This is a genomic window from Mesorhizobium sp. WSM4906, from assembly GCF_029674625.1.
Lineage (GTDB): Bacteria > Pseudomonadota > Alphaproteobacteria > Rhizobiales > Rhizobiaceae > Mesorhizobium.
On record NZ_CP121355.1, the window covers coordinates 3,470,513 to 3,526,476 of the forward strand.

The following is a 55,964-nucleotide window of genomic DNA, read 5'->3' on the forward strand; positions in this document are numbered from 1 at the left end:
CAACTGGGCGAGCGGCGACTGGAACATCGCCCACAATCCCGACGCCTGGGAGCTGATGTTCAACGAATTGCCCAACGACAATCTGGGCCTCGAATGGGAGCCGTGCCATCAGCTCGTCTATCTGATCGACCCGATCCCGCAGATCCGCAAATGGGCGCCGCGCATCTTCCATGTCCACGGCAAGGACGCGACGGTGCGCTGGGACGTGATCCGCGAGCATGGCGTGTTCGGCCGCCTGCCATTCGTGCAGATGCGCACGCCGGGCTTCGGCGACAGCGACTGGACGCGGGTGATCAGCGAATTGCGGCTCGCCGGCTATCGCGGTGCGATCGACATCGAAGGCTGGCACGATCCGGTCTATCGCGGCGACCTCGAGATCACCGGTCAGGTACGGGCGCTCGACCATCTCAAGCAATGCCGGGGAGGCAGGACTTATCTGCAGAACCCGGCGTGAGAACGGCCGGCTGGAGGAGCCGGCCCGAACGCTCGCGGCCAAGCGCCGAAACAAGGTCAAAACCCTCGATGTGCGAGGACAAAAGGGAGGAACGTGCATGAGCATCGCGATGAGAACGACACTTTTGCGCACGACCGTGGTGGCGGCCGCCACGGCGCTGGCCGCCGCCGTCTCCACCTTGCCGGCGCAGGCGCTCGACGCCCAATGGTGCAAGGACGTCCATATCCGCTTCTTCGTCGGCGGCGCCGAGGGCGATGCCTTCGGCACCATCGTCTATAACGGCGCCAGGCAGGCGGCGGCCGATCTCGGACCGAAGGTCGACTACATCTTCTCCCAGTGGGACGTCGAGAAGATGGTGCAGCAACTGCGCGAGGCGGTGGCGGTCAAGCCGAACGGCATCGCCATGATGGGCCATCCGGGTGATGCCGCGATCATGCCGCTGGCCGAGCAGGCGCATAAGGACGGCATCAAGATGATGTATCAGAACGTGCCGGTGCCGAAGGTGGTGGCGACGTTCGGCGGCGGTTATGTCGGCGCGCAGCAGGAGCAGCAGGGCCGCGCGCTCGGCGCCGAGGCCTTCAAGCTCGGCAAGCTCAAGGCCGGCGACAAGGCGATCATGATCGGCCCGTTCGAGAACGAGAACCGCGGCGCGCGCGAGCGCGGCACGGTCGCGGCGCTGAAGGAGGCGGGTGTCGAAGTGATCCAGCTCTCTTCGCCGCCGAGCGGCGAATGGGCGTCCGATCCCAATCTCGCCATTCCGGTGATCACGGCGGCGCTGCTCAACCACCCCGACGTCAAGGCGGTCGGCTATCCCGGCGGCCAGATGCTCGGCAATGTCGCCACCTATATGCAGGCGGCCGGGCGCAAGCCGGGCGACATCTTCAATTTCGGCTTCGACACCAGCCCGCAGATCGTCGAGGGCTTCAAGGGCGGCTGGGTGCAGCTCACGGCCGACCAGCAGCCGTTCCTGCAGGGCTATCTGCCGATCCTGAGCCTCTGCCAGCAAGTGGTGCTCGGCCTTGCACCCATGAATGTCGACACCGGCGCCGGCTTCGTCACGCCGCAGAACTACGAGATCGTCTCCGAGCTTGCCAAGCAGGCGCTGCGTTGACCTCCCAGGCGGTCGGCCGGGATCAACCCGGCCGGCCGGACCGCCGGCGAAAAGGCCGGCAGACGGACAATTCAAGCGAGGATCGCATGGGCGAACGCATCATCGAACTGCGCGACATCAAGAAATCCTATGGCCAGGTCTATGCGCTGGGCGGCGTCAACCTTAGCGTCGACCGCGGCGAGGTGGTCGGCCTGATCGGCGACAATGGCGCCGGCAAGTCGACGCTGATCAAGATCCTGTCCGGTGTGGTCAAGCCGACCAGCGGCGAGATCCTCGTGCGCGGCAAGCCGGTGACCGGATGGAGCGCCGCCCGCTCGCGCGACGCCGGCATCGAGACGGTGTTCCAGGACCGGGCTTTGGCCGTGCAGCAGACGATCGTGCGCAACATCTTCATGGGCCGGGAGCTGACGGGCTTTCTCGGCTGGCTGAAGGTCAACAAGGAAATCGAGGAAGCGAGCCGGCTGATGCGCGAGATCGGCTTCACCTCGAAAGTGTTCACGCCGCAGTCGATCGTCGGCCAGCTTTCGGGCGGCGAGCGCCAGGGCGTGGCGATCGCGCGCGCCATCTACAAGCAGGCGGAGCTGATCATCCTCGACGAGCCGACGACGGCGCTGTCGCTGACCGAGACCGCCAAGGTCTTCCATTTCGTGCGCCAGGTGCGGGCGAGCGGTCGCTCGATCCTGTTCATCGGCCACAACATCCACCACGTCTTCGACATCGCCGACCGCTTCGTCGTGCTCGACCGCGGCAAGGTGGCGCTCACAGCCGACCGCAGCGAGGTGAAGTCGGCCGAGGACCTGATCAACTTCATGGAAGACGTGGCGCATCCCGGCGGCTTGCCGGGACTGCACGAGGACGCGGAGCAGAGAGCGTGATGAGCAAGGCCATGGAACCCGATCTGCAAACTCCTCTCGGGAGAACAAGCGGCCAGGCAGCTAAGGAATGGAGCCATCCGTCCAATCACTGGCTGCGCGGCTTCGTCCTCGATAATCGCGCATCGCTGGGCACACTTGCCGTGTTCATCGTCATGATGGCGGTGTTCATCATCGCCAACCCGACCGTCTTCACGACCTGGTATCTCTACAGCTCGGTGCTGACGACGCTGCCCGTTGCGCTGTTCGTGGTCGTGCCGCTGGTCTTCGTCGTCACCTGCGGCGAGATCGACCTGTCGTTCCCGGCGACCATGGGCTTCGCCTCCTGGGTCTTCGCGCTGGTGGTGCAGGCCGGCTACGATCCGTTCCTCGGCATTGTGGCGGCGCTCGTCACCGGCACGCTGCTCGGCTTCCTGGTCGGCTCGCTGGTGGTCTATGGCGGCCTGTCGTCGCTGATCGCGACGCTCGGCATGAATTTCCTGCTGCGCGGGCTGATCCAGATCATCAACGAAGGCAAGTCGACGGCGCTGACCAGCCTTGCCGACAGCTCAGCCTACACGATCTTCTCCAGCCAGATCTGGGGCATTCCGGTGCAGATCTTCTGGGCGATCGCCTTCGTCGTCTTTTCGGCGCTGCTCTACAACCGCCATCGTTTCGGCGCGCAGGTGAAGGTGGTCGGCGACAATCCGGACAGCGCCAAGCAGATGGGCATCGATGTCAAGCGCGTGCGGGTGAAAGTGTTCGTCTTCGTCGGCATCGGCGCCGCGATCGCCGGCACCTTCTCGGTGATGATCAACTTCACCTGGTGGCCGACGGCGGGCGACGGCTATCTTCTGCCGGTGCTGGCATCGGTGTTCGTCGGCGGCACGCCGACCTGGGGCGGCATCGGCACGGTGGTCGGTGGCGCGATCGGCGCGGTCACGGTATCGTTCATCCAGACCGGCGTGGTGGCGGCCGGCTTGAGCGGCTTCTACGTGCAGTTCTTCAACGGGCTGATCATCATCCTGTCTCTGCTCGGTCATAAGTGGAACCAGGCACGGTATCGGTGAAGGGGTTGCTCAAACTCCTGTGACAAACCCGTCGAGCACGCGTTTCTGGCCGGCCTTGTCGAAGTCGATGGTGAGCTTGTTGCCGTCGATCGCGGCGATGTTGCCGTTGCCGAATTTCTGGTGGAACACGCGGTCGCCGACGCTGAAGGCGGAAGGCGTGTCGGCGACGGATTTCGCAACCAGCTCGCCCTCGATGGTGCGGCCCTTCACCGAGGTGCGGCCGGCGCCGTAACCGCTATCGGTCTCGCCATAGCCGATGCGCTCGACCTGGTGGCCGGAGCGGGTGCCCCAGTTGCGGTCGGTCGCCTCGGTGCGGTTGGCCTGCGCGCGCTGCCAGCCGGGCGTCGCATAGGTATTGGAGAAGCTGCCCTGATCCTTGGCGCCGATATTGTCGAAGCGCGAGGCGCCATAGGGATTTTGCCGGCCGCCGCCGCGACCGGAGGCGAATGAGCCGCCGCCATAGGGATTGCCGTAGCCGCCGTAGGAGTTGCCGCCGTCGGCGACGTCGACATGGGTTTCCGGCAATTCGTCGAGGAAGCGCGACGGGATCGTCGATTGCCACAGCCCGTGGATCAGACGGTTGGAGACGAACCAGATATGCAGGTTCTTCTTGGCGCGCGTCAGGCCGACATAGGCAAGGCGGCGTTCCTCCTCCAGGCCCGACCGGCCGCCTTCGTCCAGCGCGCGCTGGTGGGGAAAGAGGCCTTCCTCCCAGCCGGGCAGGAAAACGGTCTCGAATTCGAGACCCTTGGCCGAGTGCAGTGTCATGATCGAGACCGCGTCGAGCGACTCGCCTTGCTCGGCCTCCATGACCAGCGCGACATGCTCGAGGAAGGAACGCAGCGATTCATACTCCTCCATGGAGCGGATCAGTTCCTTGAGGTTCTCCAGCCGCCCGGGCGCTTCCGCCGAACGGTCGTTCTTCCACATGTCGGTGTAGCCGCTTTCCTCCAGAATGGTCTCGGCGAGCTCGGTGTGGGGCGTGGTCTCCAGCGCCTTCTGCCAGCGCTCGAAATTGGCCGCGACCTCGCGAAGTGCTGCACGCGGCTTCGGCTTCAGCTCGTCGCTTTCGGCGAGCGTCGCCGCGGCCTCCAGCATCGGGGTGCGCATGGCGCGCGCCGTGTCGTGGATCTGGCGAATGGTCGCTTCGCCAAGGCCGCGCTTCGGCACGTTGACGATGCGCTCGAAAGCGAGGTCGTCGCCGCTGTTGGCGACGACGCGGAAGAAGGCCAGCGCATCGCGGATTTCCAGCCGCTCGTAGAAACGCGGGCCGCCGATGACGCGGTAGTTCAAGCCCAGCGTGATGAAGCGGTCTTCGAAGGAGCGCATCTGGAAGGACGCGCGCACCAGGATCGCCATGTCGTTGAGATTGTGCTTCTGCCGCTGATAGGCCTCGATCGCCTCGCCGATGGCTCTAGCCTCTTCCTCCGAGTCCCAGGCGGCATGGACATGCACCTTGTCGTCCTCGGGGTCGTCGCGGTCGGTGAACAGCGTCTTGCCGAAGCGGCCCTCATTGTGGGCGATGAGGTGCGAGGCGGCGCCCAGGATATGCGCGGTGGAACGGTAGTTGCGCTCCAGCCTGATGATGGTGGCGCCGGGAAAATCCTTGTCGAAGCGCAGGATGTTGTCGACCTCGGCGCCGCGCCAGCCATAGATCGACTGGTCGTCGTCGCCGACGCAGCAAATATTCACGCTCACGGGCTGTTCCGCGCCTGCCGGCGCGGGCCCTCCGCGGGGGCCTCGCAACGGCTCGGACGCCCGGTCGGGCTTGCGGCCTTCGGCCGAAATATCCCATTCCTCACCGCGGGCTAGCGATTCCTCTTCGGGAACTGGCGGTCTGTAGTGCCCCCCCTCTGTCCTATCGATAGTCGACTTCGAAGCGCTGGGGGCGCGGCCGCCCGGGGATCCGCTCCTTGGAACTCCCGGCCGCTGCGCCAACAAGCGCAGCCACATGTATTGCGCGGTGTTGGTGTCCTGGTACTCGTCGACCAGGATGTATTTGAACTTGCGGTGATAATCCTTCAGCACGTCCGGATAGGCGCGGAAGATACGGATCGGATGATAGAGCAGGTCGCCGAAATCGCAGGAATTCAGCGTCTGCAGCCGCTCCTGATAGGCCTTGTAGAGCTGGCGGCCCTTGCCGTTGCCGAAGCTGCGCGCATCGCCTTCCGGGATATCGTCGGGGCCGAGGCCCTTGTTCTTCCAGTTGTCGATCATCTGGGCGAACTGCTTGGCCGGCCAGCGCTTGTCGTCCAGACCTTCCGCCTGGATGAGCTGCTTGATCAGCCGCACCACGTCGTCGGTGTCGAGGATGGTGAAATCGGATTTCAGCCCGGCAAGCTCGGCATGGCGGCGTAAAAGCTTGACGCCGATGGAGTGGAAAGTGCCGAGCCAGGGCATGCCCTCGACATTTTCTTCACCGATCAGGATGCCGATACGCTGCTTCATCTCGCGCGCGGCCTTGTTGGTGAAGGTGACGGCGAGAATCTGCGACGGGAAGGCCCTGCCGGTGGCAAGGATGTGGGCGATGCGCGTGGTCAGGACCCGCGTCTTGCCGGTGCCGGCGCCGGCCAGCACCAGAACCGGCCCCTCCGTTGTTTCGACGGCTAGCCGCTGCTCGGGATTGAGGCCGTTGAGATAGTCGGGCGCACGGCTCTGCGCGCTGCGCGCGGCCATGGCGCGCGCAGCAATGCCGGACGGGGCCGCGGGCCGCGCATTCGGTTCATCGAAAAAAGGCATGTCTTCGGAAAAGCCCGACATCGCTCCCGAATGTAGTGATTCGGGAGCGAAAGACCAGAACTGTCTACGTTTTGTTCTATTTTCGCGTGCCGCCGACCAACTTGACAGCCGGAGCGGGCAGGGGAAAGCTGCCGGCAGGGCAAGGGCGGCGTGCCGTCGCCTGGAAGGCGCCGCAAGCGCAACAGTCGAAGGAGCACCGTCTTGGCTGTCACCATCACCTCCCTCGTCCTCTTCCTTATCGGTCTGGTTCTCGGCGGCGGCGGCATCTGGTTGGTTTCGCTGGGCGGCAGCTGGTACTATGCGATTGCCGGTCTCGCTTTCCTGATCACCGCCTGGCTCGTTTTTCGCCGCAGATCGACAGGGCTCTGGCTCTATGCGGCGATCGTGCTCGCCTCGCTGTGTTGGGCGGTATGGGAAATCGGCTTCGACTGGTGGCAGCTCGGTCCGCGCGGCGGCATCATCGTTCTCGTCGCGCTGTGGCTGCTGACGCCATGGGCAAGGCGAGGATTCGCCGGTCCGGACGGGCGCGCCCCTCTCATCCTGGCGGTGCTCGCCTCGCTTGCGGTGGCTGGCTATTCGATGACGACCGACGCCACCGACATCGGTGGCACGCTCGACACCGACAAGGTGACGCCGACGGCCAATCTCGGCGGCGACATGCCGGCCGGCGAATGGCATTTCTACGGCCGCACGCCATTCGGCCAACGTTATTCGCCGCTCGATCAGATCACGCCGGACAATGTCGCCAAGCTCCAGCCCGCCTGGACCTACCGCACCGGCGACGTCAAAGGCCCCGACGACATCGGCGAGACGACCTATCAGGTGACGCCACTGAAGGTGGGCGACGCGCTGTTCATCTGCACGCCGCACAATTTCGCCATCGCCATCGATGCCGCGACCGGCAAGGAGAAGTGGCGCTACGATCCGAAGGTCAAGCTCGATCCCAACCGCCAGCACCAGACCTGCCGCGGCGTGTCCCACTATGCCGACCCGAAGATCGCGGCCGGGCAGCCTTGTGCTGGGCGCATCTACCTGCCGACCTCCGATGCCAGGCTTATCGCGCTCGATGCCGCCAGCGGCCAGGTGTGTTCGTCCTTCGCCGAAAGCGGCACGCTCAATCTCATGGCCAACATGCCCTATCCGAAGTCGGGCTATTATTATTCGACCTCGGCGCCGCTGATCGTCGCCGGCAAGATCATCGTCGGCGGCGCGGTCAACGACAATTATTCGACCGAGGAGCCATCGGGCGTCATCCGCGCCTACGATGTCGGTACCGGTGCCCTTCTGTGGAACTGGGACTCCGGCAATCCGGACCAGACGGCGCCGCTGCCGGCGGAGCAGAAATACACGAACAACTCGCCCAACATGTGGTCGACGGCGAGCGCCGACGAGAAGCTCGGCCTGCTCTACCTGCCGCTCGGCAACCAGACACCGGACCAGCTCGGCATGGGCCGCAGCGCCAATACCGAAAAATTCTCCTCCTCGATCACCGCGCTCGACCTCAACAGCGGAAAATTGCGCTGGGTTCGGCAACTGGTGCATCACGATCTGTGGGACATGGACGTGCCGGCCCAGCCGACGCTGGTCGACATCACCTCGGTCAACGGCACGGTCGTGCCGGCGCTGGTCGTGCCGACCAAGCAGGGCGACCTCTATGTGCTCGACCGGAGCACCGGCGAACCGATCATCCCGGTGAAGGAGATGCCGGCGCCGGGCGGCGCGATCGAAGGCGACCATGCCTCGCCGACACAGCCGGAATCGGGGCTTTCGTTCAATCCCAAGCGGCTGACCGGCGCGGACATGTGGGGCATCACCATGTTCGACCAGCTGGCATGCCGGATCGCGCTCAGGAAATTGCGCTACGAGGGACGCTACACGCCGCCCTCGCTGCAGGGCTCGCTGATCTATCCCGGCAATTTCGGCGTCTTCAATTGGGGCGGCGTCGCGGTCGACCCGGTGCGGCAGGTGATGTTCGGCATGCCGACCTATCTCGCCTTCACATCGACGCTCATTCCGCGCGCGGACGCGCCGCCGCCGGGCGACGCCACGAAAGGCAGCGAGCAAGGGCTCAACCGCAACGAGGGCGCGCCTTACGCGGTGGTGCTGAAACCGTTCCTGTCGCCGCTCGGCATCCCTTGCCAGGCGCCGCCCTGGGGCTATGTCGTCGGCGTCGACCTCAGGACCGGCCAGATCGCCTACAGGCATCGTAACGGCACCGTCTACGACATGACGCCGCTGCCCCTGCCGTTCAAGGTCGGCGTTCCGGGCATCGGCGGGCCGATGATCACCGCCGGCGGCGTTGCCTTCCTGGGCGCGGCGGTCGACGATTATCTGCGCGCCTACGATCTCACCACCGGCAGGCAGCTCTGGCAGGCGAGGCTGCCGGCCGGCGGGCAGTCGACACCGATGACCTACACGGTCGCCGACGGCCGCCAGTTCGTGGTCATCGTCGCCGGCGGCCACGGCTCGGTCGGCACCAAGCCGGGCGATTATGTGATGGCCTACACGCTGCCGAAATAGAGGCAGGCTTAGAGCGGTTCAGCGTTTCACGGAATCGCCGAACCGCTCTAAGTATTTGTTTTTACGCAATTCCGGACGGAAAACCGTTACACACTTTTCCTGGAATTGCTCTAGAGTCCGAGACAGTTCCTCGGGCAAGGCACCTGGCCGAGCACCTGGTTGGCGAGAACCGGGCCGGCGGCTGCTTCGGCCAAAATGCGATGATGCGACATGACAGGCATCACAGCCCGGCGGGGCGCGTTGCCAATGAGCGAACGGTCCGGCCAAACGGTCACCGGTCCGTGACTGGACCCTGCGAGCTTCAACCCTATCTTGCGCATCAAACAGCCGTCGAGGGAGAGCCATGACCGAACCTGTCGCCAAGCCCGTGATCACCCAGGCGATGATCGATGCCTATGACGAGTACACGCATCTGACGCTTGACCGGCGGCGCTTCATGGAGCGCCTGACAAGGCTCGCCGGATCGGGCGCGGCGGCCGCCGCGATCGCGCCGATGCTGGCGGCGAATTCGGCCCAGGCGGCGATCGTCGCCGAGGACGATCCGCGCGTGAAGGGCGAGGACATCACCTATCCCGGCAGCAGCGGCGAGATGAAGGGCTATCTGGTCAAGCCGGCCGGTCAGTCCGGCAAGATGGGAACCGTCATCGTCGTCCATGAGAACCGAGGTCTCAACCCGCATATCCGCGATGTCGCGCGGCGCGTGGCGCTGGAAGGCTTCATTGTGCTGGCGCCGGACTTCCTGTCGCCGCTGGGCGGCACGCCGTCCGACGAGGACAAGGCGCGCGACATGGTCACCAAGCTCGACGCTGCCCAAGTCGCGGCCGACGGCGTCGCGACAATCGCCTATCTCAAGGGCCTGAAGGACGGCAACGGCAAGGTCGGCGCGGTTGGCTTCTGCTGGGGCGGCGGCACGGTGAACACTCTCGCCGTTAATGCCCCCGATCTTGCCGCCGGCGTCGCCTATTACGGTATGCAGCCGAAAGCCGAGGACGTGCCGAAGATCAAGGCGGCGCTGCTGTTGCACTATGCCGGACTGGACGAGCGCATCGACGCCGGCATCGATGCCTACAAGAAGGCGCTCGACGCCGCGCATGTCGAATACACGGTCTATGTCTATGACGGCGTCAACCATGCCTTCAACAACGACACTTCGGCCGCGCGCTACGACAAGAAGGCGGCCGACCTCGCTTGGGGGAGGACGGTCGCGTTTCTGAAACAGAAGCTGGCCTGAGCTGGATCTCGACGCACCTCACCGGTGCTGTCCGGGGATCACTCCCGCGCCGGCTTGTGCATGGCCACGCCCGCCACGACCAGCGCAATGCCGAGGCAATCGGTGAGGCTGGGAACCTGGCGCAGCACGACGACGCCGATCAGCGTCGCGGTGAGCGGCAGGAGCGAGAGCATCAGCGCGAAGCTGGCGCGTGGCAGCCGCGCCATGGCGAGTTGGTCGCATATATAGGGGATCACCGAGGAGCAGACGCCGACGCCGATGGCGGCGAGCAGCAGTTGCGGCGCCGTGAAGGCGGGCAGCGCCTCGCTGAAGCCGACCGGCAGCACGACGAGGAAGGCGATCGCCATGGCGGTGCCGAGGCCCGCGATGCCGATGCCCGTCTGCGCGATGCGGTGACCCAGCACGATGTAGCCGATGAACAGCGCGCCGTTGAGAAAGGCCCAGAACAGGCCGACCGGATCGCTGGACCATTTGATATCGATCAGCAGCAAGGTGCCGGCGACGGCGATGGCGAGCGCCACGAAATTGCGCCGGCTCCTGAGGCCGACGAGGGCGACGCCGATCGTGCCAACGAATTCGATGGCGGCGACCAGCGAGATCGGCAGGCGGTCGAGCGCCAGATAGAACGCGCAGTTCATCACCGCCAGGCAGGCGCCGAAGGCCAGCAGCAGGAGCCGTGCCGAGCGGTCGGCCCGCGCGAACACCGTCCATGGCCTGGTGAGCGGCGCGAAGACGAGCGCGGCCGTGGCGATGCGCAGCCAGGCCATGCCGAGCACGCCGACCCGAGCGAACAGCAGCACGGCGAAAGCCGGCCCGAGATAGTGGAAGACCGCGCTGACGCAGAACCAGACATGCGGCGGCAGCGCATTGGCAAGGCCGGAGAGAGCAGGGCGCGCAGCGTGGGTGTCGCCGGTGGTCTGGTTTGCCGTACGAACTTGCGCTTCGGAATTCATGCGATCATTATCGCAGGCGAATTTCGCTATTTATATAGGCACTAAACGGCTTTTTGGGCCGCTCACTTTCTGAAGAAAGAGAATTCTCTTGAAACGCCTTCGAAATGAAAATGCCGATCTGGATGCGGCGGACCTGAAGATCCTGCGGCTGCTGGAAAAGGATGCACGCACGAGCACGGCAGAGCTGGCGCGTGCCGTCGGGCTCTCGGCGCCAAGCGTCGCGGAGCGCATCCGCAAGCTGCAGGAGAACGGCGTGATCGAGGCCTATACGGTCAGAATCAATCCGGCGGCGCTCGGCCTGAAGCTGTCGGCATGGCTCAGGATCAGGCCGGTGCCCGGGCAGCTCGCCGTCGTTGCCGAGATCATCCGCGAGCTGCCGGAAATCGCGCAGTGCGACCGGGTGACCGGCGAGGACTGCTTCATCGCTTTGGCGCATGTCGGCTCGGTGACCGAGCTGGAACGGGTGATCGACAGGATCATCCCCTATGCGATGACCAACACCGCCATCATCCAGTCGTCGCCGGTCGAGCCGCGCTCGCCGCTTCGCGGGCTAGAGCAGTTCATCGTTTCACGGAAACGCTGAACTGCTCTAACTATTTGTTTTTACGCAATTCCGGACGGAAAACCGTTACACACTTTTCCTGGAATTGCTCTAAGGGAGCGCTGACGGCTCAGTGTAACCGCGCCGCATGCGCGCCTGCTTGAGAATCGCGCGCCAGCGGATCATGTCGAAGGGGATGGGCTCGTTGTTGTTGGCGATGTGAAAAATCTCGTTGTTGACGTTCTTCAAAGATCGCCAGAAATCATAGTCGGTGATGCGCGGATCGGCCGCCAACCGCTCCACTTCCACCTTGATGTCGGTCTTCATGCACTATCCTCGCACCGCATTCCGCCTGCCACCTGCGCGCAACCCGGCAGGGTCGTTGTCGAACGCGCCACTGAGTCGTTCAACGGACTCAACTGGCTTGTTCACGTTAAAACCTTGGTAAGGTTAACGCACCGGTGGACAGTCAACAATCAGATACAGCCTTTCCAACGGGAGCGCATGGCTCCGGCAGCGGTCCCGAGGGGTGCTGAGCTTCCGCTGAACGCACTGCAGCAGGCCGATTGGCGGGCCGGCCGCGTTTTCAAACGTTCCAGCCGACCATGGGCAAGCGAAGCAGGCGCAGCGCCCATGATGGCGTCAAATTCGCAATTCACAGCCTTCAGCAAATTATCTACTTGTCGTGATTCGAAGCGTCTATCCCAGCCTGTTTCGATGAGCTAATTGGTCTTGATCTGCATGCCTGCAGCCCGGGGAAAGGCGGCTGCGACGTTAACAGACAGTTCGTCTCTGTTGCGTAGCATGCAACTCACCACTGTAGGGGCGTTGATGTCAGAAAAATACTACGAAGCACGCATCAAGTGCGATGTCCTCAACGAACTCAGAAAAATGCGGATTATCAACTCCCGTACCACCATCGCGTCCGAGTACGTACTGGGTTCCACGGGGCGGCGCGCCGACCTCGCGTGTTACAATGGCAAGTTGTCGATCGGGGTTGAGATAAAAAGCAGTTACGACACCCTAAGTCGGCTACAACACCAGATGGCAGTTTACACGTCGTGCTTTGACGAGGTGATGCTTGTAGTGGATGAGCGTCACGCTAAACAGGCTCTGGACGAGGCCCCACAGCCGGTCAGCGTATTTCAGATGAGCAGACAAGGGCGGATGTCCCTGCTTAGGGCGGCTGATGGGTCGATACAGAAATCAAAGTCAGTTTGCCTTAAGTTGCTTACTATGTCGGACCTCAGAAAGCTGCTTGGCGTGCCTTCGGCGAGCCCAGCTAAGAAACAGGCGCTCCTGCGAACTGCCGCTGAGTTGCCCGACGAAATCATATTCGACTGGGTTATGACAGCCTTCGTGCAGTCGTTCGGCCCGACGTCAGATAGGTTCTGGGATAGTGTCGGACGTAAGAAGATAACCTATGAAGCAATGGCTCTTCTAAGTCGGTTCGCACCGGCGCGGAGAGCTGTAGTCGAAAGGGCGCAGGATCAGCTACTGTTTTGGGAGGCGTGGCGGCATCACGCCAAAGAAGCTCTACAAGCAATGAATGCTTAAAGATCGCTCCACTCAATTTCACCTGAGTTCTCTACTCCGGACTGCATGTGCATATGGATGTTGATTCGGGCGGCAGTGGACATCTTAGGTGAATAGATTGCAACCTCGTCGCCCGCAGCCGTCTTCTTTATCATCTCTGTACCCCATATGCCCATATCCTGCCATTCCGGACATTCGGTGGCGCGTATTGCTGCCAACTTATAAGCTTCCTCACGGTCTTCTTCATCGGCTTCTCTAAAGAATTTCCACTTAGTCGAATAGGCATTGTCAATGCGAGGAGCCGGGCTTCCACCACCACCGTTTTGCTTTTCAGCTCGCACACTAGCTCGATCACAGTAGATGGTACTGTTTTGGCCGATTTGATCGGTGACTACGTCGTAAAACTTGCGTTCGAATATATCTTGCTCAACGATGCCGGTGAACGACGTCGGGAACGTCGAGGCAGATACTGATACAAAGCAATCAGGAAGTATATCTCTAATCGATTTTGCAATGTTAACGGCGATAGCCGCCTTATTCAGAAGATACTTGTCTTGACGCTGGAAGTCCAACACGAAGAAAACATCGTCATTGTATGTGTATTTTTTGAAAAGATTAGCTATGTCAGTTGCGATAGAGAATATTTGCTCATGAAGACGGATCACAACGCCTTTACCCATCGCTTTGAAAGCTTGTACCTGTGCTACTAGCTCTCCGGGGGCAGCAAGTTGTACCGTGGGTGTGAATTGTGGGTTTTCGTCTACGAAGGCGCGCCAGGCTTGGTAGCCGTTTGATGGGTCGCGGAGCTTATCAAATACGTCATGTACAGGTCTCCGAGGTCCATCAAATACCTCATCTGTGAGATCGACAATGATGGGCTTTCCCGAGCTACAGGCGATCACCTTGGCGATAGTGCTTGGGAACTCTCTAGCCGTGGTCCAAGGCTGCAATATCACAAACGGGAGAATCCCTACCTTTACCTGAGGGCTAAGCTCCTCAAGAGCTTGCATTTCCGACGGTCGCACTCCGATAATCGGAACATACTTGAATGCCCCCAAATCCATTGCGATTGACCCTTCCACGTCATGGAATGCCGAGCCGAATCTTCATGGCGGCTTCAGACACATTGAACTTATCAGCTAGAAAGCCAACGACATTGTCAATCCTTAGTGTCTTTGCTCGGTCCAACCAGTCATCGACAAGCTGTTGAGGCATCAACAGATCGGCCGCCATTCTATTCGCTTGAGCTTCTCTACGATCAGACAACTCAGAACGGTAGAGCACATCGTCCGTAATGCCATCACCTATTTGGTCACGATGAAGCAGGAAGTGGCCCAGTTCGTGAGCTACAGTGAACCGCTGGCGACGAGAAGAGTCATTTCTGTTCACTTTGACAATGTACTGACCGGCGGCATCAGGATCGGGCCGGATTTCGCCTGAGATGCCGTTAGGGAGCGCTGTGGCAATTACTTTTACCCCAAGAGCCTGCGCAATCGCAGACAACCTTACAGGCGCACTGTCGTGATGTTCTTTGATCAAGGCTATCATACCATGATCTAGAGAGTGCCATTCGGGGCTCATTATGGGCTCTCCTTAATCCTTGAAGGGTGCGTCAGGGTTAGAATTTTGATTCGGTTTTTCAGCTCGCAAAGACGCATCACTAAGTAGAATATGATCTACTCGCTCAACTAGAAGCTTTCGCAGATCGCCGGCTTTAAGTTGCTCAGATATGTGCTGGATTATGGTGGTCTCTATCTGTTTTGCGAAAGGTCCTTCTGAGATCATGCTATTAAGGTGATTTTTGGAGGCGTCTTCAGTCATCTTTTGAAATTGTGAGTATCCCCAGACCGCGAGTATGCCTATGAACACTGCGAGCACTGTTATGATAACAGTTACAGCTGTAAGCATCAGTGTGATGAAATCAACATACGACATTTCGTGGCCTGCTAGCTTATCTGGAGCGATTTTTACTGATGTCAATGCAATTATGATGAATATTGCGCCCGACAAGATCCCCAAAAGGTAGACAGGAAGGTGGTCAGGTTGCTTGTATGCCGTCACGATCACTGCGCCCTGCTGTCGATGTTCCTATTATGTTCGCTTTTTTGTGGCTTGGCAAGGTCCCCTCTTACACTGACACAGCCAAGGGCACAGATGGCAAATTTTCGTCTCATCCCGCCGGCGAAGGCGGCAACGCCATAGCATATCGCTGCACTCGCTTGCTTCATGTTCCTGACTGGTTCGCGCGTATCGGAAGCAATTGGTGTGCGATGGTCGGACGTCGATCTCGGCGATATGACGGCGCGCGTTGTGCAGTCCAGGCTAGATGGCGAGGAACGCACAGCCCATTTGCCTCCGGCGCTGGTGCAGGCTGTCGAGGCGATACCAAGCAACCGCAACCCGGATGATCATGTGTTCGGCTACAAGGATTCTCGCGCCGCACAGCGGCTATGGAGGCAAACTTGTGAGCGCGCAGGGATCAAATTCCTGTCCTTCCATTCATGCTACCATGGCTTCGCTACCGGCCTGCTGCACAAGGGTCTCGACACCGTGACGACGGCCACGCTCGGAGGTTGGAAAATCATTCGACATGTGGTCGAGAGTTATGGCCATGCACGGGAGGATAGGACCCTAGCCAACTTGCTGACACAGGGTCGGCGCCGTAGAAACAACGCTGTAGGCCAAAGGACGCATCCCTTGGTAAGGTTAACGCGGGCGGGCGGGTTTTCAAGCGCTCTTGCGTTTGATGCCGATCGAGCGGCCGGCACGCTCCGGCATCGGCAGCGCGGCATGGGCAGAGCGCATGGCTTCGATCTGCGCCATCACATCGGCCGGGAAGGGGGCGACCTTCGGCCCTGCCATATCGACGTGCAACGACAGCGATTCGGACGTCGCCGCCAGCCAGCCGTCGACATGACGGATCTCCTGATAGGCCCGCAGCCGCTTCTCGTCATGGTCGATGAGCTGGAACGAGACGTTCACCTTGTGGTCGAGGTGAAGCTCCTGCACGTAGCAGACGTGGACTTCGGCCGTGTAGATGGTGAGGCGGCGTTCCTTGGCATAGTTCGGCCCCATGCCCATCAGCTCGAACGCTTCGTCCGAGCAGCGGTCGAACAGCACGTTGTAGTAGGCCATGTTGAGATGGCCGTTGTAGTCGATCCAGTCCTTCTCGATCGCCATCGGCTTGGAAATGATTGGCGCGGGCATCGTCATCTGGTTTTCCTTGATCGTCGCTGGACAGGGTGTGGCTGGTGCGGTTCTGGTTGTTTGGCGCAATTCCGGACGGAAAACCGCTTCACACTTTTCCTGGAATTGCTTTAGGCATCATCCATAGCTGCATTACAAGAGTGGCCACTGGTCCATTCGCGGAGGAAATCATGGCTTTGAGCGACCTCAATCCCGTCGAGCGCAACGAGGAAGGCATCGCCACAGTGCTCGGCATCCTCAAGCAACAGTTCGGCGAGCGTTTTCAGACCGGCGAGGCGATCCGCAGCCAGCACGCGCACACCACCACCTATATCCCGACCCAGGCGCCGGACGGCGTCGTCTTCGCCGAATCGACTCCGGAGGTGCAGGAGATCGTGCGCGCCTGCGCCGCGCACCGCGTGCCGGTCATCGCCTTCGGCGTCGGCTCCTCGCTCGAGGGCCACACCAACGCGCCGGGCGGCGGCATCTCGATCGACACCTCGCGCATGAACCGCATCCTTTCGGTCAATCCGCAGGATCTCGACTGCACGGTCGAGCCCGGCGTGACGCGCGAAGACCTCAACCGGCATTTGCGCGACACCGGTCTGTTCTTCCCGATCGATCCCGGCGCCAACGCCTCGCTCGGGGGCATGGCGGCGACGCGCGCCTCCGGCACCAACGCCGTGCGCTACGGCACCATGCGCGAGAACGTGCTGTCGCTGACCGCTGTGATGGCCGATGGCGAAGCGGTGACGACCGGCAAGCGGGCGAAGAAGAGCTCGGCCGGCTACGACCTGACGCGGCTGCTGGTCGGCTCGGAAGGCACGCTCGGCATCATCACGTCGCTGACGCTGAGACTCCAGGGCATACCGCAGGCGATCTCCGGCGGCGTCTGTCCGTTTCCCAGCCTGGAGGCGGCCTGCAACACGGTGATCGCGACCATTCAGATGGGCATCCCGGTGGCGCGTATCGAACTGGTCAACGCGCTGCAGATGCGGGCAATGAAGAACTATTCGAAGCTCGACTATCCGGAAAGCCCATGCCTGTTCGTCGAATTCCATGGCAGCGATGCCGGCGTCGCCGAACAGGCAGAGACGTTCGGCATGATCGCCGAGGAAAATGGCGGCGGGCCGTTCCTGTGGACCAGCGTCGCGGAAGAGCGGACGAAGCTCTGGAAGGCGCGGCACGACGCCTATTGGTCGTCGCTGACCTTGCGCCCCGGCGCCAAGGGGCTTTCGACCGATGTCTGCGTGCCGATCTCGCGGCTCGCTGAATGCGTCACCGAAACCGAGGCCGACATCGCCGAGATGGGGCTGGTAGCACCCATCGTCGGCCATGCCGGCGACGGCAATTTCCATGTGCTGGTGCTGATGGACGTCGACAGCCCAAAAGAGATCGCGCTTGCGGAAAAATTCGTCGCCAGGCTCAACATGCGCGCGATCGCGATGGAAGGCACCTGCACCGGCGAGCATGGCATCGGCCAGGGCAAGGTCGGTTTCCTGCGCCACGAGCTCGGCCACGGCGTCGACGTCATGCGCACGATCAAGCAGGCGCTCGATCCGCTGAACATCATGAACCCGGGCAAGATCCTGCCGGCGACCGGGTGACCAGCCGCCAGCTCTACTCCTGCGCCCCCTCGACGAGCTTCTGCAGCATCGGCCGGGTCGGCGCGAAAAAGGTCGTGCCGGTATGCGGTGTCGAGAAGTCGAGCAGCCGGTCGTAGGCGCCCGGCGGCTCGCCGACATACATGCGCTGCAGCATTTTCTCAATCACCCACAGATAGCGCGTGTAGCCGATAAAATAGGTCCCGAACTCCTTCTGCCCCGGCCGCCCGAAAGGCATGTTGTCGCGCAGGATATCGTATTCGTTGCCGGCGTCGTCCTCGATGGTGGCCAGTGACTTGTGCGACTTGCGCGGCTTGTCGTCGTCATCGATCTCGATGTTGTCGATCTTGGTGCGGCCGATGATCTCCTCCTGGAGATGCGTCGGCGTTTCCGCCCAGGCGGCCATGTCGTGCAAATATTTCTGCACGACGACGTAGCTCCCGCCGGCGAAGTCGGCGTCCTCGTCGCCGACAAGGGCAGAGGTCGGCAGGTCGAGACCGGTCGGGTTGGCGGTGCCGTCGACGAAGCCGAGCAGGTCGCGCGCGTCGAAATAGCGAAAGCCGGCAACTTCGTCGACGACAGTCACGTTGCCGCCCAGGCTGTCCAGCAGGATGCGCTCGAACTCGAAGCACATGTCGGAGCGTTCGGCACGGATGTGGAAGAGGAGATCGCCCGGCGTCGACGGCGCCGAATGGACCGATCCCCTGACCGGCGCAAAGGCTTTCAGCTCGCGCGGCCGCCGGTCCGGGGAAAGACGCGCCCAAAGGTCGGCGCCGATGCCGGCGATGCACGACAAACGGCCGGACAGGTCGCGGAAGCCGACATTCTTGACGAGATCGTCAAGCGCGCCGAGCACCGAAGCCACGTTCGCCAGGGCCGCATGATCGCTGCCGACCGTAACGACGAGGAAGACCGCGGCGAGCGACAGCGGAGCGTCGACGCTCTGCGCGTCGATCGGCACCCTGTCCCAGTTCTTGCCTGACATCGGGAACGCTCCGCTTCTAGGTTGGCTCAAGGATCGCGGCAAGCCGCTCGGGAAGGATGCCGAAACGATATCGCGACCGCAGGCGATCGCGCAACAGCCGGCGGTGCCTGCGTTTTGACAGGATGGCCAAGGCGAATTGCCTCTTTATCGACACGCGGATGCGGGTAGAGTGCGGCTGACTTTAATCCTACGTTCTGGAGCAGATGCTCGCTCGCCTGTTCGTGATCTTCGGTGGCCTGTTCGTGCTGGTGCTGTGCGCGGCGCTGGTGGTGCCGTATTTCATCGACTGGACCGGCTACCGCGCCGATTTCGAGCGCGAGGCGAGCACCATTCTCGGCCGCAAGGTGACGGTGAAGGGCGATGCGACCGCGCGGCTTTTGCCGTTCCCTTCGGTGACCTTCTCGAACGTGGAGGTCGCAGGCGGTCCTGGGGGCCAGCCGGCGATGACGGTCGAAACCTTCTCCATGGATGCCGAGCTTGCGCCATTCCTGCGTGGCGAGCTGCTGATCTTCGACATGCGGCTGGTGCATCCAAAGGCGACCATCGACGTCGCCGGCGACGGCACGGTCGACTGGGCTATCCGGCCGTCGACGCCATTCAATCCGAGCCAGATCGCGATCGAGAAGCTGACGGTGACCGAAGGGCAGATCGAGCTGCGCCATGCCGCCGGCGGGCGCAGTCACCTGATTAGCGAGATCGACACGACGATTTCCGCCAAGTCGCTCGCTGGTCCATGGCGGATGGATGGCAGGCTGCGCTTCGATGGCATGCGCACGGAGGTCTCTGCCTCCACCGGCAAGGTCGAGGCAGACGGCCAGATGCGGCTACGGGTGAAGGCCGGTCCAGACGCCTACCCTTTGGCCTTCGAGACCGACGGCAATGCCGGCATCGTCAAGGGCGCGGCCGTCTATTCCGGCCAGTTCAAGATCGCAAACGCAGACAGGGCCGAAGCGAACTCGGTCGAACCGCGCGGCGCGGAACCGGTCAAGGCCGGCGCCGGCAAGCCCGATCCGGGCTTCCGGCTGAACGGCAAGTTCGCGCTCGACCACCAGAAGCTTAACGTCGACGAATTCCGCTTCGAAACCGGGCCGCTCGACGATCCCTACACCGCCGACGGCAAGGCCTCGGTCGATCTCGGCCTCAAGCCGCATTTCTCGATCGAGGCCAGCGGCGCGCAGGTGCAGTTCGACGAGGCGGTGGGCGCGTCCGCCGGAACCGGGCTGACGCTCGACCAGCGCATCGCGGCGTTCGAGCAGACGCTTCAGCACATGCCGAAGCCGACGATACCGGGCAGGGTCGAAGTCAGGCTGCCGGCGGTGGTGGCAGGCGACACGACGGTGCGCGACGTGCGGCTTTCGGCGGAGCCGGTCGAGGGCGGCTGGTCGGTGAAGTCGCTTGCCGCGACGCTGCCGGGCCGGGCAACGCTCGAGGCCGACGGCATGCTGAGCGTCGAGGACCATTTCGGCTTCACCGGCTCCTTGCTGCTTGCCGTGGGGCAGCCATCCGGTTTCGCCGCCTGGCTGTCGAAGGATGTCGACGAGGCAATCCGGCGTCTGCCGGCGGCGGGCTTCAAGGCCAAGGTCGATCTCAGCGAGAACCGGCAGTCCTTCAGCGACCTCGAGCTCATCCTTGGCAAGGCCAAATTTTCCGGCCGCATCGATTCCAGCCAGCCCGACGGCGCAAAGCCCTCTGTGCTGATGCAACTGGCGGGCGGCGAACTCGACGTCGACGGGCTGGCGGCCTTCGCCTCGATCTTCGTCAGCGACAAGGGCGCCAACCGCTTCGCCGACCGCGACCTCGATTTCCAGATCAAGGCGGGTCCGGTCAGCGCCGCCGGACTGACGGCCGACACTGTGGATGCGGCGTTGCGGCTGCGCCAAGGCCTGCTCGAGATCGACCGGCTCTCGATCGGCGGGCTTGCCGGCGCATCGATCAGCGCCACGGGGCGTATCAAGGACTTTCCGGAAAGCCCGACGGGCAAGCTCGACGCATCCGTCGTGGCCGTCGATCTCAAGCCGCTCATCGACGTCGCGGCGCAGCATTATCCGGGCAATCAGGTTCTGAAGGGTCTGGCCGCCCGCGCGACCGCCTATCCGGAACTGTTCCAGGACGCCCGCGTCGACCTGGTGACAAGCGCCGCCGACAATGGCGACGGCACCACCGGGCTCGCGCTGTCGGCGCAGGGCAAGGCCGGCGGTTCCGCCTTCTCGGCGTCGCTCTCGGGCAGGGGAATGCCGGACCGGCTTCTCGATGCGCCGGTGTCGATCACCTTCAATGCCAGGAACCAGAATGCCGCCACGCTGCTCGCGCTTTACGGCCTGCCGGCGCTGCCGCTCGGCATGCTTGGACAGGCAACCACCGATGTCACGGCGAAAGGCTCGCTGGGCGGCGGGCTGGCGACCAGCTTCAACCTGACGGCCGACGATTTCAGGGCGAGCTTCGACGGGACAGTCGCCGAGACGGAGCAAGGCGCCACCGCCAAGGGCAAGGTCAACCTCGACGCCGCCGATATCGAGCCATGGCTGATGACGACCGGCGTCGGGCTGCCCGGCATGGGAACCGGCACTTCGACAACGCTCGCCGCCGACGCCGATTTCGGCAATGGGCTTTTGGTGCTGAGCGGGCTGAGCGGCGCCATCAACAAGGCGGCGGTGTCCGGCGACGTCAATGTCGACAGCAAGGACGGGCTGCCGCATATTGCCGGCGCGCTGGCGCTCGAAGAGCTCGACCTCGACCCGCTTGCGGTGTCGCTGTTCGGCGACCAGTCCTTCCTTGCCGCGAAAGGCGGTGGCTGGCCGACGGCGCCGTTCAGCCAGAAGTCGACGCTGCCTTTCAGTGCCGATCTCGACCTCAACGCGGCGGCTCTTGCCGCCGGACCGTTTGCCACGGCGCATGATGCGGCGCTGTCGCTGAAGCTCGACCGGGAAGGCATCCATGTCTCGGACCTCAAGGCCAAACTCTACGGCGGCGCGCTGACCGGCCTGTTCGAGCTCAAGAACACGGACGGCACCGGCTTGTTGTCGGGTCAATTGAAGCTTGCGGGCAGCGATCTTACCGCAGTGCTGCCGGATGCCGGCATCAGCGGCAGCGGCGACATTTCGGCCGCGCTGTCGACCAGCGGCAAGTCCGTGGATGCCATGATTGCCGCTTTGTCGGGGTCCGGCACCGCGGCGCTGAAAGGACTGAGCATTGCCGGCATCAATCCCGACGCCTTTGCCGCCATCATCGCCAAGGCCGATGCGATCGGGCGCGACATCGATGCCGCCAAGACCGGCGGCTTCGCGCCACAGATCGCCGGGCAGGGAAGTTTTGCGGCCGGCGACACAGATATCGCCTTCACCGTCGCCAACGGCATGCTGCGGGCGCCGCCGATCAGCCTCGACAATCCGGCGGCGACACTGTCGGCGGACGTCACCGCCAACCTCGATGCGAGCAGCGTGGCTGCCAGCGGCTCGATCACCTACCGACCGGGCGACGAGGCGCTGGTCGGCTCCGAACCGGCCGTGAATTTCAGTCTCGCCGGCCCGCTCGGGGCAACGGCGCTTCAGTTCGACAGCGCGCCACTGGCGCAGTTCCTGACACAGCGCGCGCTGGAGAAGGAGCAGCAGCGGGTCGAAGCGATGCAGGCGGAATTGCTCGAGAAGCAGAGGCTGCGGCGCGAGGTGCGCTATTACGCTGCGCTGCAGGCCGAGCGCGACCGGGCGGCCGAGGAATTGCGCCGGCAGGAGGAAGAGGCGCGGCAGAAAGCCGAGGCCGAGGCGAGGGCGAAAGCCGAAGCGGAGGCGGCGGCACGAGCCAAAGCGGAAGATGAGGCGAAAGCCAAGGCGGAAGAAGAAGCAAGGGCAAAAGCGGAAGCCGATGCGAAAGCCAGGGCCGAGCAAGAGGCGGCCGATGAAGCGGCAAAGGCTCAGGCCGAAGCCGACGCGAAGGCCCGGGCCGAACAAGAGGCGGCCGATGAAGCGGCAAAGGCGCAGGCTGAGGCCGACCGCAAGAAAGCGGAGCAGGCAAAGCAGGAAGCTGATCGCAAGAAGGCCGAGCAGGCGAGACTGGAAGCCGAGCGCAAGGCGGCTGAGCAGGCGCCGAAGGTCGATCGGTCGCTTCCCGGCGTCAACGAGAATTCCCCTCCATTGCCGGCGAAGCCCAAGGCCAACCCCTTCACCATCGAGAATCTGCTGAAATCGCTGGACGGCGGTTAAGGCTCATCCACCAGGAAGCCGCAGGTCTGGCATCCGGCCACGTTCGTCGTTCAGGACGGCTCCTGACGAAAGAGCAGGCGCTTGAGCATGGGCTCGATCCGCGAAAGTTCGTCGAGATGGGCAGCCGACAATTCGGCTAGGCGATCGTCGGCAAGAGGGGTGAGATGCAGGAGCACGCGGCGGTGGTCGGCCTTGTCCTGATCCCTTGTGACCAATCCCGCCTCACTCAGGCGGTTTACCAGTTCGACGGCGCTGTGATGGCGGATGCGCAGCCGCTCCGCCAGATCGCCGACCGCCACGGGTCCGCCGCCGGGATAGCCCTTGATCGCCAGCAGCGCCTGGTGCTGGCGCGGCGTCAGGCCTGCCTCATTCGCTTGCAACTGGCTGAATTCCAGGAAACGGCGGATCAGGTAGCGGAATTCGGAAAGCCGCTGGTAGTCGGCCTGGCTGATGGCGGGGCGCGGTTTTTGCGGATGCGTCATTCCTCGACTTGTAGGCCTTTCCTGCGAAAGCTCAGCTCCTCCCACGAAAGTCAGGGCGGCCTGACGCGATCAAAATGACGCGCACTGCGGTCGAAAACAGTCTTGAAGAATTATATCGTGTTGCGATATGTCGCCGCCCGACAACCGGACGGCTCTGCCGCCAAGCGCAGGGCACAGCAAAGCATCGGCAATATCGCGGCGTGAGGCCTTTCAAGGCGACTTGCCGCCGCGCTTCGCCCAGGCCAGCACATAGAGCCTCAGCGCGGAGGAAAGGTTGGCGTCGCGCGTTCGCGTTTCGTCGATCTCGGCGACGAGGGCCGCGAGCGAGATCGAGCGTTGCGCCGCGATCGTGACGAGATCATCGTAGAAAGGCTGTTCCAGGGAAAAGCTGGTGCGGTGGCCGCGGATCGTCACCGAGCGCTTTTCGACCGCGGCCATCGGAGGCGCTCAGCGTCCGTCCGGATCGCCGGACTTTTCGCGGCGATGGCCGTCCAGGAATCTTTCCGCCCGGTCGGACGTCAGCCGGTCGCGCTCGCGGTCGGCCTTGGTTCGACCGTGCAATGCGCGGTTCTCGTCGGCCAGGCGTTCCTTCTCGCTGCGCGCTTTCTGCTTGCGGGCCTGGCGGAGATTGACGACCTCGCCCATGTCCCCGGTCACTTCTTGCGGAAGGCGTCGAGCGAAACCACGTCGGCGCTTTTGCCGCCGGTATCAGCCACGGCAGGCTTCTTTTCGGTCTCGGCGGCCTTCTTCTTCGATTCCGTTTTCTTTTCGGTCACGACCGCGATCGGCTCCGCGGCCGGCGTGGCAGCGTCGTCTTCCGCAATACCCTCGGCCTTGACGTCGAATTCGAGCTCGAAATTCACCGAAGGATCGTAGAAACCGCGTACGGCGGAGAAGGGGATCTCGAGCTTTTCAGGCACGTCGGAGAAGGAGAGTCCAACCTCGAAACCGGTGTCAGTCACCTTCAGATCCCAATACTGGAATTGGATGACGATGGTCATCTGTTCCGGATAGCGCTCGCGCAGCCGTGAGGAAATGCGCACGCCGGGCGCGCCGGTGAGGAAGGTGATGAAGAAATGATGATTGCCGGGAAGGCCGGTGCGCGCGACTTCGGCCAGGACCTTGCGCATGACACCGCGCAATGCCTCCTGGGCCAGAATGTCGTAGCGGATGTGGTCGTCGGCCATTTGACGGTCGGGTTCCGTTGAATCGTCCGCATAGCTGTAATCAAGCTTGGGCGCGGCGTAAACCGCATATAGGTGCCTAACGCCGAGGCCAAGAGGGGATGGCTGTGATTTGATCGCTCAGGCGTGGGCGAGGGCCGCCTGCCTGACGGACGCTGGTTTCCGCCGGCCGAAGGCGCTGAGGAAGGTCCGCACGCCGTTGGTGGCGGAGCGCAATACCTCTTCCTCTGTCGGCATGCCGCCGAGCATGAAAGTTATCTGCAGTTCGGCGTTGACCAGAGCGAGGAACTGGCGCGCCGCCACGTCCGGATCGTCGATCGACATGTGTCCGGCATAGGCAAGCCGCGCGAAGCGGGCGGCAAGCGCCGACCAGGTGCGGCCCGGTCCCTGTTCGCGCCACTCGGCGAAAAGCTCCGGATAACGCTCGCCTTCGGCCTGGATCAGCTTGCGCAGGAAGCGGCCGTCGCGATTGCAGATGCAGTTGTGGTTCATGCGCACGGCGAAAGCGACCAGATCGGATTCGAGATCGGTGGGCTGGTCGGGGAAGGTGGCTATGGTCGCGAAGATGCCGGCATTGCAGCGCTCGGTCAGGTCGCGCACGACGGCCATGAAGAGCTTTTCCTTGTCGCCATGGTGATTGTAGACCGTCTGGCGCGAAACGCCGGCCTCGGCCGCGATCAGGTCGATATTGGCGCCGGCATAGCCTTGCCGGCAGAAAACCGAAGCGGCAGCGTCCACCACCGATATGCGCTTGGCCTCATGGCTGCGTGGCGGGAAAGTGTCAGGAGAAACGCCGGGCTTCATGAAAATCTATATAGCGGTGATTGACGAATTGGACAAGCCTGTCTAAATTTGTGGACACGATAAAGGGAAGCCGCTCTCCGGCAGACGGATGAATTCGCTCTGATAAAGACGAACAAGTTTGCTCTCGGATGTCGGATTTCCCCGGGATGGAACGTCCTTGGGTAGACGCCGGACCACGGCGGCAACCAGATCCGAAAGAAGCCCTATCATGAGTCCCAAATTCCTCCGCATTGCGGTCGTGCTCGGCTTGTTGTCTGCAATCGGCCCCTTCGCCATCGATATGTATCTTCCCGCGCTGCCCTCGATCGGTGAGGATCTCAATGCCGGCACCGCCGCCGTGCAGATGAGCCTCTTGATCTTCTTCCTGTCGATGGGTTTCGGCCAGATCGTGGTCGGACCGATCTCCGACATGATCGGGCGCAAGCTGCCGCTCTATGCCGGCCTCGCGCTGTTCATGGTCGGCGGCGTCGGCTCGGCGATGGCGCCCAACATCGAATGGCTTATCGCCTTCCGCTTCCTGCAAGGGCTCGGCGCCAGCGCCGGCATGGCGGTGCCGCGCGCGATCGTGCGCGACCTGCACACCGGCAACGAGGCGGCCAAGCTGATGTCGCTCTTGATGCTGGTGTTCTCGGTGTCGCCGATTCTGGCGCCGCTGACCGGGAGCCAGATCATCGAAAGCTTCGGCTGGCGCGCCGTGTTCTGGACCGTGACGGGCGCCGCGGCACTTGCCACCGTCCTGCTCGCCACCGCGCTCAAGGAGACGCGGTCGGTCGACGAGCGCGCCAACTCGTCCTTCGGCACGGCGCTGGCGGGCTACCGCTACCTGATGGGTGATCGCAACTTCCTCGGCCTGACGGCGATCGCCGGCTTCGGCATCGCGAGCTTCTTCGTCTATCTGTCGAGCTCGTCCTTCATCCTGATCAACCATTACGGTCTGTCGCCGTCGGTCTACAGCGTGTTCTTCTCGATCAATGCGGTCGCCTTCATCGGCATGTCGCAGCTGACCGGGATGCTGGCCGACCGCTTCGGCTTGAAGCGTGTCGTCTGGGTGGCGGTGACCGGCTACGCCACGGTGATGGTGGCGCTGTTCGCGATCATGGCGTCTGGCGTCGACCGGCTCGACGTGATGGCGGCGCTGCTCTTCGTCGGCTACGGCTTCCTCGGGCTGGTCATCCCGACCACCTCGGTGCTGGCTATGGAAGAGCATGGCGAGATCGCCGGCACGGCCTCGGCCCTGATGGGCACGCTGCACTTCGCCATCGGCGCGCTGGCGATGGGTGTGGCGGGTCTCTTCTTCGACGGCACGCCGTTGCCGATGGTCGCCGGCATCACGCTCTGCGCGGTGATTTCCTTCACGCTGGCGAAGGTCACACTCGGCAGGGCGCGGGAAGCGGCGGAAGCGCCTGCCGAATAAGAGACTCGACAAAAGATCGAAAAAGGCCGGGCTTGCCCGGCTTTTTTCAGGTCCCAGGCAGGCCGACCGCATCGAGGACGAAGCGCACCCGCTCCTCCACCGTCGCGAGCGGCAAGGGCACCAGCTCGTAGCCAAGTTCGGCATAGACGCCCGCTACCGATTGAAAGGTGCGCTCGGCCTCGTCGAGTGTCTGTTTCCGCTCTTCGTCCTGGGTGAAGATTTCCGGCCATGGCGGCGCGATGAAGACGCGATGCGCGTAGCGGAATGCCGTTGCCGCACGTTTGACGTGATCGGGCACCGGCGAGCCGCAAAGCCTGAGATAGCCGATCGTGTCCGGCACGCCGCGGTCGAAGAAGACCGGACCGGGCTCGGCATGCGCCGCATGCCAGGAGCGCAGCTCCCAGGACAGCATCAGCTCGGCAAAGAGCGCCCGGTCCTGCCAGGGAAGGGCAGGGCCGCCGATCGCCACCTGGTCGCGGATGATGCCGCGCCCCGCCTCGGGCGCCGTCGCGAAGCCAGCCGTCTTCAGTGCCTCGATGAGCGTGGTTTTGCCGGAACCGGGACCGCCGGTCAGCACGAAGAATCGATCGGAATCGTTCTGCATGATTTTTCCATGGATTGAGGAACGGCGGGCAGGACGACGCGTGCGCGCCGGGCGAGCCTTGGCGTTCAATTGATTTGCAGGGAAAGAGGGGAGAAGGTGGAGGTTTCTGTTGCCAGGTACCTCCGAACCCCGCCTAGAAGTGCGAACCCCTAGGGCTTGATTTGAAGCGTTCGCACTGCATTAAGCAGCGAGACGAGCTTCCGCATAGTTGTCGTTGGCAACTATAAGTTCAGCCCGATGACGGTGGTACAATGCCGGGCGAAAGTACGATCTTTACACCTTCGTCGATCCTATTTCGCCCCCAGCAAAAGCCGCTCCGTCATCCAGAGCGGTTTTTGGTGGAGGCGCCGGGTACCGCCCCCGGGTCCGAACGGCTTATTTCATCGCCTGTTTATCGCCATAGTCGGTCAAGCCGACGAAGCGAATATAGGGATCGATGGCGGAAAATGAAAGACCAAACCGGCACTTGTCCCCGGCGCCAAACTCGACAGCCGAGGGTTGACTTGCGCCCCTACACAATCGAAGCTCCGCCGGCGATGAGGAATCTCTGACCTAGCGCACAGGTTGCGCGGCGCGCCACATGCCTCATCGATCGGATCCGTGGCGCCGACGAGGGGAAGTTCGATGGCCGACTATCTTGCGGATGTGAAGAAATACGATGCCGGCGCCAGCGCCGACGCGGTCGAGAAGATCGTCAAGCATCTGGGCATCGCGCTCAGGAACCGCGATTCTTCGCTGGTGTCCTGCACGGACCCGAAGGAGCTCGAGCGCGTCCGGGAGAATTGGGTCGGCAAGAAGCTCGGCGTCGCCGACGCCAAGAAGGCCGACGCCTCGATCGAGAAGACCTGCAAGGCGATGGCCGCAGACAACACCAAGAGCCGCGTGACCTTCTATTACCTGGTTGCCAAGGATCTGGGCAAACTGGGTTCTCTCTGAAGATTCTCCGCAGGCGGATCGGCACGAGTCGTGCCGGTGCCGGCCTCTGGCGCACGAATCCACTTGTAGCAGGCTTTACGGTGTTCGACCGACGGCCAGTCGGTTATGATCGCCTGTCACCCGAATCGAGGCGAAGCCGATGCGCCAATATCTCGACCTTTTGAAGCATGTGCTGGAAAACGGCGCCGACCGTGGCGACCGCACCGGTACCGGCACGCGCTCGGTGTTCGGCTATCAGATGCGCTTCGACCTTTCGCGCGGCTTCCCGGTCACCACCACCAAGAAGCTGCACCTGAAGTCGATCATCCACGAGCTGCTGTGGTTCCTGGCCGGCGACACCAACATCAAATATCTCAACAACAACGGCGTCACCATCTGGGACGAATGGGCGGACGAGAACGGCGATCTCGGCCCCGTCTATGGCAAGCAGTGGCGCTCATGGCCGGACGGGCATGGCGGCGAGATCGACCAGATCGCCGGACTTCTCAAGGAAATACGCAAGAATCCCAATTCGCGCCGGCTGATCGTCTCGGCCTGGAACCCGGCCGAAGTGGAGGCGATGGCGCTGCCGCCTTGCCACTGCCTGTTCCAGTTCTATGTCTCGGAAGGTCGGCTTTCCTGCCAGCTTTACCAGCGCTCGGCCGACATCTTCCTGGGCGTGCCGTTCAACATCGCGTCCTATGCCCTGCTGACCATGATGGTGGCGCAGGTCACCGGGCTGAAGCCGGGCGACTTCGTGCACACGCTCGGCGATGCGCATCTTTACTCGAACCATTTCGAGCAGGCGCGCGAGCAGATGCGGCGCACGCCGAAGCCGCTGCCGACGATGTGGATCAACCCGGAGGTGAAGGATCTTTTCGCCTTCCGCTTCGAGGATTTCCGCCTCGAGAATTATTTCGCGGATGCGAGCATCAAGGCGCCGATAGCAGTTTGAGGTGTGTTGAGATTCAGGTCAGGCCGAGCCGAAAATGGCGGCTTCCTGCGCTTCCGGTGCTCACGTACTTTGAGTACGCTCCGCTCCGGTTCTCGGAAACCACCATTTTCGGCTCGGCCTGACCTGAATCTCAACACACCTCAGGTGCTAGGCCCGGGACTTCCTGAGCCCAACCCATTCAGTCGATCCCGACCATGACGTCGGAGGCCTTGATCACCGCATAGGCCTGCTTGCCTTTCTCGAGCTGCAGATCGGCAACCGCTTCGTTGGTGATCGAAGCGGTGACGAGGACGCCGCCGATATCGATCCTGACATGCGAGGTGGTCGCTCCCTTGGTGATCTCGGTGACCTTGCCCTTCAGGATGTTGCGGGCGCTGATCTTCATCTGCCTCTCCTTGGTCTTCGCTGTATAGAGCTGACTTCATCGTAGGCCGGGATGACCTCGCCGTACAACGGCGCTGTAGGTAAAAAGCCTTCCCTTGTTATGTTCACCCGGATATATCGATCAAAGGCATTCGGCCGAACGGATTGCAAAGCAGGGAGAGGTTTCATGACGGGCATGGGATTTGGGTTGAAGGCGATCGCGGTTGGCGGTCTGACGGCGCTGTTGATGGCGGCCGTGCCGGCGGCCCATGCCGACGACAAGGTGATCGTGTTCGCCGCCGCCAGCCTCAAGGACGCGCTCGATGCGGTCAACAAGGCCTGCGAGCCCGAAGTCGGCGAAGCGGCGACCATTTCCTATGCGGCAAGCTCGGCACTTGCCAAGCAGATCGAAGGCGGCGCGCCGGCCGACATTTTCGTCTCGGCCGACCTCGACTGGATGAAGTATCTCTCCGACAAGAAGCTGACCAAACCGGACACCGAGGTGAAGCTGCTCGGCAACCAGATCGTGCTGGTGGCGCCGAAGGATTCCACGGTCGAGGCCAAGGTCGAAAAGGGCTTCGACCTCGCCAAGCTCATCGGCGACGGCAGGCTCGCGATGGGCGACGTCAAGGCCGTTCCGGCCGGCAAATACGGCAAGGCGGCGTTGGAATCCCTGGGCGTCTGGTCCTCGGTCGAAGGCAAGGTCGCGCAGGCCGAGAATGTGCGCGCCGCGCTGAAGCTGGTGTCGACGGGCGAAGCCCCGCTCGGCATCGTCTATGCCACCGACGCACATGCCGAGAAGGGCGTGAAGGTCGTCGGAATCTTCCCCGAGGATTCGCACCCGCCCATCATCTACCCGATTGCCCAGACGGCGGATTCGAAGGACAAGGATACGGCTGCCTTCCTGAAATGCGTCGAGTCGGCTAAGGCCGCGGCGCTCTTCAGGGAACAGGGTTTTACGGTGCTCGCGCCGAGCAACTGAGAAAGACCTTACACCGCATATGAATTGGCTGCTGGACCTCACTCCCGACGAATGGAATGCGGTCCGGCTGTCGGTCAAGGTGGCAACTGTGGCGATGTTCGCCAGCCTGCCACCCGGCATATTGATCGCGCTCCTGCTGGCTAGGGGGCGGTTCTGGGGCAAGACCCTGCTCAACGGGCTGGTGCATCTGCCGCTGATCCTGCCGCCGGTGGTGACCGGCTATCTGCTCCTGCTCACCTTCGGCCGGCGCGGGCCGGCCGGCGCCTTTCTCGCCGAACATTTCGGCATCGTCTTTTCGTTCCGCTGGACAGGCGCGGCACTCGCCTGCGGCGTCATGGGCTTTCCGCTGATGGTGCGGGCGATTCGGCTGTCGATCGAGGCGGTCGACCGCAAGATGGAGGCGGCCGCCGGCACGCTCGGCGCCAATCCGATCTGGGTGTTCGCCACCATCACGCTGCCGCTGATCCTGCCCGGGCTGATTGCCGGCGCGATCCTTTCCTTCGCCAAGGCGATGGGCGAGTTCGGCGCGACGATCACCTTCGTCTCCAACATCCCCAACGAGACGCAGACGCTGCCCTCGGCGATCTACACTTTCACGCAGGTGCCGGGCGGCGACGCCGGGGCACTGCGGCTGACGCTGATCTCGGTCGTCATCTCGATGGTGGCGCTAGTGGCTTCCGAGGTCCTTGCGCGGCGGGTCGGCCGGCGGATGGACATCGAATGACGCTGTTCGTCGACATCAATCATCGCCTCGGCGATTTCTCCATCGAAGCGGATTTCGAAAGCGCCGGCCGGCTGACGGCGCTGTTCGGGCCTTCGGGGTCGGGCAAGACGACGCTGATCAACCTGATTGCCGGACTGATCAGGCCGCAGAAGGGGCGCATCGCGGTCGAAGGCCGCGTGCTGGTGGACACCGCCGCCGGCATCTTCGTGCCGATGCACAAGCGGCGGATCGGAATGGTGTTCCAGGACGCGCGCCTGTTCCCGCATATGAGCGTCGCCGGCAATCTGCGTTATGGCCGCTGGTTCACGCCGCCTGCCGAGCGCTACGCCAATGTGGATGCGGTGGTCGATCTGCTCGGCATCGGTCCTCTGCTCGACCGGCGGCCGGCGAAACTATCCGGCGGCGAAAAGCAGCGGGTGGCGATCGGCCGGGCTCTGCTTGCCAGTCCAAGACTCCTCTTGATGGACGAGCCGCTCGCCTCGCTGGACGAGGCGCGCAAGGCCGAGATCCTGCCCTATATCGAGCGGCTGCGCGACGAGACGAAGATCCCGATCGCCTATGTCAGTCATTCCATTGCCGAGGTGGCGCGGCTGGCGAGCGACGTGGTGGTGCTTTCGCAAGGCAAGGTCGCGGCCTTCGGCCCGACAGAAGCGATCATGCAGCGGCTAGACCTTTTGCCGGCCGAGGAGCGCGGCGAGGGCGGCGCGGTGCTCGACACCAGCGTGCTGCGCCACGACGAGGCTTTCGGCATGACGGTGCTTGGCTCGCCGGCCGGCGAGATCCGCGTGCCACACCTCCCACTGGCAGCTGGAGCTCTGGTGCGGCTGCGCATCCGGGCCCGAGACGTCATGATCGCGACCGAGCAACCGGCGGGCCTCAGCGCGCTCAACATACTGGCGGGGACGATCGCCGCGGTCAGGCCAGGCGTCGGGCCTACGGTGGAGATCGCCATCGACTGCAATGGCGCAATCGTGCTGGCGAGCATCACCGAGCAGTCGAAACAAACCTTACGCCTTGCGCTTGGCCGCAAGGTCTTCGCGGTGATCAAGACCGTGAGCTTCGACGGTACGACGACTGGCCCCGGGCTGCCGGTCGAGGCCGACGGATGACGGAAGAGCATGGCGCTATGTTGCATTGGAATAGCGATTTGCCTGCAAAGGGGGTAATCTGGACGTGACCGCAAAGGACAAGGAATGCCATCGCTGAGCCTGCGGATAAACCTCGATCCCGACGGACGAATTGGTCCGGGCAAGATCGAGCTTCTCGAGCAGATCGCCGCCTTCGGCTCGATCTCGGCCGCGGCGCGCGGCATGGAGATGTCCTACAAGCACGCCTGGGATCTGGTCGAGGACATGAACCGGGTGTTCGGCAAGCCCCTGGTTGCCGCGCAGACCGGCGGCAGGAAGGGCGGCGGCGCGCAATTGACCGCCGTGGGCCTCGCCGTCGTCAGCCGCTTCAGGGCCATAGAACGCGCGGCCACTTCCGCCGCCGCGGTGCATATGCAGGCTTTGCAGGCGGAGATCGATGCCGGGTAGGGGAGTAGGGGAGTAGGGGAGTAGGGGAGGATATGATGTTCTGGAGTTGCTCAACGCAAAGGCAATCGACGACTCCCTATTGCCATACTGCCTTACTCCCCTGACTTCCTCAGCAGATAAGTGTCCATGATCCAGCCCTTTTTTTCCCGGGCTTCCTCACGCATCCTTTCGATCTCGGCGCCGACATCGCCGAGCCTGCCGGAGACGATGATCTCGTCCGGCGTGCCGAGATAGGCGCCCCACTGGATGAAGACATCCTGATCGGCCAACGTGTTGAAGGCGCATTTGCCGTCGAGCATGACAACCGTCGTTGCAGCGTTTGCCGGCAGCCCTTCTTCGGTCAGCCGGCGTCCGGTGGTGATCAGGATCGAGTCACCGATACGGTTGAGCGCGGTCGCGTGAGCGGCGGCCAGCGCCTGGATCGCGGTGATGCCCGGAACGACCTCGAGCTCGAAACCGACATTGGCCCTGAGGCGCACGCGCTCCAGGATGCGCAGCGCGCTGTCATAAAGCGAGGGGTCGCCCCAGATCAGGAAGGCGCCGCAGCCGTTTTCACCCAGCTCGTCGCTGATCAGCCTCTCATAGATCTCGGCGATAGCCTCATGCCAGTCGTCGACGGTCACGCGATAGGATGATGTCGGCTCGGCCCGGACCGGCACGTCGAACTCGACGCGGCGCGACTTCGGATTGGTGACGAAGCGGTCGCAGATCTGCCGGCGCAGTTCCGCCAGATCGGTCTTGCTTGCGCCCTTGTCGGGAATGAACAGCACGTCGGCGCGGTTCAGGCTATTGATGGCCTGCATGGTCATGTGTTCGGGATTGCCGGCGCCGATGCCGATGACGAGAAGCTTGCGCATGCGGGTTCTCCTGCCCGATCAGGCGGCCGGTGTCCAGACAGGCGCAGGCAGCCATGCGTGATCTCAGGGCTTTGAAACGCCGTATGGAAACGGGTAGAGCGGTCCGCCGTTTGGCAGAAACGCCAAACCGCTCTAGCTATCTGTTTACGCAATTCCGGACGGAAAACCGCTACACACTTTTCCTGGAATTGCTCTAGATGGAAGCACGCATCGGGGTGGTCCCGGTATTGCCGTCGAGAGGGGGATCCATGTTACGCACTATCCTCGCCGCAGCGCTGGCGTTTTTAGCCGCACCGGCCTTTGCCAACGATTCCGTCGCCGAGCTCGGCACAGGCGGGCTGATCCTGTCGCGCAGCGACGCCGTCGCCATGGAAAGCGAGGACCTTTTCATCTCGCCGGAGAAGGTGACGGTCGACTATGTCTTCCGCAACAACACCGACAAGGACGTCAGCGCCATCGTTGCGTTCCCAATGCCCGACATCGAGGGCGATCCGAACGAGATGCCGGCCATTCCGGACGCGCAGAGCGACAATTTCCTCGGCTTCGAGGTGACGATCGACGGCGTCGACGCGAAGCCGCAACTCGAGCAAAGGGCGTTTGCGCTGGGCATCGACATCACCGCCGATCTCAAGGCGCAGAACGTGCCGCTTTATCCATTCGGCGACGCCGCCAAGGCGGCGTTGGCGAAGCTCCCCAAGGACGTCGCCGAGGATTGGGAAAACCGCGGCATCATCATCGAGGATACCGCCGATGACGGTTCGGGCATGCAAACCGCCTATGCGCCGTTCTGGCAGTTGCGCTCGACCTATTGGTGGCGTTCGACCTTCCCGGCCAACAAGGAAGTCCATGTCTCGCACCGCTACAAGCCGAGCGTCGGCGGCACGTCCTCGGTCAGCTTCTACTATGACGGCAAGTTCCAGGGGCAGTATGACGCCTACAAGACCCGGTACTGCATGGACGGAACGTTCGAGAACGCGGTGCGCAAGGCGGCGAAGGAAAATCCCGACGGCTATCCGAAATATTTCGAAAGCCGTATCGCTTACATCCTGACCACGGGCGGCAACTGGGCGTCCGGCAGTATCGGCAATTTCAAGCTCACCATCGACAAGGGCAGCGCCAAGAACCTGGTTTCGTTCTGCGGCGACAACGTCCGCAAGATCGGCCCAACCACGTTCGAGATGACGGCCAAGGATTTTTACCCCGAGCACGACATCGACATCCTGCTGCTCGAGCCGTCGGACAATGGCGGGAATGGCGGCTGATGGACATCGCGATCTATGTCGCCATTGCCGAGAGCGGGGTGATCGGGCGCGAAGGCGGGCTGCCGTGGCGGCTTTCCAGCGATCTCAAGCGTTTCAAGGCCGATACGATGGGCAAGCCGATCATCATGGGCCGCAAGACCTATGAAGGTATCGGCCGGCCGCTGCCCGGAAGGCTCAACATCGTGGTGACACGAGACAAGGGCTGGCGCGCCGACGGTATCGAAGTCGCGCATTCGCTCGACGAGGCGATCACGCTGGCCAAGGTGCGCGGCCGCTGCATGGCAGGCGCCGAGGAGATCTGCGTGGTCGGCGGCGGCGAAATCTATTCCCAGGCCTTGCCGCTTGCCGACCGCCTGCATGTTACCCATGTGCTTGCCAAGCTCGATGGCGACGCCCATTTCCCGCCGATCGACCCGGCCATCTGGCGGATCGTCCGTTCCGAGGATTTTCCGGCAGGCGAGAAGGACAGCCATGCGACGCGCTACACGGTCTACGAGCGCCGCGGCGACGGTCATTGACGACGACAAAGGGTCGCTGCCGGCCCAAATCGGACGGCGCGAGCGGCAGACCGCGTTGAAAGCGCGTCAAGGCGTCCCTATAGAAGAACGACAGTACAGCGCCGGGCGTCCAACCGGATGCGCAAGAGGCCGCTGTAAAACTTTGATTTGGCGCATGATTCCTTTCCGAAAACCGATTCCGGTTTTCGGTGTCATGCGCTAGGATCACGCCGCAAGGCCTGAGGGAACCGAAGCGAAAGGACATTCATGCCCTGGAACGACAAGAGCGGTGGCGGCGGCCCTTGGGGCGGCGGCGGCAATCAGGGACCCTGGGGGCAGGGGCCCAAAGGGCCAAGCGGACCACAGGGTTCCCCTCCTGACCTCGAGGACATCATTCGCCGCGGCCAGGACAGACTGCGGCGCGCGCTTCCGGGAGGCGGCGGCGCCAGCCCGGCCGTCTTCGGGCTGATCGCGCTCGCGCTCGTCGTGCTTTGGGCCTTCAAGGCAATCTATACCGTGCAGCCTGACGAGGTTGCCGTCGAATTGCGCTTCGGCAAACCTAAGGCTGAGCTTTCGCAGCCAGGCCTGCATTTCCACTGGTGGCCGATCGAAACGGTCGAGACGGCCAAGATATCCGAGCAGCTCGTCAGCATTGGTGGCGGATCGGCCAGCGGCTCCGGGCTGATGCTCTCCGGCGACCAGAACATCGTCAACGTGCAGTTCTCGGTCGCCTATCAGGTTTCCGACCCCAGAGCCTACCTCTTCGATGTCTCGGATCCCGACGGCATGCTGACGCAAGTGGCCGAAAGCGCCATGCGCGAGGCTGTCGGCCGCCGGCCGGCGCAGGATATCTTCCGCGACGACCGCCAGGGCATCGCCGCCTCGGTGCGCGAGATCATCCAGACGACGCTGGACGGCTACAAGGCCGGCCTGCAGGTCAATGCGATCTCGATCGAGGACGCCGCACCCCCGCGCGAAGTGGCCGATGCCTTCGACGAGGTGCAGCGCGCCGAGCAGGACGAAGACAAGTTCGTCGAGCAGGCCAATCAGTATTCCAACCAGAAGCTCGGCCAGGCGCGCGGCGAGGCGGCCCAGGTCCGCGAGGACGCCGCCGCCTACAAGAACCGCGTCGTGCAGGAAGCGGAAGGTGAAGCCCAGCGCTTCATCTCCGTCTACAACGAATACGCCAAGGCGCCCGACGTGACGCGCAAGCGGCTTTATCTGGAAACGATGGAGAGGGTCCTGAAGGACTCGAACAAGGTCGTCGTCGAGCAGGGCAACGGGCAAGGTGTGCTTCCCTATCTGCCGCTGCCGGCACTGCAGCCGAAAGCGCCGCCGGCGCCGGTGCTGGGAGGCAACCAATGATGGCCAACCGTCTTCCAGTCATCGCCGTCATCGCGGCGGTCCTTCTGTTCCTGCTCTACTCGGCCGTCTTCGTGGTCAATGCCGGCCAGCAGGCGATCGTGCTCAGGTTCGGCGAGATCATCGACGTCAAGAGCGAGCCCGGCATCTACTTCAAGGCGCCGTTCGCTTTCTTCGACGCCGACAGCGTCCAGATGATCGAGAAGAGAGTGATGCGGTTCGATCTCGACAACATCCGCGTCCAGGTTTCGGGCGGCAAGTTCTACGAGGTAGACGCCTTCATCGCCTACCGCATCTCGGATCCGCGCACCTTCCGCGCGGCGGTGTCGGGGCAGGTGGAGCTCGCCGAGGCTCGCCTGAAGACGCGTCTCGATGCAGCGCTGCGCCGCGTCTACGGCCTGCGCGACTTCGAGGCGGCGCTCTCAGAGGAGCGCGCCGTCATGATGCGCGAGGTGCGTGACCAACTCCGCCCGGACGCGACATCGCTCGGCCTCGACATCGAGGACGTGCGCATCCGCCGGACGGATCTGACCGCGGAAGTCTCGCAGCAGACCTATGACCGCATGAAGGCCGAACGTCTGGCGGAAGCCGAGCGACTGAGGGCGCGCGGCAACGAGGCAGCGCAGCGCATCAGGGCCAGGGCCGACCGCGAGGTCGTCGAGATCATCGCCGAGGCGCAGAAGGAATCGGAAATCCTGCGCGGTGAAGGCGACGCACAGCGCAGCGCCACCTTTGCAGACGCGTACAAGCGAGATCCGGCTTTCTTCGATTTCTATCGTTCGATGAATGCCTATGGCACCGCGCTGGACAACACCGGAACGACCATGGTGCTGTCGCCCGAGTCCGAGTTCTTCCGTTATTTCCGCGATCCGGAAAGCAAGCCCGTGCCTGGACAACCGGCCGCGCCTGCGACGGCACCTGCCGCGCCTGCGACGCAACCCAGCACCGCCCAGTAGCGGCGGTGCAGGATTTCCTGGCGGCAATCGGCCTGGTTCTGGTCATCGAAGGCCTGGTCTATGGCGGGTTTCCGGCTTTGGCCCGGAAACTGGCTACGGAAGTGCTGTCGATGCCGGAAAATGTGTTGCGAATCGGCGGATTGGTCGCAATCGCAATCGGCGTCGGCATCGTTTGGCTGGTCCGCGGCTGATGAAATTCCTTGGTGCCGAAGCGATTGACGATTTATCCTTCGCCGATAGCTATAGCCGCAAACGTGCCTTATTTCTTGCCAACATGAAATTGGACGGGCGCCTTTAGCGGAAGCCTTTTCCCTTTCTAGAAACACCGGGAGGCCACGATGATATCCGACACCCTGTTGCGCGCGGCACGGCGCACGCTTTTCGCCGGCGCCACCGCATTCGTCGTCGGCATGATTGCCGTCCCGTCTTTCGTCACGCCAACGATCGCTTCCGACGGACCTCCCTCGGTCGCGGATCTCGCCGAGCGTCTGCTCGGCGCGGTGGTCAACATCTCGACCTCGCAAACCGTGAAAGGCACTGAAGGGCCAGGCGCGGTGCCGATGCCGCAGCTTCCCGAAGGCTCGCCCTTCCAGGACTTTTTCGACGACTTCTTCAAGAACCGCGGCGGCGACAAGGGCGGCGGTGGGCAGAAGGTGCAGTCGCTGGGCTCCGGCTTCGTCGTCGACGCCGAGCAGGGCATCGTGGTGACCAACAATCATGTCATCGCCGATGCCGACGACATCGAGGTGAATTTCTCCGACGGTGTGACGCTGAAGGCGACACTGGTCGGCACTGACACCAAAACCGATGTCGCGGTGCTGAAGGTCGATCCGAAGGGCCACAAATTGACGGCCGTGAAATTCGGCGATTCCACCAAGATGCGTGTCGGCGACTGGGTGATGGCGATCGGCAATCCGTTCGGCCTCGGCGGAACCGTCACTGTCGGCATCGTCTCGGCGCGCAACCGCGACATCAATTCCGGCCCCTATGACGACTTCATCCAGACGGACGCCGCCATCAATCGCGGCAATTCCGGCGGTCCTCTGTTCAATGCCGAGGGCGAGGTCATCGGCATCAACACGGCGATCATCTCGCCGTCCGGCGGCTCGATCGGCATCGGCTTCTCCATTCCCTCGCAGCTTGCGGCGGGCGTCGTCGACCAGCTTCGCCAGTATGGCGAGACGCGGCGCGGCTGGCTTGGCGTGCGCATCCAGCCGGTGACCGACGACATCGCCGAAAGCCTCGGCATGGCGACCGCCAAGGGCGCGCTGGTGGCCGGCGTCATCAAGGGCGGACCGGTCGACAACGGTTCGGTTCAGGCCGGCGACGTCATCATCAAATTCGATGGCAAGGACATCCACGAGATGCGCGACCTGCCGCGCGTCGTCGCCGAAAGCCCGGTCGGCAAAGCGGTCGACGTCGTCATCGTGCGCAAGGGCGTTGAGCAGACGGTGAAGGTTACGCTTGGCCGGCTCGAGGACGGCGAGAAGCTGGCCAGCGGTGAGAACGGCAAAACCGACCAGGACAAGGGCGACAAGGCGGCTCCGGTGTCCACGGCTGCGGTGCTCGGCATGACCGTCGGCGAGCTCAACGATCAGACGCGGCAGAAATTCGGCATCGCGGCCGACGTGTCGGGCGTGGTGATCACCGACGTTGCCAAGGATTCGGCCGCCGCCGAGCGTGGCATCCAGCCCGGCGAGGTGATCACTGAGATCGCGCAGGAATCGGTGGGAACGCCGAAGGACGTCATGGACCGGATCGGCGCGCTGAAGGAGCAGGGTCGCAAGAACGCTCTGCTGATGCTGGCCTCGAAAACCGGCGAGCTGCGCTTCGTGACGATCCGGATGGATTGAGTCCAGCGACCCACAGGCTCATTGAAACATCCCATGGGATGTACTATTTAGGCTTGTGAAGCGAATAGTGCTGGATACAAACGTTCTGACGGCAGGCTTGCGAAGCAGGAATGGTGCTTCGTTCGCAGTCCTGAGGATGATCGCCGACAGGCAACTTCGTCCCCTGGTGACAACAGCGCTGTTTCTTGAGTATGAAGCAGTGCTGACGCGGCCTGAGCAGACCACTGTCCATGGGCTGTCCGCAATGGAGTTGGATCGTCTGCTGGCTGGTTTTGCTGCGTTGGCGGAGCCTGTAGAGCCGCACTTCCTCTGGCGTCCGCAACTAGCTGATCCGAAGGACGAAATGGTACTCGAGGCCGCCGTCAATGGCAGGGCAGACGCGTTGGTCACGCACAATCGCCGAGATTTTGCCGTCGCGTCCAGTCGCTTCGACGTGCCGGTCGTCAGCCCGGCTGAGCTGTTGGAAGGATTTCGAACATGAGCAAGGCAACTTATCCATTGAAGCTGCCACTCTCGGTCAAGGAAGCAGCGGCGCGGCTGGCAAAGGCGGATGGAGTTTCGCTCAATCAGTGGATTGCCTCGGCGGTGGCACAAAAAGTTGGGGCCATGGAAACCGCAGCTGATTTCCTGCGCCAACGGGCTGGTGACGCATCCGGTGAGGATTTTGCAAGAATTCTTGATCGGGTCGCAGCCGGTCCGCCACAGGCTGGCGACGAGCGATCTTCTGAAAAGCACTGATCAGCGCTGTCGCGCTCGCCAATCTTCGCGCGGCAGCCTGTAGAGGACATGTCGCTTCAGATGAAGATGGCTGTCCGGCACGGAGGGATGGTCGAAGTCGGCGCTTGGATCGGCGCGCATGCCGAGCCGTTTCATGACGGCGATGGAGCGGTGGTTTTCCGCGACGGCGAAGGAGACGATCTCCTCCAGCCTCAGCGTTTCGAAGCCGAAGGCGAGCCAGGCTTCGGCCGCCTCGGTGACATAGCCCTTGCCCCAGAATTCCGGGGCCAGCCGCCAGCCGATCTCGATCGTGCCAGCCGGCAGCGATGGCACATCATCCGTATCCAGGAGACCGACGAAGCCGATGCATTCGCCGGTGGCCGCGATCTCGGCGGCGGCGAAGCCGTAGCCATCCTCCTCGATCCAGCCGCGGAATTCGTCCATCTTGGCGTCCGCCGCGGCGCGGTCGCGACGAAACGAAAAGAACTCCATCACGCGCTCGTCGGAGTTGATGCGATGGAAAAGCGCGCGGTCGTGCTCTTCCCAGTTGCGCAGGGTGAGGCGTTCGGTGCGGATCGGCTTCACTGCACGAACTCCTCGCTCCTGTAGCCCTGGAGATAGAGCAGCGCGGTCAGGTCGCCATGATCGATGCGGATTCTTGCCTGCTCCGCCACCGCCGGCTTGGCGTGGAGGGCGACGCCGGTGCCGGCCAGTCGGATCATGTCGAGATCGTTGGCGCCGTCGCCGACGGCAACGGCATCCTCGGTCGACAGGCCAAGCCTGGCCGCAATGTCGAGCAGCGCTTCGGCCTTGGCGGCGCGGCCGAGGATCGGCTCGGTCACCGTGCCGGTGAACCTGCCGTCTTCCTCGACAAGCCGGTTGGCGCGGTTCTCCTGGAAGCCGAGCAGCGTGGCGATGCGGCTGGTGAAGACGTCGAAGCCGCCGGAAACCAGCGCCGTCCAGGCGCCGTTGGCGCGCATCGTGCGCACCAGCGCCGGGCCGCCGGCGGCCAGCGTCAGGCGGTTGGCGATGATGCGGTCGACCACCGCCGTGTCGAGTCCCTTCAGCAAGGCGACGCGCTCACGCAAGGCCGGCTCGAAAGCGATCTCGCCATTCATCGAGCGCGCCGTGATCGCGGCGACATGCTCCTTGACGCCGATCTCGTCAGCCAATTCGTCGATGCATTCCTGGTCGATCATGGTCGAATCCATGTCGGCGAGCAGGATCTTCTTCTTCCTGCCTTCGGCCGGCTGGACTACGATGTCGACCGGATCGGAGGCCAACGCGGCGCGCAGATTGGCCGTCAGTTCCCCGACGTCGGGCGTCTCCGGCAAAACCAGATCGCAGGCGACATCTTCGGCCAGCCAGTGAAGGGCGCTTGCGCCGGCCGTCCGCGAGGCCATATTCGCAAGCGAGGCCGACACTGCGCGGTCTTCGGGACGGGATACAAGCGTGGCGATCAGCGGCATCGAAAATTCCGGCAGGCAGGCGGGCAAGGGCCGCGTGAAGAACGCGATCCTGATAGCGGGACCGACCGCCAGCGGCAAGTCGGCGTTGGCGCTCGATCTTGCCGAACGGCTGGGCGGTGTCATCGTCAACACCGATTCCATGCAGGGCTATTCGGTGCTCGATGTGCTGACGGCGCGTCCAAGCGCGGCCGAAATGGCGCGTGTGCCGCATTTCCTCTACGGCCATGTGCATCCTTCGACAGCCTACTCCACCGGCGCCTGGCTGCGCGACGTCACCCGGCTGATCGAGCAAGGCGTTTTATCGGGGCGGCCTGCGGCCTTCGTCGGCGGCACCGGGCTCTATTTCCGCGCCTTGGCCGAAGGCATCTCCGAGATGCCCGACATTCCGCCATCGGTGCGCGAGCGCTGGCGCTACGAGCTCAAGGAACAAGGGGCAGAAAGGCTGCACCGCATCCTGATGCGTGAGGACTCGGCCGTCGCCATGCAGCTCAGGCCGACCGACGGCCAGCGCATCGTGCGGGCGCTGGAGGTGCTCGACACGTCGGGACGGTCGATCCTTGACTGGCAAGCGGCGCGCGGCCAGCCGCTCATCGACCGCGACAGTGCACGCTTCCTGGTGATCGAGCCGGATCGCGGCGAGCTCGTCGCGCGCATCGAGGCGCGATTCGACCAGATGCTCGACAAACGCGCGCTGGACGAGGTCAGGCAGCTGATGGCGCTCGACCTTGCTCCGAACCTGCCGGCGATGAAGGCGATCGGAGTTCGAGAGTTGCAGGCCGCTCTAGCCGGGCAAATGAGCTTCCCCGAGGCGATAGAGCGCGCCAAGATTGCGACGCGCCAATATGCCAAGCGTCAGACGACCTGGTTCAGACACCAGCTCGGACCAGAGTGGCAAAGGCTCCGGCCGGGCGAGGAATCGGCGATTCCGGACCGATAGATAGCGATTTCAATCAGAGGCTTGGAATCGCGGCACAGCCTCCGCCACGGTTGTCCAGGTTAACCGTCCGTAAGGCCGAGCGTGCCATAACTTCGATGGCTCGTAGTGCCGCGGGGAGTTATGCGTTTTCACAAGGCGGAATCCGCTTTTTTCGTCTTTATTTTCGTGATCCTGGCCGCCGGCCTGGTGACTTTCCACGGCTATGGCCAGTTGCAGGACATTGCGACCGATCTCGACACCGCATCGCGTCTCCATAGGATCATCTATCTCAACAAACTGCTGTTCGTGACCGGCGCGCTGCTCGCCGCCGCCTTGTTCTTCGGGACCTTTTTCATCTATCCGCTGATCCGCGGCCAGGTGCGGGAAGAGGGCAAGCTGCGCGCCATGACGGTTTCGCTGAGCGCCCGCTCACAGACGCTCGAGCAGGCGGCGCTCACCGACGGCCTGACCGGCATGCAGAACCGCCGCTATTTCGACGACGCGCTGCGGGAATATCTCGACGAGTTCGGCCGCATCGATAAGCCAGTGGGCTTGATGATCCTCGACCTCGATCATTTCAAGCAGGTCAACGACACGCATGGTCACGATGTCGGCGATGAGGTGCTGAGGGCCGTCGCGCAATGCGTGCGAGGCATGACGCGCTATCACGACGTGGTGGCGCGGCTTGGCGGCGAGGAGTTTGCCGTGGTCACGCCCAACATGGATGCGGAGCTGCTCGCCCGATTCGCCGAGCGCATCCGCAAGGCGATCGCCAACCTGTCGATCCTGTCGGGCAATGTGCGGCTGAAGGTCACCACCAGCGTCGGTCTTGCCGTCTGGGATCGCAGGGAGAGCGCGGAGGACTTCTACCGCCGCGCGGACCGCCAGCTCTACGAGGCGAAGAAGCAGGGCCGCAATCGCGTCTGCGCCTGAAATTCCGTCACTAAATTCGTGATGCCGGCCGCCTGAAGCCGCTTTCTGCGCTTCCGGCCTTCGCCGGCCGAAGCACTCATGAGTGGTGCTGCAGGTAAGGCTATGGCCGGCGTAGGCCGGTTCTCGAAAGCGACATCAGTCGACTCAGCCTGACGAATTTCCTGACGGAATTTGCCAATCCCAGTCGACGAAGCAGAGCCTTGGTAAGTCGTGTCAGTTGACGGGAGGACGCAAGTTCAATCGTTCTGCTGGCGCATGCCGAAGGTCGAGGGCTTCAGGCCGTAGCGCAGGTCGAAATCGTCGTCCGGCTGGACGCGCGGCGCGGCGGGCTTTCGATAATCTGGATCACCGGCCTGGCGGCCCGAGTCCACCGCCTCGGCGAAGGCCATGGCCTGCTGCGGTTTCGGTACGTTGCGCAGCCGCTCGACGATCCCGGCGAGGTCGACGTCGTCGCCGGCTTCCGCCGGCAGGGTCTGCTCGCGCTTCGCCGTTCCCGGAATGAATTCCCGCGACAGTTTTTCGAATTTGAGCCGCATTGTCGTCGCCACGCCTTCGCCGAAGGCGATCGCCTCGCGCTGACCCATCGAAGACAGGAAGGCGAGCGTCGAGGCAGAGGAATCGGCGATCGCCGACCGGATGATCGCCTGGTCCTGCTCGTTGGCGAGCCGCATGGCGAAGAAGGTCGAGCATTGCGACAGGATCGTCGGATCGAGCTCGCCTGGGCGCTGGGTCACGACGCCCAGGTAGCAGCCATATTTGCGACCTTCCTTGGCGATGCGCGACAGAGCGTGCCTGGTCGGCGCGAAGCCGAGGCGCGGATCGGCCGGCATGTAGCGATGCGCCTCTTCGCACAACAAAAGCAGCCGCAGCCGCCCCTCGCTCCAGAGCGCAAGATCGAAGGCGAGGCGCGCCAGCACCGAGCAGACGGAATTGACGACCTCGGACGGCATGCCCGCCATCTCGAAGCAGGTCACCGGACGACCGTGGTTTGGCACGCGGAAGATGTTGCCGATCGTCTCGTGGATGGTGTCCTCGATCAGCCGCGAATTGAACATGAAGCGGTAGCGCGGGTCGGCAGCGGCCGATTCGATGCGCGTCCTCAATGACTTCAGTGTCGGACGGTCGTTCTTGCTTTCAAGCAGACCCATGCGCTCGTCGATCTGCTTGAGGAGGTCGGCGATGCGGTAAGGCACCGGCGTGTCCGCCGTCAGGGCGTCGCTGCCGCGCCTGATATAGGAGCCGGAGCTCGGATTGCGGTAGAGGTTCTTGGCGGCCGGGATGAGGTCGCGCAGGACGTCGACTTCCTCCGGAACGGTCTCGCGCCCGCGAAACAGGACCTCGGCGAATTCCTCCAGCCTGAACATCCAGAACGGCAGGTCGAGCGTCTTGGAATCGACCTTCACGCAATATTCCGGAAGCGAGGCGGCAAACTCGTTGTGCGGGTCGAGTATCAGCACGCGCAGGTCCGGCCGCGCCTCGATCGACTTGCGCAACAGCAGCGAGACGGCCGTGGATTTGCCGACGCCGGTCGTGCCGACAACGGCGAAATGGCGCGCCAGCGTGTCGTCGATGGCGATGTTGGCATCGATCGCCTCGTCCTGGGACAGCGTGCCGATGGTGATCGAGTGCCGGCCGGCGAGATCGTAGACGGCCTGCAGGTCGCGACTGCGGATACGGTGGGCAATAGCGCCGATATGCGGATAGGTGGTGATGCCGCGGTCGAAGACCGGCTTGGCGCCAGGCTCGGCGCCGTCGCGCACCTCGCCGATCAGCTCGATGCTGACTTCGATGGCATTCTGACCCTCGTTGCTCCAGACGCGGTCTGACTTGCCGATCGCATAGACGAGGCCGACGGTGCGCGTCGAACCAAGGTTGATGGAAATCATCTTGCCGACGGTCCACAGGCCGGTCACCGTGCCCTCGGCATCCTCGGCATAGGCGCTGATGGTGGCGCGCGCTCCGTCGCACTGCACGACATTGCCCAGAATACGCTTGTCGTTCTGTTGGGCGTTGCGGCGCTCCTGCGAGGTCGGCTCCCCGACGGAGCCTTCGCGTTCAACAAACATCGGTGACCTGTCCCATTCCCCTCAACGTCAAACCTATCCCAATCGGGGTTAAGGGCGCGTGAGGTCGGATGGTGTAGGGCCTGTTAAGGTGGCGGCAAAAATTCGATCGAATAGGCCCTTCCGTCACGCTTGCATTTCGATATATTGGATGAATGGATGATATATCGAACAACATCACATCCACGATCGGCAGGCGGATACGCTCCGAGCGTGATTTACGAGGCTGGTCGCTGACCGAACTGGCCGAGCGCTCGGGTGTTTCCAAGGCGATGCTGAGCGCCATGGAGCGCGGCATGACAAGCCCGACCGCGGCGCTCCTGGTGCGCATCGCTTCGGCTCTCGGCATGACGCTCTCGACTTTGATCGCCCGAGCCGAAATGCAGGGCGGCGGTGTGTCCCGCAAGGACGAGCAACAGGTCTGGCAGGACCCTGCCACCGGCTATGTCAGACGGCACCTGTCGCCGGCATCGCAAATGCCGCTCGAACTGATCCGGGTCAGTCTGCCGGCAGGCGCCAAGGTCAACTTCCCGGCGGCCTCCTATGCCTTCATCAAGCAGCAGATCTGGCTTATCGGCGGCCGCCTGGACTTCACCGAAGGCGATGTCGTGCACCAACTCGAGCCGGGTGACTGCCTGGCGCTGGGCGCGCCGTCGGATTGCACGTTCCATGCTCCCGGGCCGGAAGGCGCCGAGTATCTGGTGGCGCTGGTCAGGGGCTGACCGCATGGCACGCCGGCCGAAGCGCTCGCACAATGGCGGGCCGCCTCTCGACGATTACGAAGGCCCGCCCTGGGGCAAGGGCGACGCCTACATCTTCCTGGCCTGGCGCGCCGCTCACGACACGGCCTGGAAGGCGCCGAGCCAGACCGTCATGCTGATGCGGCTGGAAAGGGCCGAGCGGCTGGGCCTGACCTATGAGGAATACACCCTCGAGATCCTGGAGCGCGGACGGCACCTCAGCGAGGACGACGCCGAGCGCATCGCGGAAATCCGCCGCGCGCGCCGCCGAAGACGGACCAGTCATTTCGGATGAGCGCGACCCGACACTACCCGGAGAGCACCGACATGAATTCCTTCGAAATCAGGGCGTTGGATGATGACGCAAAAACCAGGGGGCTGCTGGCCGCCCTGCTGATCGAGACGGTGGCCGCCGGCGGATCGGTGAGCTTCATGCATCCGCTGTCGACCGATGCGGCCCATGAGTTCTGGCGCAAATCGCTGGATGCGGCGGCGCGCGGAGAAAGAGCGGTGCTGGGCGCATGGGACGGCGGGACGCTTGTCGGCACCGTCACGCTGCTTCTCGACTGCCCGCCCAACCAGCCGCACCGCGCCGAGATCGCCAAGCTGATGACCGGTCGCGACCATCGCGGCAGAGGTGTCGCGACCCGCCTGATGCGGGCCGCCGAGGAACTGGCCGTGAAGAAGGGACGCACCTTGCTGGTGCTCGACACAGCAAGCGAAGAGGGCGCGGCAGGTCTTTACGAGAAGCTCGGCTTCACGCTGACCGGCGAGATTCCGGACTATGCGCTCAAGCCGCATGGCGGGCTCACCGGCACGCTCATCTACTGGAAACGGACAGGGCGTTCGTAAGGCAATTGGCCGTCGGAGGAACGCTGAGCCAAGGCGAGAGGCCTGGTAGCTGATGGCGCGAGCCGTAGCTGAGTTTGACAGGAAGGCGCGGCGCAGGCCGACGCCTTCCTGCACCAAGGGGCGCTAGCTCTTGTGATAGACCTCCTGCAGCCCATAGACGGGCGTCGGCATGCCGACCTGCCGGGCTTTCAGCTGCAGCGACAGATATTGCGAGTAGTGGCGGGACTGGTGCAGATTGCCACCATGGAACCACAGCGCTTCCTGCTGCGTCGGCTTCCACATGTTGCGCTGCTCGCCTTCCCACGGACCAGGATCCTTGGTGGTGTTGGAGCCGAGACCCCAGACCTTGCCGACCTTGTCCGCCACTTCCTGCGAGATGAGGTCCGCCGCCCATCCGTTCATCGAGCCGTAGCCGGTGGCATAGATCACGAGGTCGGCCGGCAGTTCGGTGCCGTCGACGAATTTGACGCCGGTTTCCGTGAGTTCTTGCACCGCCGCGCCTGGGCCGCTCTTCAGCTTGATCGAGCCGTCGATGACGAGATCGCAGGCGCCGACATCGATATAGTAGCCGGAGCCGCGGCGCAGATACTTCATGAATAGGCCCGAGCCATCGTCGCCCCAGTCGAGCATGAAGCCGGCTTTTTCCAGATCCTCGTAGAACTTGGCGTCGCGCTCCTTCATCTGCTGGTAAAGCGGAATCTGGAACTCGTGCAGGATGCGGTAGGGCAGGGAGGCGAAGATCATGTCCGCCTTTCGCGTCGTCATGCCGTTCTCGACCGCCTGCTCCGAGTAGAGCGCGCCGAGACCGATATCCATCAGCGTGTCGGATTTGACGATGTGCGTGGACGAGCGCTGCACCATGGTCACGTCCGCGCCTGCTTCCCACAGCGCCGCGCAGATGTCGTGTGCGGAGTTGTTCGAGCCGATGACGACGACCTTCTTGCCGACATATTTGTCCGGACCGGGATGCGTCGAGGAATGCTGCTGCTCGCCTTTGAAGATGTCCTGGCCTTTGTATTTCGGCCAATTCGCCTTGCCGGACATGCCCGTCGCCAGCACCAGCTGCTTCGGCTTCAGCTCGATTTCCTTGCCGTCGCGTTCGACGACAACGGTCCATTCCTTGGTCTTCTCGTCATATCTCGCGGATTTCGCGGTGGTGGAGTTCCAGTAGTTCAGCTCCATCACCTTGGTGTACATCTCCAGCCAGTCGCCGATCTTGTCCTTCGGCGCGAAGACCGGCCAGTTCTTCGGAAAGTCGATATAGGGCAGGTGATCGTACCAGACCGGGTCGTGCAGGCAGAGCGACTTGTAGCGCTTGCGCCAGGAATCGCCCGGACGCTCGTTCTTCTCGACGATGATGGCCGGAACGCCGAGCTGCTTCAGCCTGGCGCCAAGAGCAATCCCGCCCTGGCCGCCACCGACGATGACGACATAGGGCTGCCGGGTGTGACCGAGTTCGGCGATCTCGTCGTCGCGCTCCTCTCGCCATGTCTTGCGGCCCTTGCCGTGGCCGTGCTTGGCGCCGAGCGGGCGGGTGAAGCCGGCCTTCTCCTCATGGCCTTTCAGCTCGGCGATGGTGGTCAGCAGCGTCCAGATCAGGTCGCCTTTGAAGCGCACGAGACCAAAGCCGCGCGCGGCGCCGGTCTCGAAGGTGATCCAGGCGGTGGTGATGCCGCCGTCCTCGGTCGCTTCCTCGCCCTCGGCCACCGTCCAGCCGGTCGGCCTGGTGTTGCTGAGCGTCGCCTGCAGCATGTCGCGGATCTGGTCGCGGCCCTCCATCGTCTTCAGGTTCCAGGTGAACGCGACGAGATCGCGCCAGTAGCAGTCTTCCTGGAAGCAATTGACGGCAGTATCGATGTCGCCGGCTTCCAGCGCCTTGCCGAATTTATCGAGCAGCGCCTGCGCCTTGGTGGTGGGTGTCCTCTCGAGCATGTGTTCTCCTCCGCTTGCTAGAGTCCGGAAATGAACTGCAAATGACGTGCCAGCCGCAATGCCAAACGAGAAATTATAATGCGATCAATCAGTTAGAATGACCCCTTGGGTATCTCACCTGTTGCGCTGGTGCTGCACGCGCCACAGCGCGCCACAGGCATCGCAACACTGGAGCGGTTCACCGTTTCACGGAAATGCAGAACCGCTCTATCTCTTTCGTCTTCACGCAAATTCCGGGCGGAAGACCGCTTCACACTTTTCCTGGAATTGCTCTAGTTCGGCGCTTCCAGCCGCAGTCGCTTCATGCGGCGATGCACGGTGGTGCGATCGACGCCGAGGCGCCGCGCGGCCTCGGAAATGTTCCAGCCCGTGGCCGCCAGGACGTCCAGCAGCGCCGTGCGCTCTTCGTCAGGCGAGGGGACACGCAGCGCGACCAGGGGACCAACCGGAGCCGACGACGCCAAGTGGGGCATCGCGAAGTCGGGCAGGTCGGCGTGCTGGATCGTGCCGTCGTCGCAAAGTGCCACCGCCAGATCGATGGCGTTGACGAGCTCGCGTATATTGCCGGGCCAGCCATGACGGATCAGCGCCAGCCGCGCCGCCGGCGACAGCTTCGCCGCCCGACCGGCAAGGCGTGTGCGTTCGCTGACCAGCCGGTCCAACAGCCATTCGAAATCGGTGCGCTCGCGCAGCGCCGGCAAGGTCAGCGAAGCGGCGTTCAGCCGATAGAACAGATCCTCGCGGAAACGGCCCTCGGCGACCAGCTTGCGCAGGTCATGATGCGAGGCCGAGATGACCTTGATATCCACGGATCGCGGCTCAATGCCGCCGACCGGGATCAATTCGCGCTCGGCGATGACCCTCAAGAGCCGCGATTGCAGCGCGTAGGGCATGTCGCCGATCTCGTCGAGGAACAGCGTGCCGCCGTCGGCACTCTCGATCAGCCCCTTGCGCCCCTTGGCCGCGGCCCCGGTGAAGGCGCCCGCTGTGTGGCCGAAAAGTTCGCTCTCGATCAGATGCTCGGGGATGGCCGCGCAATTTATGGCCACGAACGGGCCCGTGCGTTCCGAGCTGTCATGGATCGCGCGGGCGAGAACCTCCTTGCCGGAGCCGGTCTCGCCATGGATCAGGGTCGGAATTGATGTTCGCGCCAGCTTGGCGGCTTTGAGCTGCATAGCCGCCATTGCCGGGTCGCCGCCCGAAAGCTCCGCGATCGGCTTCGGCAGCAGTTCGACGGGAACGCGGCGTCCGGCCGGCGGCTGCGGTTCGATGGCGTGCGCGAAGAGGGCGCCGCCGTTTCGGCCGAACACAAGCCGCTCCTCGGTCGGGCGGCCGCGCGTCAGGCTCGGCAGATCGTCGATGCCCATGTCGAGATAGCGAGAGATCGGCTGGCCGATCGGGGAGGGCGAATGACTCCAGTCGACGCCGCCGGCCTGCGCCAAAAGCAGTGCTGCGCCACGCGTCGTGCCGAGGATGCGGCCCGATGCGTCGAGCGCGATCGCCGCCTCCGGATCGACGTCGAGGAATTCAGGCGAGCGCGAAAAGCGCAACACCCATTCGGAATGCATCTGCGCCATCAGATTGGCGAGCTCGATGCGGCGAGCGGAAGCCGTCACCAGGTGCAGAGCGAGGTTCTGGCTGACCTTCGGCTGCGGCGAACGCAGCAGCGAAATGTCGAGCACGGCGGTCAGCTCGCCCTTGGTGTCGAAGATCGGCGCGGCGGTGCAGGAAAGCGGCGTGTGGGTGGTGTCGAAATGGTCGGTCTGATGAATGGTCATCGCCTCGCCGGTGACGATGCAGGAGCCGACACCGCAAGTTCCGGTGCGGCTCTCCGACCATTCGGAGCCGAGATAGAGCCCTGCCTTGCGCAGCTGGTCCATGAACAGCGGGTCGCCGAGGAAGTCGACGGTCACGCCCTTGGCGTCGGCCAAGAGCAGGACGTAGTTCTGGCCGGCCACCTGCTTGAACAACGTTTCAAGGCCGCTGCGGGCAATCGCAATCAGCCGCTCGGATTGCTCGCGGTGCTCGCGCAGCTGGGTGTCTGGAACGATATAGGCTTCGGTCGGCCGGGCGGGGTCGAGCCGGTGCTTGTCGACGCAGCGCAGCCAGGACTGCACCACGATGTCGTCGCGGACCGACCGCGCGCCCGACAGGACCTGCTCGATCTCGCGAATATGCTCCCGTTCGCCAGCCATGCGTCCTCCTCGCAGCCAACGTCCCTTGCGGCCGCATAGTGGTGCCTCGGAGATACGCGCTCAACTGTACTATGGTAGCGCGCGACGGTGCCGATCTCCCCGGCCGCGAATTCGCGCGCTACCCCCATTGACGAGCCCGCGTTTTCGCCCTTATTGTCCGCGCCCATGAAAACAGCACTCATTCTCGTAGGCTGGCGCGTGGGCAAGGCGGTGTAACCGCCGGGCGAAAACCTCCCATGCGCATCCCACAGGCTCCCTCGGGGGCCTTTTTTATTGCCCAAAACCCAACTAAACGACCAGCAATCGCCAGATGGCGACCAGTACGGGACCAGACCGATGAGCAACGGACAGAACGAGCGGCGCGAAATGACGGGTGCCGAAATGGTGGTGCAGGCGCTGAAGGACAACGGCGTCAAGCATGTCTTCGGCTATCCGGGCGGCGCGGTCCTTCCGATCTATGACGAGATATTCCAGCAGGACGAGGTCGAGCACATCCTGGTCAGGCACGAGCAGGGGGCCGGCCATGCGGCCGAAGGCTACGCCCGCTCGACCGGCAAGGCCGGCGTGCTCCTGGTGACGTCCGGCCCCGGTGCGACCAATGCGGTGACGCCGCTGCAGGACGCGCTGATGGATTCCATTCCGCTCGTCTGTCTCACCGGCCAGGTGCCGACTTCGCTGATCGGCTCCGACGCCTTCCAGGAATGCGACACGGTCGGCATCACGCGGCCCTGCACCAAGCACAATTGGCTGGTGAAGGACGTCAACGATCTCGCCGCAACCATCCACGAAGCCTTCCATGTGGCGACCACCGGGCGTCCTGGTCCCGTCGTGGTCGACATTCCGAAGGACGTGCAGTTCGCCAAGGGCATCTACGTGCCGCCGCAGACGGCGCCGCGCACCAGCTACCAGCCGAAGGTCCAGGGTGACCTTGAGAAGGTGAAGGCCGCCGTCGAACTGATGGCCGCTGCCAAGAAGCCGATCATCTACAGTGGCGGCGGCGTCATCAATTCCGGTCCGGAAGCCAGCCATCTGCTGCGCGAGCTGGTCGACCTCACCGGCTTCCCGATCACCTCGACGCTGATGGGGCTCGGCGCCTATCCGGCTTCCGGCAGGAACTGGGTCGGCATGCTGGGCATGCACGGCACCTACGAGGCCAACATGGCCATGCACGACTGCGACGTGATGGTCTGCATCGGCGCGCGTTTCGACGACCGCATCACCGGCCGGCTCAACGCCTTCTCGCCGAACTCGAAGAAGATCCATATCGACATCGATCCGTCCTCGATCAACAAGAACGTTCATGCGGACGTGCCGATCCTGGGCGATGTCGGACGGGTGCTGGAGGATCTGGTGCGGCTGTGGCGGGCGACCGCCAAGGCCGACAAGAAGGCGCTCTATCCGTGGTGGGAGCAGATCGCGAAATGGCGCGCGCGGGACTCGCTCGCCTACAAGACGAACAGCGACGTGATCATGCCGCAATATGCGATCCAGCGGCTCTATGCGCTGACCAAGGATCTCGACACCTACATCACCACCGAGGTCGGCCAGCACCAGATGTGGGCGGCACAGCACTATCATTTCGACAAGCCGAACCGCTGGATGACCTCGGGCGGGCTGGGCACGATGGGCTACGGTTTGCCGGCGGCGCTCGGCGTGCAGATCGCGCATCCCGACGCGCTGGTCATCGATATCGCCGGCGACGCTTCGGTGCAGATGACGATGCAGGAGATGAGCTCTGCGGTGCAGTACGAGGCACCGATCAAGATCTTCATCCTCAACAACCAGTATATGGGCATGGTGCGCCAGTGGCAGCAGCTGCTGCACGGCAACCGTCTGTCGCATTCCTACACCGAGGCGATGCCGGATTTCGTCAAGCTGGCGGAAGCCTATGGCGGCCATGGCATCCGCTGCGACAAGCCGGACGAGCTGGACGATGCGATCCGCGAGATGATCTCGGTCAAGAAGCCGGTGCTCTTCGACTGCCGCGTGGCGACTTTGGCCAACTGCTTCCCGATGATCCCGTCGGGCAAGGCGCATAACGAAATGCTCCTGCCCGACGAGGCGACCGACGAAGCGGTGGCCAACGCCATCGACGCCAAGGGCAGGGAACTGGTGTAGCCGCGAGCTAACGTCGCGGCTGGAAGGCCGTGTGGAAACAGAGTGTTAGATCCAAAAGATTGAAGTCGAGATTCACGTCATGAACGCACAGCTCCAGCCGACGGGCTCCGCCTATTTCATCGCCAAGGAAACCGAGAAGCCGGAAACGCACACGCTTTCCGTGCTGGTCGACAACGAACCGGGCGTGCTTGCCCGGGTCATCGGCCTTTTCTCGGGGCGCGGCTACAACATCGAAAGCCTGACCGTCTCGGAGACAGAACACGAGAAGCATCTGTCGCGCATCACCATCGTGACGCGCGGCACGCCGCATGTGCTTGAGCAGATCAAACATCAGCTCGAGCGCATCGTGCCGGTGCATCGCGTGGTCGACCTTACCGTTCGCTCGCACGAGCTCGGCCAGGAGCGGCCGCTGGAGCGCGAGCTTGCCTTGGTCAAGGTCGCCGGAACGGGCGACGCTCGCGTCGAGGCGCTGAGGCTGGCGGATGCCTTCCGGGCCAGCGTCATCGACGCCAACACCGAGCATTTCATCTTCGAGATCACCGGCAAGGGCTCGAAGCTCGATCAGTTCATCGCCATCATGAAGCCGCTCGGCCTGGTCGAAATCTGCCGCACCGGCGTGGCGGCGATGAACCGCGGCCCGCAGGGCATGTGAGCGCGCCGGCAACTCTCCGCTCGCACTGCTTCAACCTCTCTGGTCCGGCAGTCGCCCATCCGTGGCTTTTGCGCGTCTGCTAAAAAAGGACAATAAGACTGACATATCCAGGGAGGATATGATGTCCCTCAACGCATTCCTTGCTCTGTTGGTCTACGCCTTCGTGACTTCGATCACGCCGGGACCGAACAACCTCATGCTGCTCGCCTCCGGCGTCAATTTCGGCATCGTCAGAACCGTTCCGCACATGCTGGGCATCAGCATCGGCTTTCTGGTGCTGCTGCTGGCCGTCGGTTTCGGGCTCGGCGCGGTGCTGACGGCGGTTCCCGCGCTGCACACGGCGCTGAAAATCGCGGGCGCCGCCTATCTGCTCTACCTCGCCTGGAAGATCGCCATGTCACGCTCGATGAGCGACAGAAAAGGGGCGGAGGCGCGGCCGATGCGCTTCATCGACGCCGCGGCGTTCCACTGGGTCAATCCCAAGGCGTGGGTGATGGCGATCACCGCCATGGCCGTCTACACCGATGCGGACCACCCGTTCGTCTCGGTGGCGCTGATCGCGGTCGCCTTCACCATCGTCAATCTGCCAAGCGTGTCCGTGTGGGCCGGATTCGGCACTGCGCTGCGCGGCTTCCTGTCGGATCCCGTGCGGCTGAAATGGTTCAACATCGCCATGGGTCTGCTCTTGGCCGCAACGCTCTGGCCGATGCTGCGCTGAGCACATTCGCAGGCCGGTGAAAGGGTCCGCCACGGCACATTAGCCGGCTGCAAAGCGATTGTGCAGTGCACATTAAATCTTCGTAATGCCGCGTTTTGGCCCTTTTCCGCCAAAGCCTTGTCCTATCTATTCGGCGAAAATCGCGGCAAGGCGCCGTGAAACGAGCTAGAATGGACCACCGAGATCGGCGTGTCGGGTAGAGGGCTCATTGTCGATGCGCGGAAAAATCGCCACTACCGTCGTTGCGCTGGCCTGTCTTGCAGGTGCCGGCCTTTACCTGTCGCCCGCCACGATGGGCAAGGTCCGGCAGCTGATCTCGGGCCAGCAGGCCGACGCGGCCAGCGCAGACAAGACGGCCAAGGCATCGGGCAACCAGAAGGGCGGGGGTGGCCCGCGTTCGGCTTCGATCGTTTCGGCAACCGCGACGACCGCCGATTTTCCGATCCGCCGCTACGCCATCGGATTCGTCTCCTCACCGTCGGTGGTCAGCGTGAACGCCCGTGTCTCCAGCCAGATCGTATCGATCGCGGTGAAGGACGGGCAAATGGTCAAGGCTGGCGACCTCCTCTTCGCGCTCGATGATCGCGCGCTGAAGGCGCAGCTTGCCAAGGACCAGGCGACGCTCGCCAAGGACCAGGCGCTGTTGGTGAGCGCCCAGGCCGATCTGCAGCGCGCCAAGGATCTCGTCGCCAGGCAGGCCGGCACGCAGCAGACCTACGATCAGGCGCTGGCGGCGCAGAAGTCCGCGGCCGCGACCATAGACGCCGACAAGGCGACGATCGATTTCGATACGGTCCAGCTCAGCTATGCGACGATCACAGCGCCGATCGCCGGCAGGCTCGGCGCCGTCAATGTCGCAGTCGGCGATCTGGTCACCACCAGCAACGGCAACTCAAGCAGCACGACGCCGCTTGTCACCATCACGCAGATGGA

55 protein-coding genes and 1 other RNA gene (2 of these 56 running past the window's edge) are annotated in these 55,964 nt (G+C 63.3%); 34 read left to right on the top strand and 22 right to left on the bottom strand.

Going from position 1 to position 55,964, the window contains the following annotated elements:
* The 4 genes from QAZ22_RS16485 to QAZ22_RS16500 form a co-directional block, all read left to right on the top strand.
* Positions 1–454: the 3' portion of a sugar phosphate isomerase/epimerase gene (locus tag QAZ22_RS16485; RefSeq protein WP_278201814.1), read on the top strand. The gene continues 452 nt to the left of window position 1, outside the view; 454 of the gene's 906 nt are visible here — the last part of the coding sequence; its start codon lies beyond the left edge, outside the window; it ends in the stop codon at positions 452–454.
* A gap of 97 nt (positions 455–551) precedes the next feature.
* Positions 552–1,565, top strand: a complete 1,014-nt coding sequence (locus tag QAZ22_RS16490; RefSeq protein ID WP_278201816.1) for a substrate-binding domain-containing protein — start codon at positions 552–554, stop codon at positions 1,563–1,565.
* Between the two features lie 86 nt (positions 1,566–1,651).
* The gene (locus QAZ22_RS16495) at positions 1,652–2,440 is read left to right on the top strand and encodes an ATP-binding cassette domain-containing protein (protein WP_278201817.1); all 789 of its coding nucleotides are present in this window, start codon (positions 1,652–1,654) and stop codon (positions 2,438–2,440) included.
* Positions 2,440–3,486, top strand: coding sequence for an ABC transporter permease (locus QAZ22_RS16500; protein WP_278201818.1), 1,047 nt, complete (start codon positions 2,440–2,442; stop codon positions 3,484–3,486). Before QAZ22_RS16495 ends, QAZ22_RS16500 begins: the two co-directional genes overlap by 1 nt.
* Positions 3,487–3,495: 9 nt before the next feature.
* Here QAZ22_RS16500 and QAZ22_RS16505 read toward each other — a convergent pair whose 3' ends face one another.
* Positions 3,496–6,246, bottom strand: a complete 2,751-nt coding sequence (locus QAZ22_RS16505; protein ID WP_278201819.1) for a UvrD-helicase domain-containing protein — start codon at positions 6,244–6,246, stop codon at positions 3,496–3,498.
* A gap of 180 nt (positions 6,247–6,426) precedes the next feature.
* On the opposite strand from QAZ22_RS16505, the gene QAZ22_RS16510 reads away from it, so the two are divergent.
* Positions 6,427–8,745, top strand: coding sequence for a glucose/quinate/shikimate family membrane-bound PQQ-dependent dehydrogenase (locus QAZ22_RS16510; RefSeq protein WP_278201820.1), 2,319 nt, complete (start codon positions 6,427–6,429; stop codon positions 8,743–8,745).
* 343 nt (positions 8,746–9,088) lie between these two features.
* Positions 9,089–9,976 (top strand): dienelactone hydrolase family protein, encoded by an 888-nt coding sequence (locus tag QAZ22_RS16515; RefSeq protein ID WP_278201821.1) that lies wholly within the window; start codon positions 9,089–9,091, stop codon positions 9,974–9,976.
* A gap of 38 nt (positions 9,977–10,014) precedes the next feature.
* Here the strand turns inward: QAZ22_RS16515 and QAZ22_RS16520 are convergent, their stop codons facing one another.
* On the bottom strand, positions 10,015–10,929 hold the full coding sequence (locus QAZ22_RS16520; RefSeq protein WP_278201822.1) for a DMT family transporter: 915 nt from the start codon (positions 10,927–10,929) through the stop codon (positions 10,015–10,017).
* Between the two features lie 88 nt (positions 10,930–11,017).
* Here QAZ22_RS16520 and QAZ22_RS16525 point away from each other — a divergent pair, with 88 nt between their 5' ends.
* Positions 11,018–11,512 (top strand): Lrp/AsnC family transcriptional regulator, encoded by a 495-nt coding sequence (locus QAZ22_RS16525; protein ID WP_278201823.1) that lies wholly within the window; start codon positions 11,018–11,020, stop codon positions 11,510–11,512.
* 69 nt (positions 11,513–11,581) lie between these two features.
* On the opposite strand, the gene QAZ22_RS16530 is transcribed toward QAZ22_RS16525, so the two are convergent.
* Positions 11,582–11,797 (bottom strand): hypothetical protein, encoded by a 216-nt coding sequence (locus tag QAZ22_RS16530; protein WP_278201824.1) that lies wholly within the window; start codon positions 11,795–11,797, stop codon positions 11,582–11,584.
* 504 nt (positions 11,798–12,301) lie between these two features.
* On the opposite strand from QAZ22_RS16530, the gene QAZ22_RS16535 reads away from it, so the two are divergent.
* The gene (locus QAZ22_RS16535) at positions 12,302–13,027 is read left to right on the top strand and encodes a sce7726 family protein (protein WP_278201825.1); all 726 of its coding nucleotides are present in this window, start codon (positions 12,302–12,304) and stop codon (positions 13,025–13,027) included.
* On the opposite strand, the gene QAZ22_RS16540 is transcribed toward QAZ22_RS16535, so the two are convergent.
* The 4 genes from QAZ22_RS16540 to QAZ22_RS16555 all read right to left on the bottom strand — a co-directional run bounded on the left by QAZ22_RS16540 (position 13,024) and on the right by QAZ22_RS16555 (position 16,219).
* Positions 13,024–14,070, bottom strand: a complete 1,047-nt coding sequence (locus tag QAZ22_RS16540) for a hypothetical protein (protein WP_278201826.1) — start codon at positions 14,068–14,070, stop codon at positions 13,024–13,026. The genes QAZ22_RS16535 and QAZ22_RS16540 overlap by 4 nt on opposite strands.
* Positions 14,071–14,089: 19 nt before the next feature.
* Entirely contained in the window at positions 14,090–14,587 is a 498-nt protein-coding gene (locus QAZ22_RS16545) for an ImmA/IrrE family metallo-endopeptidase (protein ID WP_278201827.1), read from the bottom strand.
* 12 nt (positions 14,588–14,599) lie between these two features.
* The gene (locus QAZ22_RS16550) at positions 14,600–15,073 is read right to left on the bottom strand and encodes a hypothetical protein (protein ID WP_278201828.1); all 474 of its coding nucleotides are present in this window, start codon (positions 15,071–15,073) and stop codon (positions 14,600–14,602) included.
* Positions 15,074–15,733: 660 nt separating this feature from the next.
* Positions 15,734–16,219, bottom strand: coding sequence for a thioesterase family protein (locus QAZ22_RS16555; protein ID WP_278072771.1), 486 nt, complete (start codon positions 16,217–16,219; stop codon positions 15,734–15,736).
* A 164-nt stretch (positions 16,220–16,383) separates the two neighbouring features.
* Here QAZ22_RS16555 and QAZ22_RS16560 point away from each other — a divergent pair, with 164 nt between their 5' ends.
* Entirely contained in the window at positions 16,384–17,799 is a 1,416-nt protein-coding gene (locus QAZ22_RS16560; protein ID WP_278201829.1) for an FAD-linked oxidase C-terminal domain-containing protein, read from the top strand.
* A 13-nt stretch (positions 17,800–17,812) separates the two neighbouring features.
* Here the strand turns inward: QAZ22_RS16560 and QAZ22_RS16565 are convergent, their stop codons facing one another.
* Entirely contained in the window at positions 17,813–18,781 is a 969-nt protein-coding gene (locus QAZ22_RS16565; RefSeq protein WP_278201830.1) for a Dyp-type peroxidase, read from the bottom strand.
* Between the two features lie 203 nt (positions 18,782–18,984).
* On the opposite strand from QAZ22_RS16565, the gene QAZ22_RS16570 reads away from it, so the two are divergent.
* On the top strand, positions 18,985–22,977 hold the full coding sequence (locus QAZ22_RS16570; protein WP_278201831.1) for an AsmA family protein: 3,993 nt from the start codon (positions 18,985–18,987) through the stop codon (positions 22,975–22,977).
* Positions 22,978–23,027: 50 nt separating this feature from the next.
* Here QAZ22_RS16570 and QAZ22_RS16575 read toward each other — a convergent pair whose 3' ends face one another.
* The 5 genes from QAZ22_RS16575 to QAZ22_RS16595 all read right to left on the bottom strand — a co-directional run bounded on the left by QAZ22_RS16575 (position 23,028) and on the right by QAZ22_RS16595 (position 25,447).
* Complete coding sequence (locus tag QAZ22_RS16575; RefSeq protein WP_278201832.1) at positions 23,028–23,459, bottom strand: helix-turn-helix domain-containing protein; 432 nt, start codon at positions 23,457–23,459, stop codon at positions 23,028–23,030.
* A gap of 210 nt (positions 23,460–23,669) precedes the next feature.
* Positions 23,670–23,897 carry a ribbon-helix-helix domain-containing protein gene (locus tag QAZ22_RS16580; RefSeq protein WP_192245559.1) on the bottom strand — a complete coding sequence of 76 codons (228 nt, stop codon included), beginning with the start codon at positions 23,895–23,897 and terminating at the stop codon, positions 23,670–23,672.
* A gap of 9 nt (positions 23,898–23,906) precedes the next feature.
* The gene (locus QAZ22_RS16585; RefSeq protein ID WP_278201833.1) at positions 23,907–24,104 is read right to left on the bottom strand and encodes a DUF4169 family protein; all 198 of its coding nucleotides are present in this window, start codon (positions 24,102–24,104) and stop codon (positions 23,907–23,909) included.
* 8 nt (positions 24,105–24,112) lie between these two features.
* Positions 24,113–24,646 (bottom strand): SspB family protein, encoded by a 534-nt coding sequence (locus QAZ22_RS16590; protein ID WP_278201834.1) that lies wholly within the window; start codon positions 24,644–24,646, stop codon positions 24,113–24,115.
* A 117-nt stretch (positions 24,647–24,763) separates the two neighbouring features.
* Complete coding sequence (locus QAZ22_RS16595; RefSeq protein WP_278201835.1) at positions 24,764–25,447, bottom strand: TetR/AcrR family transcriptional regulator; 684 nt, start codon at positions 25,445–25,447, stop codon at positions 24,764–24,766.
* Positions 25,448–25,655: 208 nt separating this feature from the next.
* On the opposite strand from QAZ22_RS16595, the gene QAZ22_RS16600 reads away from it, so the two are divergent.
* Positions 25,656–26,861: a multidrug effflux MFS transporter gene (locus tag QAZ22_RS16600; RefSeq protein WP_278201836.1), complete on the top strand. Its 1,206-nt coding sequence runs from the start codon at positions 25,656–25,658 to the stop codon at positions 26,859–26,861.
* Between the two features lie 46 nt (positions 26,862–26,907).
* Here the strand turns inward: QAZ22_RS16600 and QAZ22_RS16605 are convergent, their stop codons facing one another.
* The gene (locus QAZ22_RS16605; protein ID WP_278201837.1) at positions 26,908–27,465 is read right to left on the bottom strand and encodes an AAA family ATPase; all 558 of its coding nucleotides are present in this window, start codon (positions 27,463–27,465) and stop codon (positions 26,908–26,910) included.
* A 95-nt stretch (positions 27,466–27,560) separates the two neighbouring features.
* Positions 27,561–27,921, bottom strand: a transfer-messenger RNA (tmRNA) gene (ssrA, locus tag QAZ22_RS16610).
* Between the two features lie 168 nt (positions 27,922–28,089).
* Between ssrA and QAZ22_RS16615 the strand changes: the two genes are divergently transcribed.
* Positions 28,090–28,401: a DUF2853 family protein gene (locus QAZ22_RS16615; protein ID WP_278072782.1), complete on the top strand. Its 312-nt coding sequence runs from the start codon at positions 28,090–28,092 to the stop codon at positions 28,399–28,401.
* Between the two features lie 139 nt (positions 28,402–28,540).
* Positions 28,541–29,335 (top strand): thymidylate synthase, encoded by a 795-nt coding sequence (locus tag QAZ22_RS16620; protein ID WP_278201838.1) that lies wholly within the window; start codon positions 28,541–28,543, stop codon positions 29,333–29,335.
* A gap of 178 nt (positions 29,336–29,513) precedes the next feature.
* On the opposite strand, the gene QAZ22_RS16625 is transcribed toward QAZ22_RS16620, so the two are convergent.
* On the bottom strand, positions 29,514–29,720 hold the full coding sequence (locus QAZ22_RS16625) for a molybdopterin-binding protein (RefSeq protein WP_278201839.1): 207 nt from the start codon (positions 29,718–29,720) through the stop codon (positions 29,514–29,516).
* A gap of 165 nt (positions 29,721–29,885) precedes the next feature.
* On the opposite strand from QAZ22_RS16625, the gene modA reads away from it, so the two are divergent.
* The 4 genes from modA to QAZ22_RS16645 all read left to right on the top strand — a co-directional run bounded on the left by modA (position 29,886) and on the right by QAZ22_RS16645 (position 32,939).
* Positions 29,886–30,680: a molybdate ABC transporter substrate-binding protein gene (gene modA / locus QAZ22_RS16630; RefSeq protein WP_278201840.1), complete on the top strand. Its 795-nt coding sequence runs from the start codon at positions 29,886–29,888 to the stop codon at positions 30,678–30,680.
* Positions 30,681–30,699: 19 nt separating this feature from the next.
* A complete protein-coding gene (gene modB / locus QAZ22_RS16635; RefSeq protein WP_278072785.1) occupies positions 30,700–31,404 on the top strand; it encodes a molybdate ABC transporter permease subunit in 705 nt (234 codons plus the stop codon).
* Positions 31,401–32,513, top strand: coding sequence for a molybdenum ABC transporter ATP-binding protein (modC, locus tag QAZ22_RS16640; RefSeq protein ID WP_278201841.1), 1,113 nt, complete (start codon positions 31,401–31,403; stop codon positions 32,511–32,513). Before modB ends, modC begins: the two co-directional genes overlap by 4 nt.
* An 84-nt stretch (positions 32,514–32,597) precedes the next feature.
* Positions 32,598–32,939: a winged helix-turn-helix domain-containing protein gene (locus QAZ22_RS16645; protein ID WP_278072787.1), complete on the top strand. Its 342-nt coding sequence runs from the start codon at positions 32,598–32,600 to the stop codon at positions 32,937–32,939.
* A gap of 92 nt (positions 32,940–33,031) precedes the next feature.
* Here QAZ22_RS16645 and cobF read toward each other — a convergent pair whose 3' ends face one another.
* A complete protein-coding gene (gene cobF / locus QAZ22_RS16650) occupies positions 33,032–33,796 on the bottom strand; it encodes a precorrin-6A synthase (deacetylating) (RefSeq protein ID WP_278201842.1) in 765 nt (254 codons plus the stop codon).
* 248 nt (positions 33,797–34,044) lie between these two features.
* Here cobF and QAZ22_RS16655 point away from each other — a divergent pair, with 248 nt between their 5' ends.
* From QAZ22_RS16655 to QAZ22_RS16690, 8 genes are all read left to right on the top strand, one after another.
* Positions 34,045–35,058: a DUF4424 domain-containing protein gene (locus QAZ22_RS16655; protein ID WP_278201843.1), complete on the top strand. Its 1,014-nt coding sequence runs from the start codon at positions 34,045–34,047 to the stop codon at positions 35,056–35,058.
* Positions 35,058–35,576: a dihydrofolate reductase gene (locus QAZ22_RS16660; protein ID WP_278201844.1), complete on the top strand. Its 519-nt coding sequence runs from the start codon at positions 35,058–35,060 to the stop codon at positions 35,574–35,576. The genes QAZ22_RS16655 and QAZ22_RS16660 overlap by 1 nt, the downstream gene beginning before the upstream one ends.
* Before the next feature lie 246 nt (positions 35,577–35,822).
* A complete protein-coding gene (hflK, locus tag QAZ22_RS16665) occupies positions 35,823–36,920 on the top strand; it encodes an FtsH protease activity modulator HflK (RefSeq protein WP_278201845.1) in 1,098 nt (365 codons plus the stop codon).
* Positions 36,920–37,873: a protease modulator HflC gene (locus QAZ22_RS16670; protein WP_278207865.1), complete on the top strand. Its 954-nt coding sequence runs from the start codon at positions 36,920–36,922 to the stop codon at positions 37,871–37,873. Before hflK ends, QAZ22_RS16670 begins: the two co-directional genes overlap by 1 nt.
* A gap of 5 nt (positions 37,874–37,878) precedes the next feature.
* The gene (locus tag QAZ22_RS16675; protein ID WP_278201846.1) at positions 37,879–38,064 is read left to right on the top strand and encodes a DUF2065 domain-containing protein; all 186 of its coding nucleotides are present in this window, start codon (positions 37,879–37,881) and stop codon (positions 38,062–38,064) included.
* Between the two features lie 147 nt (positions 38,065–38,211).
* Positions 38,212–39,726, top strand: a complete 1,515-nt coding sequence (locus QAZ22_RS16680) for a DegQ family serine endoprotease (protein ID WP_278201847.1) — start codon at positions 38,212–38,214, stop codon at positions 39,724–39,726.
* Positions 39,727–39,793: 67 nt separating this feature from the next.
* A complete protein-coding gene (locus QAZ22_RS16685) occupies positions 39,794–40,207 on the top strand; it encodes a putative toxin-antitoxin system toxin component, PIN family (RefSeq protein WP_278201848.1) in 414 nt (137 codons plus the stop codon).
* Complete coding sequence (locus QAZ22_RS16690; RefSeq protein WP_278201849.1) at positions 40,204–40,464, top strand: pilus assembly protein HicB; 261 nt, start codon at positions 40,204–40,206, stop codon at positions 40,462–40,464. Before QAZ22_RS16685 ends, QAZ22_RS16690 begins: the two co-directional genes overlap by 4 nt.
* Here QAZ22_RS16690 and QAZ22_RS16695 read toward each other — a convergent pair whose 3' ends face one another.
* Together QAZ22_RS16695 and serB are read right to left on the bottom strand one after the other, a co-directional pair.
* Positions 40,465–41,028 (bottom strand): GNAT family N-acetyltransferase, encoded by a 564-nt coding sequence (locus tag QAZ22_RS16695; protein WP_278201850.1) that lies wholly within the window; start codon positions 41,026–41,028, stop codon positions 40,465–40,467. It lies immediately after the preceding gene.
* Entirely contained in the window at positions 41,025–41,912 is an 888-nt protein-coding gene (serB, locus tag QAZ22_RS16700; RefSeq protein ID WP_278201851.1) for a phosphoserine phosphatase SerB, read from the bottom strand. Before serB ends, QAZ22_RS16695 begins: the two co-directional genes overlap by 4 nt.
* On the opposite strand from serB, the gene miaA reads away from it, so the two are divergent.
* Together miaA and QAZ22_RS16710 are read left to right on the top strand one after the other, a co-directional pair.
* Positions 41,902–42,849: a tRNA (adenosine(37)-N6)-dimethylallyltransferase MiaA gene (miaA, locus tag QAZ22_RS16705; RefSeq protein WP_278207866.1), complete on the top strand. Its 948-nt coding sequence runs from the start codon at positions 41,902–41,904 to the stop codon at positions 42,847–42,849. The two genes, serB and miaA, sit on opposite strands and share 11 nt — an antisense overlap.
* Before the next feature lie 120 nt (positions 42,850–42,969).
* Positions 42,970–43,761, top strand: coding sequence for a GGDEF domain-containing protein (locus QAZ22_RS16710; RefSeq protein ID WP_278201852.1), 792 nt, complete (start codon positions 42,970–42,972; stop codon positions 43,759–43,761).
* A 236-nt stretch (positions 43,762–43,997) separates the two neighbouring features.
* Here the strand turns inward: QAZ22_RS16710 and QAZ22_RS16715 are convergent, their stop codons facing one another.
* Positions 43,998–45,827: an ATP-binding protein gene (locus QAZ22_RS16715; RefSeq protein ID WP_278201853.1), complete on the bottom strand. Its 1,830-nt coding sequence runs from the start codon at positions 45,825–45,827 to the stop codon at positions 43,998–44,000.
* 152 nt (positions 45,828–45,979) lie between these two features.
* Between QAZ22_RS16715 and QAZ22_RS16720 the strand changes: the two genes are divergently transcribed.
* The 3 genes from QAZ22_RS16720 to QAZ22_RS16730 are packed head-to-tail and all read left to right on the top strand — an operon-like array spanning position 45,980 to position 47,416.
* A complete protein-coding gene (locus QAZ22_RS16720) occupies positions 45,980–46,546 on the top strand; it encodes an XRE family transcriptional regulator (protein ID WP_278201854.1) in 567 nt (188 codons plus the stop codon).
* Between the two features lie 4 nt (positions 46,547–46,550).
* Positions 46,551–46,859, top strand: a complete 309-nt coding sequence (locus QAZ22_RS16725; protein ID WP_278201855.1) for a hypothetical protein — start codon at positions 46,551–46,553, stop codon at positions 46,857–46,859.
* Between the two features lie 32 nt (positions 46,860–46,891).
* Positions 46,892–47,416, top strand: a complete 525-nt coding sequence (locus QAZ22_RS16730; RefSeq protein WP_278201856.1) for a GNAT family N-acetyltransferase — start codon at positions 46,892–46,894, stop codon at positions 47,414–47,416.
* Positions 47,417–47,539: 123 nt separating this feature from the next.
* Here the strand turns inward: QAZ22_RS16730 and QAZ22_RS16735 are convergent, their stop codons facing one another.
* Positions 47,540–49,348: an NAD(P)/FAD-dependent oxidoreductase gene (locus QAZ22_RS16735; RefSeq protein ID WP_278201857.1), complete on the bottom strand. Its 1,809-nt coding sequence runs from the start codon at positions 49,346–49,348 to the stop codon at positions 47,540–47,542.
* Positions 49,349–49,620: 272 nt separating this feature from the next.
* The gene (locus tag QAZ22_RS16740; RefSeq protein WP_278201858.1) at positions 49,621–51,543 is read right to left on the bottom strand and encodes a sigma-54-dependent Fis family transcriptional regulator; all 1,923 of its coding nucleotides are present in this window, start codon (positions 51,541–51,543) and stop codon (positions 49,621–49,623) included.
* Between the two features lie 366 nt (positions 51,544–51,909).
* On the opposite strand from QAZ22_RS16740, the gene QAZ22_RS16745 reads away from it, so the two are divergent.
* The 4 genes from QAZ22_RS16745 to QAZ22_RS16760 form a co-directional block, all read left to right on the top strand.
* A complete protein-coding gene (locus tag QAZ22_RS16745; RefSeq protein ID WP_278207867.1) occupies positions 51,910–53,661 on the top strand; it encodes an acetolactate synthase 3 large subunit in 1,752 nt (583 codons plus the stop codon).
* 79 nt (positions 53,662–53,740) lie between these two features.
* Positions 53,741–54,313, top strand: a complete 573-nt coding sequence (gene ilvN, locus QAZ22_RS16750; RefSeq protein WP_059185300.1) for an acetolactate synthase small subunit — start codon at positions 53,741–53,743, stop codon at positions 54,311–54,313.
* 121 nt (positions 54,314–54,434) lie between these two features.
* Positions 54,435–55,031 (top strand): LysE family translocator, encoded by a 597-nt coding sequence (locus QAZ22_RS16755; RefSeq protein WP_278201860.1) that lies wholly within the window; start codon positions 54,435–54,437, stop codon positions 55,029–55,031.
* Between the two features lie 214 nt (positions 55,032–55,245).
* On the top strand, positions 55,246–55,964 hold the 5' portion of the coding sequence (locus tag QAZ22_RS16760; protein ID WP_278201861.1) for an efflux RND transporter periplasmic adaptor subunit. 574 nt of this gene lie beyond the right edge of the window; 719 of the gene's 1,293 nt are visible here — the first part of the coding sequence; its start codon is at positions 55,246–55,248; its stop codon lies off the right edge, out of view.

Bases quoted from the DNA above. Each gene is read 5' to 3' on its own strand.
- QAZ22_RS16740 (WP_278201858.1), bottom strand. From the start codon at position 51,543: ATGGCTGGCGAACGGGAGCATATTCGCGAGATCGAGCAGGTCCTGTCG.
- QAZ22_RS16680 (WP_278201847.1), top strand. From the start codon at position 38,212: ATGATATCCGACACCCTGTTGCGCGCGGCACGGCGCACGCTTTTCGCC.
- QAZ22_RS16585 (WP_278201833.1), bottom strand. From the start codon at position 24,104: ATGGGCGAGGTCGTCAATCTCCGCCAGGCCCGCAAGCAGAAAGCGCGC.
- QAZ22_RS16560 (WP_278201829.1), top strand. From the start codon at position 16,384: ATGGCTTTGAGCGACCTCAATCCCGTCGAGCGCAACGAGGAAGGCATC.
- QAZ22_RS16555 (WP_278072771.1), bottom strand. From the start codon at position 16,219: ATGACGATGCCCGCGCCAATCATTTCCAAGCCGATGGCGATCGAGAAG.
- serB (WP_278201851.1), bottom strand. From the start codon at position 41,912: ATGCCGCTGATCGCCACGCTTGTATCCCGTCCCGAAGACCGCGCAGTG.
- QAZ22_RS16655 (WP_278201843.1), top strand. From the start codon at position 34,045: ATGTTACGCACTATCCTCGCCGCAGCGCTGGCGTTTTTAGCCGCACCG.
- QAZ22_RS16505 (WP_278201819.1), bottom strand. From the start codon at position 6,246: ATGTCGGGCTTTTCCGAAGACATGCCTTTTTTCGATGAACCGAATGCG.
- QAZ22_RS16540 (WP_278201826.1), bottom strand. From the start codon at position 14,070: ATGGATTTGGGGGCATTCAAGTATGTTCCGATTATCGGAGTGCGACCG.
- modB (WP_278072785.1), top strand. From the start codon at position 30,700: ATGAATTGGCTGCTGGACCTCACTCCCGACGAATGGAATGCGGTCCGG.
- QAZ22_RS16495 (WP_278201817.1), top strand. From the start codon at position 1,652: ATGGGCGAACGCATCATCGAACTGCGCGACATCAAGAAATCCTATGGC.
- QAZ22_RS16670 (WP_278207865.1), top strand. From the start codon at position 36,920: ATGGCCAACCGTCTTCCAGTCATCGCCGTCATCGCGGCGGTCCTTCTG.
- QAZ22_RS16720 (WP_278201854.1), top strand. From the start codon at position 45,980: ATGGATGATATATCGAACAACATCACATCCACGATCGGCAGGCGGATA.
- QAZ22_RS16600 (WP_278201836.1), top strand. From the start codon at position 25,656: ATGAGTCCCAAATTCCTCCGCATTGCGGTCGTGCTCGGCTTGTTGTCT.
- QAZ22_RS16580 (WP_192245559.1), bottom strand. From the start codon at position 23,897: ATGGCCGCGGTCGAAAAGCGCTCGGTGACGATCCGCGGCCACCGCACC.
- QAZ22_RS16645 (WP_278072787.1), top strand. From the start codon at position 32,598: ATGCCATCGCTGAGCCTGCGGATAAACCTCGATCCCGACGGACGAATT.
- QAZ22_RS16595 (WP_278201835.1), bottom strand. From the start codon at position 25,447: ATGAAGCCCGGCGTTTCTCCTGACACTTTCCCGCCACGCAGCCATGAG.
- QAZ22_RS16735 (WP_278201857.1), bottom strand. From the start codon at position 49,348: ATGCTCGAGAGGACACCCACCACCAAGGCGCAGGCGCTGCTCGATAAA.
- QAZ22_RS16575 (WP_278201832.1), bottom strand. From the start codon at position 23,459: ATGACGCATCCGCAAAAACCGCGCCCCGCCATCAGCCAGGCCGACTAC.
- QAZ22_RS16570 (WP_278201831.1), top strand. From the start codon at position 18,985: ATGCTCGCTCGCCTGTTCGTGATCTTCGGTGGCCTGTTCGTGCTGGTG.
- QAZ22_RS16725 (WP_278201855.1), top strand. From the start codon at position 46,551: ATGGCACGCCGGCCGAAGCGCTCGCACAATGGCGGGCCGCCTCTCGAC.
- QAZ22_RS16615 (WP_278072782.1), top strand. From the start codon at position 28,090: ATGGCCGACTATCTTGCGGATGTGAAGAAATACGATGCCGGCGCCAGC.
- QAZ22_RS16730 (WP_278201856.1), top strand. From the start codon at position 46,892: ATGAATTCCTTCGAAATCAGGGCGTTGGATGATGACGCAAAAACCAGG.
- QAZ22_RS16660 (WP_278201844.1), top strand. From the start codon at position 35,058: ATGGACATCGCGATCTATGTCGCCATTGCCGAGAGCGGGGTGATCGGG.
- QAZ22_RS16545 (WP_278201827.1), bottom strand. From the start codon at position 14,587: ATGAGCCCCGAATGGCACTCTCTAGATCATGGTATGATAGCCTTGATC.
- QAZ22_RS16690 (WP_278201849.1), top strand. From the start codon at position 40,204: ATGAGCAAGGCAACTTATCCATTGAAGCTGCCACTCTCGGTCAAGGAA.
- QAZ22_RS16590 (WP_278201834.1), bottom strand. From the start codon at position 24,646: ATGGCCGACGACCACATCCGCTACGACATTCTGGCCCAGGAGGCATTG.
- cobF (WP_278201842.1), bottom strand. From the start codon at position 33,796: ATGCGCAAGCTTCTCGTCATCGGCATCGGCGCCGGCAATCCCGAACAC.
- QAZ22_RS16605 (WP_278201837.1), bottom strand. From the start codon at position 27,465: ATGCAGAACGATTCCGATCGATTCTTCGTGCTGACCGGCGGTCCCGGT.
- QAZ22_RS16620 (WP_278201838.1), top strand. From the start codon at position 28,541: ATGCGCCAATATCTCGACCTTTTGAAGCATGTGCTGGAAAACGGCGCC.
- QAZ22_RS16490 (WP_278201816.1), top strand. From the start codon at position 552: ATGAGCATCGCGATGAGAACGACACTTTTGCGCACGACCGTGGTGGCG.
- QAZ22_RS16500 (WP_278201818.1), top strand. From the start codon at position 2,440: ATGAGCAAGGCCATGGAACCCGATCTGCAAACTCCTCTCGGGAGAACA.
- QAZ22_RS16515 (WP_278201821.1), top strand. From the start codon at position 9,089: ATGACCGAACCTGTCGCCAAGCCCGTGATCACCCAGGCGATGATCGAT.
- QAZ22_RS16710 (WP_278201852.1), top strand. From the start codon at position 42,970: ATGCGTTTTCACAAGGCGGAATCCGCTTTTTTCGTCTTTATTTTCGTG.
- QAZ22_RS16715 (WP_278201853.1), bottom strand. From the start codon at position 45,827: ATGTTTGTTGAACGCGAAGGCTCCGTCGGGGAGCCGACCTCGCAGGAG.
- QAZ22_RS16530 (WP_278201824.1), bottom strand. From the start codon at position 11,797: ATGAAGACCGACATCAAGGTGGAAGTGGAGCGGTTGGCGGCCGATCCG.
- hflK (WP_278201845.1), top strand. From the start codon at position 35,823: ATGCCCTGGAACGACAAGAGCGGTGGCGGCGGCCCTTGGGGCGGCGGC.
- ilvN (WP_059185300.1), top strand. From the start codon at position 53,741: ATGAACGCACAGCTCCAGCCGACGGGCTCCGCCTATTTCATCGCCAAG.
- QAZ22_RS16565 (WP_278201830.1), bottom strand. From the start codon at position 18,781: ATGTCAGGCAAGAACTGGGACAGGGTGCCGATCGACGCGCAGAGCGTC.
- QAZ22_RS16520 (WP_278201822.1), bottom strand. From the start codon at position 10,929: ATGAATTCCGAAGCGCAAGTTCGTACGGCAAACCAGACCACCGGCGAC.
- QAZ22_RS16745 (WP_278207867.1), top strand. From the start codon at position 51,910: ATGACGGGTGCCGAAATGGTGGTGCAGGCGCTGAAGGACAACGGCGTC.
- QAZ22_RS16535 (WP_278201825.1), top strand. From the start codon at position 12,302: ATGTCAGAAAAATACTACGAAGCACGCATCAAGTGCGATGTCCTCAAC.
- modC (WP_278201841.1), top strand. From the start codon at position 31,401: ATGACGCTGTTCGTCGACATCAATCATCGCCTCGGCGATTTCTCCATC.
- modA (WP_278201840.1), top strand. From the start codon at position 29,886: ATGACGGGCATGGGATTTGGGTTGAAGGCGATCGCGGTTGGCGGTCTG.
- QAZ22_RS16625 (WP_278201839.1), bottom strand. From the start codon at position 29,720: ATGAAGATCAGCGCCCGCAACATCCTGAAGGGCAAGGTCACCGAGATC.
- QAZ22_RS16755 (WP_278201860.1), top strand. From the start codon at position 54,435: ATGTCCCTCAACGCATTCCTTGCTCTGTTGGTCTACGCCTTCGTGACT.